Raw genomic sequence first — 57,389 nt, 5'->3', positions numbered from 1 at the left:
CGGCAAGTTTACGGATGCCGCATTCTTGACGAATCATGACATGAACCGTGTCATGTCGCAGTTGAAAGACGATGGGAATCACGCCAAGATGGCCGCTGGCATTCTGCTGACCATGCCGGGCAATCCGTTTATTTATTACGGAGAAGAGATCGGGATGAAGGGAGCGAAGCCGGACGAACAAATCCGCGAGCCGATGATTTGGTCCAATACGGGCAGCGATAAGGGGCAGACGACCTGGGAGCCGCTTAAGTATAACCTGGGCGACCAGGTGCAGGGCGTGGAACAGCAGACGGGAGACCCGGGTTCCCTGCTGTCCCGTTATCGTACGCTGATCCGCTGGCGGAATGATATGCCTGCCCTGAACAGCGGAACGATTGAATCCTATGCTTCCGGCAATGGGCAGGTGATGGCTTATATCCGCCGTACCCAAGACAACAAAGCCCTTGTGGTCCATAACCTGTCAGGCGAAAAGCAGACGGTCGATTTGGCGGCAAAGAGCGGGGAATCGCCATTCCAATCCTTGTCGAAAACAACGGATGATAGGGCGACATTAAACGGCAGCAGCTTAACGCTGCCGCCTTATACGACCGTCATATTGGAGTAGGTCGCAGCTTGTCTATTGCAGTGGAACACCAAAAGACCCCGAGCCCCCTTGGAAGGAGGTGTGCTCGGGGTCTTTTTGACCGTTAGATGCCCTCCGTATGAGCCTGGAAGGCGTAAACGTCTAGGATTGAAACTGCCGTAAATATCTGGCTGTTAGGGAATGCTGGTTCTTCAGCAGATCGGCCGGTTTGCCAGAGAACAGGATATTCCCGCCGTCTTGCCCCGCGCCGGGTCCCATGTCGATGATCCAATCAGCCTGGCTGATGATATCCAGATTATGCTCGATCACAATGACCGTGCTGTTCTGACGGACAAGGCGGTTGATGATAGACATTAGCCGCTCACAATCGGACAGATGGAGCCCGGTCGAGGGTTCGTCCAGCACATAAATTTCACCTTGCTTATCAAGCTCGGCCGCCAGCTTCACCCGCTGCCGTTCCCCTCCCGATAGCGTGCTTAAGGGCTGACCGAGCGTCAAGTAACCGAGTCCAACATGCTGAATGCGCTGAAGCGCGGCCACGATCCCTTGTTCCGTGAAATAATCCATCGCTTCGTCGGTGGTCATGGCGAGCACGTCACTGATGTTTTTACCGCGAAGTTGATAGCGCAGAACGTCATCATGAAAGCGGCGGCCCCGGCAGGCTTCGCAAACGGTAACCAGGCTGTCCATAAAAGCCAGATCCATCGTAATCGTGCCGGAGCCGCTGCACACCGGACAAGCCCCCTTGGCATTAAAGCTGAACAGGGATGGACTTACCCGATTCTCGTCGGCGAACAGCTTGCGGATGGCATCAAAAATGCCGGTAAACGTCGCGATATTGGAGCGGTTGGACGCTTGAATCATGTCCTGATTAATAATGATAGCCTCCGGATAAACGTTCGGCAGCACCTGGTTAATGAGCGTGCTTTTGCCTGACCCGGCAACGCCTGTTACCACCGTTAGCACCCCAGCTGGAATGCTCACAGACACCTGCTTCAGATTGTGAAGGGAGGTGTCCTTTATGTGCAGCCATCCGGCCGGCTCCCGGACCGAGGACTTTAATCGGGCGCGTTGACTCAAATATTTACCTGTCAGTGTGTTGGCGTGCTGCAACCCTTCCGGATCCCCCTCATACACAATCGTACCACCGGCGGTTCCGGCTCGTGGCCCCATATCTACAATATGATCTGCAATCCGGATGACGTCCGGATCATGCTCCACGATGATGACCGTGTTTCCCTTATCCCGAAGCTGTTGCAGCAAGCGGTTCATGTTGTGCACATCGTGCGGATGCAGGCCAATGCTGGGTTCGTCAAAAATATACGTTAAATCCGTCAGGCTGCTCCCCAGTTGGCGTACCATCTTGATGCGCTGGGACTCGCCGCCGGACAGGGTTGCGGTTTCCCGGTCCATCGTCAGGTAACCGATCCCGACCAGAAGCAACTGCTCTAACCGAGTTATGCAGGTTTCCAAGATGGTTGCTGCCGCCGGATTCTCGATCGTCCGCAAAAAAGCGATCAGCTCATTGACCTGCATCCGTGCACAGTCGGCGATGGATGTTCCGTTGATTTTGCAGGAGAGCACCTCCTGATTCAGTCTCCCGCCATGGCATAACGAGCAGGCGGTCTCGGCCACCACTTGTTCGATGGCTTCCCTGTAGGTCCTCACATCCCGTGAATCCTTGCTTAGGAATGTTCGCTCCAATCGGGGAATAATGCCTTCATAATACGAGGTGGGCGGCCATTCCTCCGTAGGGTTCGGCGGTTTAAAGCCGGTTTTGTACAGCAACATATCCCATTCTTCCTCGCTGTAATCCTTCAGCTTCTTATCATTATCAAACAGGCCTGCGGCGACATAACGCTTCCAGCGAAACTCCCCCGGACGGAATGTAGGGAACCGGATGGGGCCTTCATTCAGCGATTTCTCCTTGTCGATCAAGTTATCGATCCGAAAGCTGTTCACTTTGCCCAGTCCCTCGCAGTGGGGGCACATGCCTTGAGGATTGTTAAAGGAAAAGACGTTCGCATATCCGACGAAGGGCCGGCCTATCCGGGAGAATAACAAGCGCAGCAAGGAATGGATATCGGTGATGGTTCCCACGGTTGAACGGGCATTGCCGCCGATTCTTTTCTGATTGACGACGATTGCCACCGACAGGTTCTCAACCGAATCGACCTCCGGCTGCCCGTAATGTGGGAGGCGATGACGGATAAAACTGGAATACGTCTCATTCAGTTGACGCTGGGATTCCGCGGCAATCGTATCAAAGACCAGGGCGGATTTGCCGGAACCGGACACACCGGTGAACACCGTGATTTGTTTTTTGGGAATGGTTAGGCTCACGTTACGCAGGTTTTTGTTTCGGGCACCGTTTACCTTGATGGCCTGTTCCATGTGGTTGCACATCATGAGGGCTCCTTTCTTGTATCGTTTTGACCTGGACACAGCAATAGCATATCTTATAAACATGACAGTTCTTGTCTAGTTATTGAACGTGAGGTGTGTATTATGTCAAAAGCGAAACAGCTTATGGATGTCATCATGTATGTCAATGCCAAAAGGAGTTTTACCGCCCAGGAAGTGGCCGATGAATTCGACGTTTCTGTTCGCACGGCGCACCGGTATCTTACCGAAATCAGCGATATGGGCGTTCCCTTATATACGGAGCAAGGTCGGCACGGGGGATACCGTACATTGAAGAGTCGCGTTCTTCCGCCGATCTTATTCGATGAAGATGAAGTGTTTGCTATATTTTTTGCCTTTCAAGCCTTGAAGCGGTATACCTCGTTACCGTTTGAGCTGAATATCGACTCCGCCTCCCGCAAGCTGCTGGCCGGATTTCCGGAGGATACCAAAATGATGATCAGCCGACTGGAATCGGTGCTGACATTTTGGAGTCCAAACAGAACCGCAGGGTCCCCTTATCTAAAAGATGTCATTGAAGCCGCTCTTCATCAGCAAGTTATACGGATCAGCTATCGTTCCAAATCGGGCACGAGCGACCGGGAAGTGCTGCCGATTGGCGTTTATGCCCAGGATGGTTTATGGTATATGCCCGCGGTGGAGCACGAGAAGGAGGGTGTGCGTGTGTTCCGCATGGACCGGATGGAATCCTTAGCCCTGACCGATAACACCTATGAGGTGGACTTTAGCATGCAAGAATGGCTCGAGGACTATCCCATTCGGGAGCCGGTTCGACTATATGTCGAGCTGACAAGAGAAGGGGCGAGACAGTGCGAGAGCATTGCGTGGCTGGAGAACGAGGTGGTCATGCAAGATGAGCATCAGGGCATTGTGGACACCATCGTAGATCGCAATGATTTTGAATATGTCGCTCAGGTTTTCCTGCGTTTGGGTATGGAGGCGAAAGTCATTGAACCTCCGGAGATCGTTGATATGCTGAGGGAGAAGGCAAGGCAGCTGAGCCTGCATTACGGAGTGGCAGATACATAGTGTCCGAATCCCCTAAGGGCCGTAAGATCAAGTGGCGTAAAGCGTTTGGAGTGAGATTCAGAGAAGGTTGATGAAGGATCAAGGTTGGTCAGCGAACTAGATGCCTGCACGCTTGGTATCCCATGATACAATGACAAATGATGGATTAATGAATACATAAATAGATACTGGAGTTTATTTCTCTTAAAAGATCTAGGGAACCTCTTCACAGGGGAGATGAATTTTGGCACGAGAAAGGAAGATGATCATGAGCGCATGCATTCTATATATCGAGGACGACCGGGAGATCGGCGGGTGGGTCAGTGAATTTCTCAGGGATAAAGGCTATGAGGTTCGGTGGCTGCTGACTGGAGAGAAGGCCGTAGAGGAAGCAGCCCCGTGTGCGGTCGTTGTTCTGGATGTCATGCTGCCGGGTCTTGACGGCTTTACAATCGGGCAGCGTCTCAAGAAGGCCTATCCCGGACTGCCTATCCTGATGCTGTCGGCCCGAACCTCTATTGACGATAAGCTGCAGGGGCTTGAGTTTGCCGATGATTACTTAACGAAGCCTTTTCACCCGGACGAGTTGGCTGCCCGTCTGGAGGTGCTTCTGCGCCGGTCTGTTGTGAAATCGGCGGAGCCTATGAGAGTAAAGCACTTATCCGTATATGAAGCCGAGAATCGGATCGTGAACGAAGATACCGGCGAGGAGACGCTGCTGACCGGCAAGCAGTATCAAATCTTTATGTACCTGCTCCAGCACCAGGGGCGTGTCATGACCAAGGAGCAAATTTACGAATCGGTTTGGGGAGAGTCTTATATCGAGGGGGACAAGACGCTCATGGTCCATATCCGGTATCTGCGCGAAAAACTGGAGCGGGATCCCGCCAGCCCGGAGATTATTGAGACGGTTCGCGGGCTTGGTTATCGGGTGAGAGCATGAGATGGAGAAGGAAGCAGGGCAGGTTCCGCAATTCGCTGACCAACCGCTATCTGCTGCTAATCTCGATGGCGATGATCTTTATGCCGATCATGTTTCCGTTAGCGTCGATTTTTTACTGGTTCGTGAATGATACGTTCTCGGATCGGCCGCCGGCCCCTGTCGGGAAGTATACCAGCGGTGCCGTGTTAGAGAAAATGTGGCATGCGGAAGCAGCCGGATTAAGCGGAGCCTCGCCGAAGATTATTGAGCAGAAGCTGAACTCGATACGGCAGGAGTATCCGGAAATCTCCATGTTCTGGGTGGACGGCAGTAATGAGACCAGGCTGCAGCTGCCTGCACAGTCTAACATTCCCGAGGTATGGAGCGCGCTCTATACCGTGCAGTTTATGAAGAACTCCCTGGATGGCGACCCGTTCACATCCGTTGCTTTTATTGGGGGAGAGGGATCGGGAGAAGGCTTTATGGTCATGCAGCTGCCGAGAAAATATATTAGCGTCCAGCAGCCCATTGCCAGCGAAACGGCGCTGTACGGCCTGTTCATGGCCTTGATGTCCGGACTGTTCATCCTGGTCTCCTGGCTGTTCTTTGTGCGAATCCGCAAGCGGCTGCTGCGACTTCGCTTTGCCATGACGTCTCCTCATATGGTGACAGGCATACCGCAGCCGGTTACCTTAACCAAGCATGACGAGATTGGGCAGCTGGAGGCGGGCTATAACGATATGGTCATCCAATTAGAGGAGGGTCAGCGCCGCCAGCGCGAGGAAGAGGAGCTGCGCAAGTCGCTGATTGCCAATCTGTCTCATGATCTGAGAACCCCCTTGACGGTGATTCGAAGCCATATTTTCTCCATGGAGCGAGAGCCGCTGAGCGAGAAGGGGAAAGCATCGTTGTCACTCATCGAATCGAAAATCGCGGATTTAGGCGGCCTGATCGACAACCTGCTATCCTACAACCTGCTCACCAGCGGCAGAGTGCAGCTGAACATGGAGCCGACCGACGTTCTGCGAATCGTCAAGGAAAGCGCAGCAGCCTGGTACCCCGTATGGGAGAAGGCGGGGATCGAACCCGATATCCAGGTGCGTGACGAGCCGCTAAGCTGGAACGTGGACGTGCTGTGGTTCCGAAGACTTCTCGATAATCTGTTCCAAAATGTCGTCCGCCATGCCAAATCTGGGAAGTACATCGGAATACACACCGAGGAGAGAGAAGGGCTTGAGGGTGTGCTTGTCATTTCGGATCACGGACCGGGAATCGAAAGCGACTCCGGCAACAAAGGAACAGGCATCGGCCTGGCCATCGTGGATCACCTGACAAGGGAAATGGGACTTGGATGCCATGTGGAAAGCTCAGATGAGGGGACGAGGATCCGCATCTGGAAGCGGTGAGGCAGCCAGGATTGCATATGCGGGCGAAGAGTGAGTCCGTTTCTAGCGGGAGTCATTGCAATTTGAATCATTAGGTATACGACAAGGAACCGGAATTTGCCGGTTCCTTTTTTGGTGGCGGAATATACTCAAGCGTGCGTGTTCCGGGACATCTTGAAATGGCTGTCGACCGTATGTGATTTAAAAGTGACGGGGTAAGGCCATTTGTGGTTTAGGGCACGTTGATTTTACGATCAAGTTTAAACGTGAAGTTCCACGTATACACCAGCGGAGGGGACGGAATCGTTGCTGGAGAAGCGAAGCGTTCGCCTTTAAAACCGGGAAACAACCGCTGGGCAAATTCCAGTTTCCCGGTTTTAACAGCGATCGGAAGAACGATCCGGCCACGCAGCGCCTTAGCTGCACGAACTCACTCCTAGCTGCATGATTTGTAGATCTCCCCCAATGAAACAGACGTTTCGAAGAACTTCGAGAGTCGCATAGCTTTTTTAAAGAAAATTTAAACTTCAGGTCGACCGGCATTTAACCTTGGACATGTAGGATTTATACCTGAGGTGATGAACGTGACGGAACTCGTCATTCAAACAAAAGGTTTATATAAAATATACAAAAAACGCGCAGCAGTCGTGGATTTGAACCTGGAGATCGCCCGCGGCGACATTTATGGCTTCCTCGGACCGAATGGTGCCGGGAAAACAACGACCATCCGCATGCTGCTCGGACTCATTCAACCAACGCGTGGTGCGATTCATTTGTTCGGCAAGGATTTGAAAAGCGAAAAAATGAATATTTTGCGCCGGACCGGATCGCTCGTGGAATACCCATCCTATTACGGTCATCTAACAGCCGTAGAGAATCTGGAAGCCATTCGCCGGATTACCGGCGGGCCGAAGTCCCGCATCTCGGAAGTGCTGGAGATCGTCTCCTTGACGAAGGAAGCCAAGCGCCCGGTCAAGGGATACTCCCTTGGGATGAAGCAGCGTCTTGGTATTGCAGCCGCTTTGCTGAACAATCCGGAGCTGCTCATTCTGGACGAGCCGACCAACGGCCTGGATCCATCCGGTATTCATGAAATCCGGGAGCTGATCAAGAATATGCCGCGCCAATACGGGATAACCGTGCTGGTATCCAGTCACCTGCTGGGTGAGGTTGAGCAGATGGCCGATAAAGTCGGCATCATCCGTGAGGGGCGCATGGTGTTCCAGGATACGATCAGCAACCTGGTATCCACGGCGTCCAGCGGCTTCCGACTATCGGTGTCCGAGCCGGAGTTAGCGCTCGGGTTGGCGCTGGACCTGGGCTGTGAAGGAGTTCTGCGTAATCAGATGCTGGAGCTGGAAAGCATGCAGGACGCCAAGATCGCGCTGCTCGTGAAGCGGCTCGTTGAGAATCAGCATGCGGTGTACCGAGTGGAAGAACAGCGAAAGTCGCTCGAGGATATCTTCATGCAGATCGTAGGGGAGGGAAGCCGGGTATGATGTTCCGTGCGCTTTCCGCCGATTGGCTGAAAATCCGGGGCAAAGGCATTTGGTTTCTCGCTGCGCTCGGTCCCATCGGGCTGGCAGCGATGCAAGGGCTGAACTTCGGACTTCGATATGATTACCTGATGAAATCCTACGCGGCCGATCCATGGGGCGGACTGCTGGAGAACGTACTGTTTTTTGTGCCGATTGCCCTCTTTCTTGGGATTACACTGGTCTGCTCGTTGATGGCCAACGTGGAGCATCAGCTGAGCTCGTGGAAACAGCTGCTCGCATTGCCTATTTCCAGAACGGCGGTATTCAGTGCCAAGTTCGTTCAGGCCTTCCTGATTCTATGCGTATCCTGTCTCCTTCTGTCGATCAGTACGGCCGTGCTCGGCATCATACTGGGGATGGGCGCAGATCAAATGCCGTATCTAGATCTGCTGCGCATCGGTTTTGTGCAATTGATTGCTGCGCTTCCCATGCTGGCCTTTCAGCTGTGGCTATCATTGACGCTCAAGAACCAGGGGATCGCGGTCGGAATCGGGATTACCGCCTCCGTTGTATCGATGTTTGCCCTGCAGTTTCCCGATTGGATGCCGCTAAAGTGGCCGCTGCTGGCTTACATGGGCCCGGGAGAAGTCAAGGTCATCGGAGCGGGTTTGCTGCTGGGTGCGGTGATCACGTGTGCCGGCCTGATTCATTTTAACCGAAAGGATGTGGACTAAGATGGCATCCTGTATAAGAGCGGTGTCCGCAGAGTGGCTTAAGCTGTCAAAATCCAAATTGTGGCCGCAGATTTTCCTGTGCGCGATCCTGGTCATGCTGGTGGGCATATTAAATGGAAAGCCTGAGGAGCTGGCACCATGGGAGCATTTAATCAGCATTATGATCATCCTGCATGCGATGCTGCTGCTCCCGATTCTGACGGGGATTTTTAGTGCCATGGTGTGCCGATATGAGCATACGGGCGGGGGTTGGAAGCAGCTGCTCGTCCTGCCGGTTTCACGCGGCGCCGTCTATTTTGCGAAATTCTCGGTGGTAGCCATGCTGCTCGCCGTGGTGCAGTTACTGTTCCTGGGATCCGTCCTGGGAGCCGGTTTGATCCATAAGGTGGAGGCTCCGATTCCGTGGGAAATGCTGCTGCGCTGCGTGCTGGGCGGATGGGTTGCCTGTTTGCCACTGGCCGCGCTGCAGCTTGGAGTCTCCACAGCCTGGAGCAGCTTTGCCGCTCCGCTGGCATTGAATGTGGTTTTTACCATACCGAACATACTGGTGGCCAACTCGCAGACTTATGCCCCTTACTATCCATGGACACAGCCGTTTCTTGCGATGATGCCTGCGGGGCAAGCCGATTTCGGCGCATTCAACCTGCCGTTTGAGAGCCTCATGACCGTCGTGGTTGGCGGGTTTCTCCTGTTCTTTCTCGCGGGCTTCATTTATTTTCAGCGGAAAGAAGTGTAATCCAGAACGAGAAAATTCGGCTATTCCATGCAAAAAGAGCTGCCCCGGGCCCTTACGGCCTGCTGGAGCAGCTCCTTTTTTATATTCCTATGTGTAACGAACCCTTGGTTTCGCTATTGAGGCAATTCTACCCACGTGTATGGCGTGTCAGCTGCCTTTAATCCGTACTCGATAATCGTGATGACAGCAATAGTTTCCGCTGAGTTGACGGCGGGCTTGCCCGATTCGAAGAAGTTCACCAGATTCTCAATGAACAAGGCGAAGAAATTCGAATTGGCGGTGACCTGCTTGAACCCCCCGGCGTCATTCTTTATGCCTAGGGTAAACGGGCAGTTCTCCCCAAGATGATTCACGGTGGCTTGACGTCCATCACCAAAATCGATTAGCAGGGCGGGGGAGTCAGGTGTTCCGATGTACATCACCCTCTTCGGGCTGGCCCCCATCAGGCTGACGATCGGCTCGATCTGATGGATCGAGTAATTGGCGAATCCACCGGGGCCCCAGCTGCTGATGGTTTGGATGTCGCTCCGGTCCAGCTCCGTATATTCGCTCGCAAAACGAAGGGCGGACGTTGAATACATCGGCGTTGCGTGTTTTGCCGCCAGATCAAACAGGCGGATAGCCGTGTCCCGGTCAGGCGCGAACGTTTTATCAATATAGGTTGGCTTGCCGGATTGCAACGGAAGCTGGGACAGCTCTTCATGGAATTCCGGGTTATCCGGGGACAGCACGATCAGGTAATCGCTGCGCTCCACCACGTCTTCGATCGTGGGCAGCAGTTCAATTCCATTCTCCTTGCTCCAGGCTTCGTTAGTGAGCCCGTTCTCTTTGTCTCTTTTGCCATAGGCGTACACGACCTTCATGGCACTTTCCGTAGCCTGTTCAATCCAGCCGGGATATTTATTCGCATGGAATTGGTCCAGATGCAGGTCGATAAATCCGATTTTTTTCATGATAAAAGGTCCTCCCTGGCGTTCGAACTATAGGTTAAAGGCTGTTCTGGGCAACGGGCTGCAGCGAAACTTCTGCGCCTTGGTCGGACGAGTCGTAAATCGCCTGGATGATCTGGGAGGAGAGGATGACCGTATCGATATGCGAAGGCTGCTTCTCCCCGGTTTGAATGCAGCGGATGAATCCGTCGATTTCATTCTGGAACATGCTGCCGAGATTGAATTTCGGCGTAGTCTCGATCAATGCGCCATCCTCCGTGGTATAGAAGGTGAAGTCCGCACCGTACTTCAGCCGGATGCCGCCTTTGTCGCCGAGGAAGTCGATGAACATTTCTTCGGCGCCGATATTTTGCGCCCATGCACCGTTCAGGGAAATGGTTGGGCCTTCGGTGCGGACGAGAGCCGTGACAAAATCGTCGACGTCATACGTGCCATCATATTTCGGCGGACCTGCCCACATTTTGAGGAAGGTGTAATTCTCCATGTCTTTGCCCAGCTTGCAGTAAGCCTGGCCGGAAACGGTCTTCGGTTTCGGATCGCCCGTACAGTACATCACGACATCGAGGAAGTGAACGCCCCAATCGATCAGCGCGCCGCCGCCAGCGATGGCTTTGGTCGTGAAGGCGCCGCCGAGACCCGGGATCGAGCGATGGGAACGGAAGCTGGCATATACGTGGTACAGCTCGCCAAGATCGCCGTTTTGGATCATTTTTCTGATTCTGTTTACGCTTTCATTGTAGCGGTTGACCACCCCGATATTAAGCGTCTTGCCCGTTTCGTGCTGAACCTTCTGCATTTCCAGCGCTTCCGCGTAGGTGCGGGCTGCCGGCTTTTCGCATAATACATGCTTGCCTGCGCGTAAACAATCGATGGCGATGGAGGCATGGACGTCATTCGGCGTACAGATGGATACCGCATCGACCTCAGGATCATTCAGAATTTGTTGGTAATCCTCAATGGCTTGACCGCATTCGTATTTGGCGACGGCGGTTTCGGCCCGGTCCTTCACGATATCGCAAAAGTATTTGATCTCGGCGTCTTCGTTGGCCATATAGGCGGGAATATGGGCACTGTTCGCAATCGTGCCGCAGCCAATCACGGCAATTGTAATTTTGTTCATCGGTTCTCCTCCAAAATCGTGGATTGATGATGCAGGGATTACATGAGCCTGACACTTGATTCTTCGTTCTTGCTTGCCCCGAGTATAGCATGGGAACGCTCGCTTCGATTTCACTATCGTGTTTATTTATTGGATTATCGTACCGGGGTGTTAGTCCACGGTTTTAAAAGCATTCTTTTTATAGTATGCGGGAGTTGTCCCCGTATATTTCTTAAAAATGCGGCAGAAGTAGGGGAGCTCGTTAAACCCGACCTTGAAGCACACATCGGTTACCGTGAGTTCAAGCTCCGTGAGCAGCCGCATGGCCATCCGTATCCGGTAGTTGGCCAAGTATTGGCTGAAGGTCCGGCCTGTAACCTCCTTGAATCGGCGGCAAAAATTAGTCCGGGACATCATCGTCCGGGCACACAGATCCTCCAGCCATAGGGGCTGGTCGAAATGGTCATGAATATACTGAACTGATTCCAGGATGGGCTCACGGTACTGGTCGCTACCCGCGGTGATCGATGTATGCTTGCCCTGCTCGGCATGCTCGCGATTCACGATCGCTAGCAGCTTCAGCAGATTGGCTTTCAGCAAAATATCAAAGAATGGACCCCGGGTTCCGTACTCGGCCAGCATTTCGGTGAGGAGCTCTTTCACGGCCAGGTCGCTGCTGCCGGTCAAGGTAATTTTGAGCGGGACGTTGTCCTCGGTCGTAACAAAAGACTTGATGAAGGAGAGGTCGAACAGCTGCGGCTCGGTCGGCGTTTCATTCAGTTGTTCATTAATGAAAGCGGGCATGAATTCGCACCCCAGCACCTCCAGCTCTTTGCCCGGTATCATCTCTATGCGATGGACGCTATAGGGAGGAAGCACGAATATATTGCCTTGGACCATCCGGTATTTTTGACCATAGAGCGTATGGATGAATTCGCCTTTGCTGACATACCAAATCTGAAGATAATCGTGCATATGGTCGGATAAACTCCCGAACTTTTCAGTAATCCGGTACATTTTGCAGGGCAGGCCATTCGTCATTTCCAGCTCTGATGTAAAGTAGGCGATTCCTCTTCGGGTACATTCGGCGATATCTGGTGCCAGCCAGTGAATAGCCATCGTTCTTTACCTCCTCACGTGCATGTCGATCCTTTATTAACAGCATAACTGATTAAGGACATGAAGGAAGAGAAAAAGTTGAAAAAGTTAATCGAATGCAAGCTATGAAACAAGATTGAAAAAATAACGAGACCTGGTAACAAATAGACATCAGCAAACGTCTGTAAGTTAGAGGTGATGATGAGATGAAGACCTTGAGGGCATTCAAGCTGACCAATAAGGGACTTGTTCTGCTAGGACTAATGATGATGGTACTGCTGCTGGCTAGCTGCGTCTCCGGGAAGGCTGGTGACGTGAAGGAATCTTCCGTGACAGGGGGACGAGGCACAACTTCCGCTATGGAGGAGGATAGCCAATCCCAAGATCATGTGACGATTCACCGCGGTCAAACATTCGGCCAAGTGAATCCAAGTATTTTCGGAACGTTCGACAGCGCGAAGGAAGTTGAGGTATTCGGCCAGGCCCTCTGTACCGCGAGCAAGATGCCGGGCGACATGGATGTAAGGGAACCGGATTATGATGCGGTGATTCACCTTGGCAGGGAGAGCACATCAATTCATCTATGGCTGGAACCCGACAGTAAACGTGGAATGTTTACCTATATAACGGATACCGGCACAGGATATCAGCTGACCGAAAAGTCGACAGCCCAGCTTAAAGAATCGATTGGTCAATTGCGATACACACCTGAGCAGGCCATGGACAATGGGGATGTTGTATTTAGCTTGGGCGGGATCGCCAACCGGGAAATATGGGACAAGTTCGTGACGGAGGTTAAGAAGAAAAATGCCGCTTCGGTTCAGCTGACGACCTATACGAAAGAGGGCAGCCCCATTTTTAATAATTTGGAGTATGGTTACCAGGGTGAGCTCATCCGGCATCGGTTCGATACGACACATGACCCGATGGGCATGCCTTTGAAATCCGTTGAATTATGCAAGGAGCTGGTAGCGGCGCAGACGGAACAGGGGGTCGAATATCGTCTGAACGGCTGCGGTGAGGGGTATACTCAAGAGAGTGAGACTTTCTATGTGCTGTTTCCCTTTAATCGTACTATTCAAAATAACTGAAGATCAAATCCCCTTTCGTGTGCGAATATAAAGTTTCGTGTGCGAATATAAAGTTTCGTGTTGCAAAGAGCCGAGGCGTCCTGAAACACAGGTGAAACCTCGGTTCTTTTTTTGTTAAGGACAAAACTCCTTCAGCATCTGCTCCTTCACTTCTTCAATGGGGAAGTGCTGGGGATACGTGGATATCATCAGCATGATGCCCTGCAGGGTAGAAGAGAAGTACAAGGAGCGCTTGCGCGGCTCGGGAACTCCGAGGCCTTCGAATATGCGGCATTGAATCTCAAACTGCCGTGCAGCCTCTTCCACAAGACGCTTGCTGTAGGGAAACAGCTCCTGATCCGCTTCAGGCTGAGTTTGAAGATGCAAGTAAAAACGGAATACTTCCGGCTGCCGATAGACGTTGTCGATGGCTTGCTCCAGAATAAATTTCAGCTGCTCTGCAGGTGCTTGGAGTGAAGCGGCATTCTCTATGACTTCGGCCACGCCTGCGATTCGCTCCTCGACCATGGCGGCCAGCAGTCCTTCCTTGCCTGAAAAATAGTTATAAAGCAGCCCTTTGGATATTCCGGCTTGCTTGGCTACATCACTAATGGAAGTGGCATGGTAGCCCTGATGGATAAACAAATCCATAGCGGCTTCTAAAATTTTGTCTTTTGCTATCTGGCGTATGCGTTCGTTCTCGCTGGGTGTGCGTGGCATGAAATCTTCATTCCTTCACAAATTTGGTAATATGGTGGGATAACTCCTCCGGATGCGTTAATGTGACCATGTGATCCGCTCCTGTAATGGTGGCAAGGCGGACGTTCGGCCCTCCGAAATTGTTCTCCTACCTGCTGGTTATCAGGCGGTTCATGATCTCCTATGATAAACAGTGTTTTGGCCGAGATTTCCTGTAATCGCTCTATCGCCGGCGGCTCTATGCACAGTTCGATCATTTTCTCGATATCAGGGGCAGCAGCGCTTACCCCGAGCATGTAAGCTTGCATTTCCTCAGAATAAGGAAAACCGGACAGAGCTGGTGCAATGACAATCAGTTCCGATACTCTTTCAGAGGTTGTTCAAAAAGTCCACTTTTGATCACGAAGCGAATCAGGAAGCAGCTCGGCATCGAATCTTGAATTCAGCCGGGCGGGTTGATGAGTTCATTTTAATATTGAATGAACAATCGGTCAATAAAAGAAGCAAGGTCGAATCTTGAGATGCTTTTCGGAGCAGGGATCGTACTGCGAATTTCGCTGTGAAATAATTCACTAATGTTAATTGTGAATTATGTTACAATCGAAAAAAATAAACTTAGCGGATTAGGAGGAACGGACGATGGCTCGTTATTTTAACGGTAAAGAAGTGGAACTGTTGGCTCCTGCCGGAACATTCGAGATATTCAAAACCGTCATTGACGCAAACTGCGATGCCGTATATTTCGGGGGGCCATCCCTGAATATGCGCATGATGCGCAAGGGCTATAACTTAAGTTATGAGGAAGTCAGAGAAGCCGTTCAATTGGCCCATGAGCGCGGTAAACGCGCCTACATTACAGTGAACAACCTGATGGATGAAGAGGACCTGGAGGAAGCGAAACGTTACTTCGCCTTTTTGAACGAGGTTGGCCCGGATGCTATTATCGCGCAGGATCTGGCCGTGTTCCCCCTGATTCAAGAGATGAACTATACGAATATTCCGGTTCACTCCTCGGTCATGATGAACGTGCACAATCTGGAGATGATTGAAGCCGTCAAAGCATTGGGCGTTTCCCGTATCGTAGCTTCCCGCGAGATGGACCTGAAGACGGCGGAGGTGCTGCACGCTAAGAGCGGAATGGAGTTCGAGTACTTCGTGCACGGCGATATGTGCACCGTTCACGGTGCGAACTGCCTGTACAGCTCCATGCTGTTTGGCAACAGCTCCAACCGGGGACGGTGCATGAAGCCTTGTCGTTGGGATTATCGGGTGAAAAAAGACGGATACCTCTATCCTACCGAGTACCCACTTGCTGCAAAAGATATGTATATGTACGAGCATATTCCGGAGCTGGTCAAGTCCGGCATTACCAGCTTCAAAATTGAAGGACGCATGAGAGATACCGAATTTTTGCTGATGGTCGTTAATGCTTACGGAGATGCCATCGATCGTTACATTGCGGATCCGATAGGTTTTAACCGCGAAGACGGGGCAGATACGCTGCATAAAAACCGGAAACGTGATTTCACGACAGCTTATGCTTTTGGCAAGCCGGGACTGGATTTCATCAATCGCCGTTATGAAGGAACAGGCAAGTTTTACAGTACGGGGAAGGTGTTCAGCACGCCTACCGCGGAACGCGAGATGAAGGAGGAACGGGTGCTTCAGGTGAAGGAATCGCTTCGTCATGCGAAGCGTGAGCAGCCGGGTACGTCGATTCCGCAAATCACGGTGCATGTCAACACGGTAGAGCAGGCCCGTGCGGCAATCGAAGAAGGGGCGAACGTTATCTACCTGACAGGTGACGTGTTCCAACCGGATCTTCCATTCGGCCGTGAAGATATCGAAGCTTTGACAGCGGATAAAGGGAACGCCGAAATTATTCTTGGCATGCCCCGCATGATGAATGAGCTTCATATGGAGCAGTATTATCAATTCCTCAGTGCAGGCAAGGAGCATAACCATTATGGTCTGGACGGCGTGCTTGCATCCAACATCGGTGCCATGCACAAGTTTCAATCCCTAGGGCTGCCGATGATTGCCGATTTCAGCTTGAATATATACAACCATATGGCAGCTTCGTTCTACCAGAACCATTTTGGCATAACCAGAATCAATCCGTCGCTTGAGCTTCAGCTCCATGATTTGACGAAATTGCTGCGTCATCCGGAGATTCCCGTTGAGATCATCGTTCACGGATCGCCCATCGTGATGTATCTGGAGCATGACTTATACACCAATGCGGCAGAGTTTGAGCCCATAGCTGAAGAGGATAACCGGTTCGTGGATAACCGTCATCTCGTACTGCTTACGGATAAAGGGGAGAACCCTGTATACCGGGATGCCGCGGGACGTAACCACTTGGCACTGTCGAAGGAGCTGTGCAATATGCCGTTCTTGAAGGAGCTGCACGAAGCTGGCGTGAATTATTTCCGCATTGAAGGGAAGACGTATACAACGGAGCAGCTTCGCGGCCTGGTGCGGATATATCGCCAAGCTGCCCTGAATCTGGATTCATGCAGCAGGCTGTATGCAGACATGACACCGATCTATGCCGGTTATACACTGGGCTCGCTCCAATTCGGCCATACCCTGCAGCTTGAGCTGACAGAAGTATGAGATGAGCTTCGAAACAGAGATGAAGATGAGCCCGATATGGCTATCATTTTTGATATATTTTCATGGAACATGGGAGAAACGAGATCAATTCAAAGAGGTGAATATCCATGACGCATGCAGATCCGACGTATATCGGTCCCGAAGCTATCGTGGCAAAGCGTCGGGAGTACGGCTACCCCTGCACGGCTAATTTCTACAAAGAGCCGCCTCAGATCGTCAGCGGCAAGATGCATAAACTTTACGGCCATGATGGTAAAGCGTATGTCGACTTCTTCACAGGGGTGTCGGTTGTCGCCTGTGGCCACTGTAATGAAGCCATTACTGCAAGAACGATCGAACAGCTGCAGACGCTGCAGCATACGTCAACCATTTACCTTACCCAGCCGATGACGGATCTGGCGGAGCGGTTGGCAAACGGCGTTTTGCCTGGCAACCTAAAGCGAACGTTCTTTGTGAACAGCGGCTCCGAAGCGAATGAGGGCGCCCTGCTTGTTGCACGTTTGCACACGAAACGCCGCAACTTCCTGGCGCTGGAATACGGCCTTCATGGCCGCACTTTCCTGACCATGAACGTGACCGGCATCCCGATGTGGCGTACCGATGATTTCCTGGACCAGGAGGTGACTACATTTATTCCGCGTCCCTATGATCCTGCCATGGATCAGGATGCTGCCGCTCGCCGCTCCCTGGATGCCTTAGCGAGTGTGTTGGCGGATAAGGGAGACACCTTCGCCGCAATGATCGTAGAGCCGATCCAAGGCAACGGGGGAATGATCGTACCGCCGGATTGGTATTTCCATGAGCTGAAGACGATGCTGGAGGAGCACGGGATTCTTCTGATTGCCGATGAAATCCAGACAGGCTGCGGCCGTACAGGACGCATGTTTGCGATCGAGCATTACGGCATCGTGCCCGACATTCTGACCATGGCGAAGGCACTAGGCAATGGCGTGCCCATCGGCGCTTTCTCCACGACGGATGAGATTGCAGCCAGTCTAAACCGACCATCCGCCTCCACTTTCGGCGGCAACCCGGTGTCATCGACCACGGCGCTTGCTGTATTGGATTACATCGAGCAGGAAGGCTTGGTCGAACGTTCTCTGCGTGTCGGCGGACGGCTCATCGAAGGTCTGACGGAGCTGCAGGGCCGATACGAGCTGATCGCCGATGTCCGAGGCAAGGGCTTTATGGCCGGGGCCGAAATCCGGGGAGCGACAGACGAGGAGAGCGCAGTATGGACGGATATCATTCTGGAGCGCATGAAGGAAGAAGGATTCATTATCGGCAAAAATGGCATCGGCCGAAACGTGCTGGCGTTCCAGCCGGCCATGATGATTCCGGAGGAAGATATCGAGGCCATGCTCAGCGCCTTGGACAAGGTGCTGGCTGGGTTATCCCAATTCGTAAACGAATGAGGTTGGATCCGGATGCAAATGATCAATAAAGTCGTTCATAAGACCAAAATGTTCGGAGAACTGGTGATGTTCTCCCACACGCTGTTCTCGCTGCCCTTTGCGATCATTTCCATGATCTGGGCCGCGGGCGGCGTACCGTCATGGCATGTCATGCTGTGGTCGTTGATTGCGCTGGTTGCTGCACGCAATGGGGCCAATGCCTTCAACCGCATCGCCGATTTGAAGTTCGACGCCGCGAACCCGCGAACGGCGAACCGCCATATGCCGAGGAAGCTTCTGCTGCCTCGCGAAGTGTACGTGTTTGTCATCGTTAACTTTGCCGTCTTCATTCTCTCGGCAGGGATGCTGAACCAGCTCTGCTTGTGGCTCTCACCGGCAGCGATTATACTGATCTGCTCGTACTCGTACACGAAGCGCTTCACCTGGCTGTGCCATCTGTACCTGGGCTTCACGATTGCTTCGGCTCCGATCGGGGCTTGGTTTGCCGTAACGGGCCAATTTGCCTTCATTCCGTTTATCATCGGTACCGTTGTGATGCTGTGGATCGCGGGCTTTGATATCATTTATGCAACGCAGGATATCGAATTCGATCGCAGCACCGGCTTGTGGAGCATTCCCCGCGCGTTTGGGTTAGAGGGCGGACTACTCATTTCCAGAATGCTGCACGGGATTATGGTCATCCTGCTGGTTTCCCTATACTTTATCCAAGGCTTGGGCTGGCTCTACTTGACGGGAATTGCCGTCTCGGTGATACTGCTTGCCGTGGAGCATCGCATCATCAAGCCTTCCAGCCGCAGGCGGATGCATCTGGCATCCTACAACCTGAATCAGGTGATTAGTTTGACGATTCTGCTCTTTACCTTGGCCGACCAATTTTTGCTCGGATAAAAAAACTCCCTTCGACTGCCAGCCCGCATACACGGGCCATATGGCATTCAAAGGGAGTTTGATTTTTATTGACCGGCCTTTAAGATGGCAAAGCCATAGGCCGGCAGCTTCACGGTCAGCTGGCCTTGCTTCGCGCTAAGGCTTTCGCCGTTCCACAGGTTCGTCCACTGATGATCCAGCACAGGGACGGTCATCGTGTTGCCCGCCTTGTCGTTGTTGACGGCAATAAGGATCGTTTCGTTGTCGTCCTCGCGCAGGTATGCGATTTTACCGCCGTTCTTCTCGGCCTTCAAGAATTTGAAGGTTCCCGTACGGAGAGCGGAATGCTCTTTGCGGAGCTTAATCAGCGTTTGATAGAAATGGAACAGGTCCTTGTCATGCTTGGACTCATCCCATTCCATGCATTTGCGGCAGCCTGGATCGTGCCCGCCGTCCATGCCGATTTCGTCGCCGTAATAGATGCAAGGCGTGCCGAAATACGTGAACTGGAACATCGCGGCAAGTTTCATCAAGCGTTTGTCGCCGTTCGCCTGCGTTAACAGTCTTGCGGTGTCATGGCTGTCCAGCAGGTTGAACATCACTTCACTGGCCTGTCTTGGGTAACCGGCAAGCTGTTTGCCAAGCATGAAGGAGAATTTCTCGGCATCGGCGGTACGATTGATGAAGAAGTCCAGTACGGCATTCGTGAACGGGTAGTTCATGACGGCGTCAAACTGGTCGCCTTCCAGCCAGATGGAGGATTCATGCCACACCTCGCCAAGGATGTAAGCATCCGGGTTGGCTTTTTTCACGACTTGACGGAATTCGCGCCAGAAGCTGTGCCCTACCTCGTTGGCTACATCCAGGCGCCAACCGTCGATGCCCGTCTCCTTGATCCAGTACTCGGCAGCCTTGAGCAAGTAAGCCCGAACCTCCGGGTTCTCCGTGTTCAGTTTCGGCATCAGCGGCTCGAATGCAAAGGTATCGTAAGTTGGAACGCCATCCACCACTTCCAGGGGCAGGGAGCGAACGTAGAACCAATCTTTATATTTGGAGTTCATACCGTTCTTCTGCACGTCAACGAACGGTGCAAACGTTCTGCCGGAATGATTGAAGACTGCATCCAGCAAGACGCGGATTCCGCGCGCATGGCATAGATCGACGAGTTTCTTCAGCGTGTCCTTGTCGCCGAACTGCGGATCGATTTCCATATAGTCTTCCGTATCGTATTTATGGTTTGTTGTTGCCGTGAACAGCGGCGTGAAATAAATCGCGTTAACGCCGAGCTCGCTAAGATAATCGAGATGGTCGATAACCCCCTGAAGATCACCGCCGAAGAAGTTTTTCGGCGTCGGTTCGGCACTGCCCCAAGGCAAGGCGCCTTCCGGGTCATTGCTTGTATCCCCATTCGCGAAGCGTTCCGGGAAGATTTGATAGAAGATCGCGTCTTTGACCCATGCAGGCGGGTGGAAAACGTCATCCGGATTGATGAACGGGTATTCGAACAGGCGGTCCGGATTGGCCGGCGGCTCCGTCAGGAAGTCATATTCGGTCATCCAGCGTTTCTCGTCGCCCTGCTGAAGCAGGAAGCCGTATTTCAAGCGGCGGTACGGAGGGGTTGCCTCGCACTCCCAATAATCGAACATTTCATCCGAGGACAGCTTGGTCATCGGAATGTATTCCATCGTCTGATCCCACAGGTACTTGTCGCCTGCGAGGGCGTACACTTCGGTAATGTCGTCTTTTTTGGTGCGGATTCTGAGATGGATGGTCGTACCGTTATAGGCGTAGGACCAGTTTTTGCGCGGACGGTGATAGATGGCTTCCAAGAACATCGATAATTCCTCCTTAAGTAAGTGAAATTAAAAAAAGGCACAGCCAGGACTATGAATAGCCGAGGTTGTACCTTTGTAAGATAACATTGCCTTTAAATTATGAGGTTTGGATCTGGATGACTATGATTTCATTCGTTATTTAAAAATATACCATGTGCTCTTGGCGTATACAAGCCCTATATCGAAGTTGCTAATCCTATGCAGCAGCGAGCAGCAGGATGCAGATTCTTAAGCGGGATTCTGCTGGCGGGGCAGGTCGTAAGGAAAGAGCGGAAGTTTGTTGTATAATATAGGGACAAGGATAAGCCTGACAGTGCAGATACGTATTATAGGAGGACAGTCACATGCAATACGACGATCAGATGAAAAACCGGATCAAACGGATTGAAGGACAGCTTCGCGGCATCTTGAAGATGATGGAGGAGAACAAGGACTGCAGGGAGGTCATCACGCAATTATCCGCTTCGCGTACGGCAATCGACCGGACCATTGGCGTTGTTGTCAGCTCCAACCTGGTGGATTGTGTACGGCAGGCCGAAGCGAACGGTGAGGATACGGAGAAGCTTGTGCAGGATGCCGTTAATCTGCTCGTGAAGAGCAGGTAAAGGTTTGAATAGCAGGCAGGGTGAAGGCCTGGATGAACCGCTCCCCTCAGGTATCCGACTCATGATGGAACCACTTCAATTTTAGCGGAACCCTCGAATTAAAAAGTACCCGAACGCAAAAGGATCACTGGTCGTTAACGGGTCTGGCGCTAGGGCTAGGAAATTTGTAAACGGACAAAATGGGTAAAGATAAGATGACGGTTTTTTTAAAGGAGGGTACTCAGATGTCTGTGAACGAACAAATTATACTAGCCAAAAGGCCGCAAGGCATGCCGGATGAGTCGGATTTTACATTCGAGGAGCAGCCTTTGCCCGTTCCGCAAGCTGGAGAAGTCCTGGTACGGACCGTATATTTGTCGGTGGATCCGTATATGCGGGGCAGAATGAGTGATGCCAAAAGTTACGCGAAGCCCTACGAGGTAGGACAGGTTATCGCTGGAGGCGCAGTAGGGCAGGTGATGGAATCGACAGATCCGACCTATCGGGAAGGCGATTTTGTTGCGGGAACATGGGGCTGGCAGCGCTTTGCCGCCGTGCGGACCGGAACGCTGCGTAAGGTCAACCCGGATTTGGCACCCGTATCGACCGCCTTGGGTGTGCTGGGGATGACCGGTTTGACTGCTTATTTCGGACTGCTGGATATCGGTCAGCCGAAGGAAGGCGAGACGGTGGTGATATCGGGTGCCGCAGGCGCCGTAGGCATGATTGTCGGGCAGATTGCCAAGATCAAAGGGACCCGGGTGATCGGTATTGCCGGTTCTGAAGAGAAAACCAAGTACCTGACGGAGAAGCTGGGGTATGATGCAGCGATCAATTACCAGACCGAAGATCTGGCATCGGCTTTAGCGGAAGCTTGCCCCAATGGGGTGGACGTCTATTTTGACAATGTCGGCGGTGAGGTTTCCGATGCGGTGCTGCATCTTATCAACAAAAATGCACGGATTCCGATTTGCGGCCAAATCGCACTCTATAACCTGGAGAAACCCGATACGGGTCCGAGAATCCAGAGTCTGCTGCTGACCAATACGGCACTGATGAAGGGCTTCCTGGTCGGCGACTACGCCAGTCGGTACAATGAGGCATTGCATGAACTGGCCGAATGGCTGAGGGATGGTAAAATTCAGTACGCCGAACATATCGTCGACGGTTTCGAGAAGACCATTGAGGCGTTTCTGGGGCTCTTCTCCGGGGAGAATCTTGGGAAACAGCTGGTGAAGGTAAGCGAAGGGCAAAGTTAGTCTTTTGACAGACAAAAAATAAAAGAGTGTCGAATTTACGCACTTCGCAAGCCTCCTCATACGGGAGCTTTGCGAGCGGAAGGGTCATAGCCTTCCGGCTTGCGTGATCATCGGCACTCTTTTTTTGCGCTTATTAAGTTTAATGACTATATAGATTGAACTAAAGAAAAGAAGAACTTCAACGGAGAAGGCTGAATTATTATGTAGAAACGAAGTGGTCGCCTTTGCCCCCGGATTTTAACCATGATATGAATGTATCGAAGAAATCTGGGGGCAACAGCGATCGGAAGAATACCCGCATTCGTAGTGATGCTTAGGCTAAGAATCTTTAGTTCAACTTATATAGTTAACGATGGAACATGTCGCTATATAGCCGCTTCCGGTGTCGTAAATTGCTGATACTGGCGATACATCGAAATGCGCCAGTGGACAATCATGCCATAAGCCAGCATGAAGAACAACGCCGCGGTCTGCGGGATGGAAATATGCTGCTCGATATATCCATGGAGCAGAAGCCGGATAGCCAGCAGGCCGAGCAGAATGTAAATAAAGCTTTTCGATTTCTGCATGAAAATCTGGCCATCAACCTTCTCGAATTTGGTGCTGCGAATCAGAGGATAGGAGAAGATGAACCAGCCTACCAGAAAGGCAATTCCCGCCCACCATATCGGGATGCGTACTTGCGGCTCAACGAACATTAGAAACCCGGTGCTCATGGCAACGGGAGGGATGATGATCTTCTTGACGGTGACGGGTCGGTGACTCGCTTTCATTCGAATGAAAATAACGGTCAATGCCATAACCAGCATCACAATCGTAGAGCCTATCTGAAGAATTGGGGAATCGAAATTAACCACAATTCAGAACCTCTTTCCATAAATAAAATGACATGACAATGTGCTGCCTTCTGATTATAGCACATTCTGATGCCAGGCAAAATCAGGCAGGTGCGGGAGGAGCAACGCTATTAGCACCAGCTGTCTTTAAGGCTGGAGTCCATCGATGAAAATCCGGATCATAAAATCCAAGCTTTCATCTACATTCAAATCCATGGCGAATTGACCCCCACGTTCCAGAGATGAGAAGCCGTGGCACAGGCTGCGAAGTGTCCGCACGGCATGCAGCGCCTCCGGCTCACTGAGCTGATAAGGAGCTAAGATTTGGAGCAGAAGCTCGACAATCTGATTGCCTACTTGCTGCGCCTCCTGCTGTTCCGGACGGAGAGGCTGCAATGCGGCTTCGTATAATCCGGGGTGAGATCTGGCAAAGTCGACATAGGTAAGGCATACATAACGCAGGGCATCCTCGCCTGACCGGCCGGCGACAGCCTTCAGCAGCCGATCATGCAATGTCTGGAGGCCATACAGCATCAGGGCGGCATGCAGACCGGGCAGTCCGTCCACGTGGTTATACAGGGAAGGCGACCGAACGCCCAGCTTACCGGCAAGTGCGGCCAAGGTCACGGTATGAAGCCCATCCTGATCTGCTAGTTCGGCAGCGGTTTGAAGCAGTTGAAGCCGGTCGATTCCGGGTCTCGGACTCATTTTGCATTCCTCCTCATAGTAGACTCCGCATGCGCAACGGCCTGCTGCATGGCAGCCACCGGATTCTTTAGCATCCGTCCATGGCCGACAGCCAGAACGGCGGGTTTCTGTGCGGTTAGCATTTTGGCGCTTTCCAGAGCAAGCTCCTTGCTCCAGGTCGCCATGGCAGGGAAGGGAAACCAGGGCTTGAGCACACCGGATACGGCTAATCCGCCCCGTGTCTGCCAAGCATCGCCGGCTATCAGGATACCGCTGCGCTCATCAAGGAATGCCATATGTCCCGGCGTATGTCCGGGAGTGGCGATGGCCTTGAGCGAGCCAACGGAATCCCCGTCACTCAGAAGCACATCCGGAACGGTGGTTATGTTCTTAGGAATATCTCCGCGAATCGGGGTTTGCAGCTCTCCAGGCTGGAGCTCGGCATTTCCTTTTAGCAGCAGCGCATCACGCCGCGAGATGTAAACCGAAGCATTCGGAAGCTCTTTCTTTAACCCGTCGAGCGCCCCGACATGGTCGCCGTGAGCATGGGTCAGCACGATCCGGGTGATGGGCTTTCCTATAGCGGCTGCCGCTTGAAGAATTCCCTTTTGGGAAAATGACATACCTGTATCAATCAGCGTAACCCCGTCGCTTTCTTCTACAAGATAGACATTTACCGGGAAAAGGCGAGGAAGAAAAGAAATTTGAGTCACGTGTTCAATCGTTGTTGTTAACATAATACAATTCCCCTTTCACTCAAAACTAATCATATTAGCATAATAACTAATATGATTAGTTTTATCAAGCCTTAATTTTAACATTTTCATGAATAGGTCCGTTTAACCCCTAAAATTTTTATAAATTTACCAAATTTTGAGTGCAATTTTCATCATTTTGAGTTACCATAAAGATAGATATACGGAAAAAATTGTGGATTATTGAGATAAAGGGTGAGGGGCGGACGACATGGATATTTTCAAACGCATCGTACTTCTGATGGTGATGTATGCCTTCTCCGCGGTACTTCTGTATGTAGCCAGTCAGCACACGCCATATCTGCTTCCTGTCATCTGGCTCTCTGCGCTTATGCTGCTGTTATGCGGCATCGGATATCTGGGATACCATTATTTCTTTAAAGGACGCAGAAAACGAAGTTAATCGAGAGATACGTTCAAGTCTGCCTGCCCGGGCGGACTTTTTTTGTGTGGATAATAAAAAAACCGTTTGAATCGCTTCGCAGTCTTATATACAGAGATAAAAACAAACGAGGTAGGTCGGAGGGGAAGGGTAATCGGATGATGGAAGATAAAGAGCTTGCGGCTGCTGCCTGCAGAGGGGACGAGGAAGCGTTCTATGCACTTGTTACGGAGCACCGAAGGCGCCTATACGGAATTGCATACAGTTATTTGCATAACGAGAGTGACGCACTGGAGGTATTGCAGGAGACGGTATGCCGGGCGTGGATGAAGTGCCGGAAGCTGAAACATCCGGAGGCATTTGTTCCTTGGCTCATTCGGATCCTGATTAACTGCTGCGTGGATGAGCAGAAACGAAAAAAGCGTATGGTTCCGGTTGAAGAAATTCGCAGCCAGGAGACGGCTGCCGAGATGGTCAGTGATAGCAAGCTGGATCTGGAGCGTGCGCTCAGCCGGTTGAAGCCCAAATACCGCCATGTGCTGATTTTGAAATATTATCAGGACATGACGATCAGCGATATCGCGAATATTCTCGATGTTCCAGAGGGGACGGTCAAAACCAGGCTGTATCAAGGATTAAAGCTGCTGCGGCAAAAAATCGAGCCAGGAGGTGCCATATTCCATGTTTGAGAAGGAAGAGCGAATGCTGAAGGAGATGAATAGGGACGCGGAGATCATTTCCGCTGTTGTATCCGATGAAGCATTGGACGCGGCGGTGCGAAGCGGGATGCGAAGAGGACGGCGCACGCAGCGGGGCCGGGCACGGATGGCCACCGTCTCTGCCGTGGTTGTAACCGTAGCGGCTGCGCTGCTGTTCGTGGTATGGAGCGGGAACGAAGGGCTGGTGAATCCCCAAAAGCAAATGGCGGCTCAAGGGCCGTATCCGCCTTTGACCGGGTTTGATTTCGGAGAAGATATCACTTTAAATTCGGCTAATAAACATGGCATGATTCAGCAGGTTAATCAATCGGTGACCAAGGGGGATTTTACGGTAACGGTGAACGGGATACTTGTAGGCTCCCAGCAGATGGAGGTGTTCTATACGGTCCAGAACCATGCGGAGAATCCCGCAGACTTAAAGAGGGTGGAGATGAAGCGCCGGGGATCCAGCGAATCGTTGCCTTACAGTATCGGGTCGTCGGGTGGAACCGAGATTAAGCCTGGTGCCGGCAAGCTGTTCCATTCCCGATCGGACATTCAGATGGGTGAGAACCACCCTATACCTGAGGAATTGACGTTATCTTTTAGGATCGCCCCCTATTCGACGAATACGGTTTATGAATCCGCTACAGAGAACGAGCAGGTGCTCGATATTAACGTATCCGTTGATATGGAGACAGTTCAGAAGTATACCAGCACCGTTCCGCTCAATAAAATGCTGCAGATTGAGAGCCAGAGGTTCTATTTGAAAGAAGCTGTGTTGTCTCCTGCCGGAATTGTCTTGAAAGCGAACGTCCCATCCAGTAATACGATGAAGGTATCCGGTTTATGGGATGTGTACTTGGAAGCTGTGGTTAACGGTGAGAAGATCAGATTGAACAGTGATTCCGCATTCTTACCCGGTGCCGGGGGAGGGGATATGACTTACTTCTTCGACAGCAATATATTGGAGAAGCCAGAATCAATCACGCTGAAAGCAAGCGGATTCCAGGCGGTGGACCCCTCGAAGATGAAACTCGTGGTGGATACGGATAAGAAAGAGATCATCCGTTCACCGGACGGCGACCTTCGGTTCGGAGAGTACACGGGGCATACCCTGACATTTGAATACGAAGAACAGACTGACCGGCATATGGGCAGTGTATCGATTGAGCCGGAGTTTGTGGATGGAGAGGGGAAAAAGCATAGGATCAATGAAGATGCAGGGGGGCTCAGTTCCTCGTCCCGATCCTCTTCGGATACCGACGTAAGTCTTATCACGCAGTATATCCACCTTAAACCTGGGGATTATCCACAGCCGCTCACATTTACGTTTAGCAGCTACCCCGGAGTCATGGAGCAGGCATTCGAGGTGCCGATTCAATAAATTTAGAGATGCTGAAAGCTCATCAGGATAATCACAACGCCGAATGTTAAAGTTATTTTACCGACACGAATAAGGAACCGCCCCCGACCATGTTGGCCGGAGGACGGTTCCTTTTTTTATTTATGGTATCTTGAATCATGGGCTTGATTTCGCTATTCCTTATGCACAGTAGGGGAGCTGCCTTCGGATCCTTTGGCATCCAGGAGTTCAATTAGAGCTTTGGGTACCCCGTTAAGCAGCAGCCATTGACGAAGCGTTTCGATGGCGCGGATATGGCCATTTCCTTCATCCCGCCAGGTCAGCAGCTCGACGACCTTAATGACGAGGAGCATCAGCTCCATTTTGTCATGCTCGGTTTGATCCGCGCGGATTTTTTGGAATACGGCTTCTTTCTCCCAATCCAGCAGGATCTCTTCCCCAATGGTTGGTCTCATGAGTGAATAGCTGTAATCGCACTGCGGGCAGAGTACCGTGGTGAACTGTTCTGATTTGAACGTAACCCCGATATCCGCTTGGCACTGACGGCAGTGAAATTGGACTTCAATTGCTGAGTTTGTTTCCATGTCTACGATGCCTCCTTCGAAGAGAAAGGTATCTACTTATACCCATTAGTCGGTAACTATGACCCATCTTCCGATGAAAGAGGCGCATGGAACATGAAGAAGGAACCGCCAAATAGAGGCGATTCCTTGAGGATCCAAAGCCAGAAATCAGCGTTTCCTTCTATGCGTACTTTTAACATGGGTTAGCACATTATAGAGGAAAGCCAGAATGCCCAACGTTACCAGAACGCCTCCAACGGCAATGACCGGCTCTACCGATTCCATGCCGCTTACCAGCAGTGCGAGGCCGATCATCATGATAGGTAGACCGATATTGTGCAGCCAGAAATGCACTTTGCCTGCGGTGGATTCTCCGGCTGCGGGGAACAGAACATAAATAACACCTGCAAGAGCCAGGGATGCCCAGCCCAGAAGGTTGACGTGTGTGTGAACTGAGACGTAATCGTAGCTGTGGGAGATCGACATGTACATGCCGAGCAATATCCCCAGTACGAAGTATACAGCGGCGATCTTGATTAATTTAACACCCATATAACCCCTCCTCTTATGGATTACTACTATGATATATGTCAGCTATGGTGAAGTAGACCAAGAGGGAGGAAGATTTAATGAAGACCGATGTTTTATAGCCAGCAAAAAAAGAAACCGTGAACTCCCTTGCCGGGGATTCACGGTGAATCGTGTTTTACACACTCGTTATTCCGATGACCTATTCGAGCTCCAGCACATCATAGATCAGCCATTTGCCTTCGGCTTTCTTGAGCCAGTAAAGAGAGGTTGAACGGATGATTTCACCATCTGCATCATCGCTTTCTTTGGCATAGACAACGGCGTCTTCCCCTTGGAAAAAGACCGTCCGGAGCTCATCGGACTTGATGTTGAAATTCACCTCATCGAAGATGCCTTCCGCAATGCTGGTGCGGAATATCTCGTGGAAGGCCGATTCCGGATGAATAACCGACATAAGCAGCGGACCATCCTCCTCATTGAAACCCTTGGACTGGGTGTCAATAGTTGCCACGATGGCTGTTTGTTCCGTTGCTGGCACTTCCGGACGAGCTTCCAGCAGTTCATCTCCGACCAGATATTCCGTCTCGTAATGGACCAGATCATAGATTTTCCATGCTCCCGAAGCATCTTTCTTCAAGAGATTCTCATAATGGAGTGTAGCATCCCAAGCAAAAGGTCCGCCGGTGCGGTCGAGGGTCACGCTGGTGTAGGCATGGATCGACGTTCCGGCTACCGTTACTTCCCATACATCAGCAGATACGTGCAGATCGTTCTTAAATTGGTTCTGATAATTTTCCTGAATTTCCGCAAAAACAGGAGATTTCGGATGGAAGGCGCTCATGACAGCATCCAGTTTCTTGGCACTTCCAGCTTCTTCAATCGTATGGTAAAGCTTCTTCACCTCATCGGTGGCTTTATCGATTGCACCCTCTCGGTCGATCTTGATGGTGCGTGCCTTGGAATCCCACTTCACGGGCAGTCCGGTGGCTTCAGCTACAAAACGAAGGGGAACCAGCGTGTTGCCGCCATCGGTGAATGGGGCAATCTGAAGCGTGGTTTTTGCACCATTGACATAAGCGGTTTTCTGTCCGATGGTCATCTGCAGCTTCTGATCGAGGTATGTACCCGTCACCTGTTTATTCGTGCTGTTCCAATTGACTTTATAATCCAAGGCCTGGAACAGAGGGCGGAATTGTACGAAGGTGACTCCATTCTTCATAATAGGCGCTGTCTGAAATTTGATTTCCTGGTTATCGAGGTAGACCCGGATATTCCCTTGATTATTTGCCGGAGCTGCTTGCGCCGCAGTAGCGAGCAGGAACAGGAAAGCGATCGTCAGTAGGCTGATTTTTTTCTTCAATTGGCTGTCATCTCCTTCAACGAATGATAGAATAGAGTGGTAATTGTGGTAATCGTACATGATAAAACCAGTGCTAGCAATACATTTCTTTATGAGTAATAATTGGTAGAGCAACGCGGGACGGCTTGCCGGATCGAATTGAAAAAAGGCGGTAAGCGCAGAGCCCTGATGGGTAATACATAATAAGAATCAGACCGGTTCACCGGATCATTCATGAGACAAAGGAGTGGATCACATGACAGCAGGACAGGAACTGATATTTTACATAGGAACCTATGGTTCGGAGGAAGAGAATCGAATTCATTGGGGGGCGATGGATCGGGGTACGGGCGAGCTGCGTCTCTTAGGTGGTACGGCTGGTATAGAAAACCCTACCTATCTGGATTTCGATGATTCGATCTCTGTATTGTATGCAGCGAGCGAGAAGGGCGAAAGCGATGTATCGGCTTATTCAGCCAATCTGGTCACCGGTGAATTAACGCTGCTGAACGTTCAGTCTACCGGCTCGTCCGGTGCATGTCATGTATCCCGTACATCGGACGGTAAGTATCTGTTTACGACAGGGTACAGCGATGGACATATATCAGTGCTGTCATTAGAAGAAGACGGCCGGGTTGGAGAGCTGGCCTCCAAGATCAAGCACAGCGGACGCGGTCTTCACGATGACCGTCAATCGGAAGCACATCCGCATTCGATATTTGAAGACCCCGTCAGCAAGTATATCGTGGTCAGTGACCTGGGCATGGATGATGTGAACCTGTATCGGCTGGAGGAAGGCAAACTTGTGACCCACCGTGAGATCAGTCTGCCGCCAGGCTCGGGCCCGAGGCATGTGTCTTTTCATCCATCAGGCAAGTGGGTGTATGGCACGAACGAGCTGAACAGCACGGTAACGGCTTACGCAAACGATGGAACATTTGGGGATTTGAAAATATTGCAGCATATATCGACCTTGCCAGAAGACGTAGTGATGGATAACAACACATCGGCCCATCTGCTGGTATCTCCATGCGGCCGTTATCTGTACGCCTCCAACCGGGGCCATGACAGCATCGTTCAATATGTAATCGACCAGGAGACCGGTACGCTCCGTGCCGTCAATTGGGTGTCTTCCGGCGGTAAAACGCCGCGCCATTTCAATATCATGCCGGACGGCTTCCTAGTGACGGCGAATCAGGACAATGGTTTGATCGCAAGTTATCGGATCGATCCGGACACGGGCAATCTGGTTTCTACGGGTTATACACTAGAAGTTACGCGCCCGGTATGCATCTGTCCCGCGGAGAAGGCAAAGGCTAATAAACGTTAACCTATATAAAGAAGAAGCAGCTCGAAGACCCGAAAATGGGACTTGAGCTGCTTCTTTTGTTAAGCGTCCCCTGCCAGTAGCAATGGACAAGAACGCGGTGTTCAACCTCCAACTAGCGAGGAAACTGGCTAGCAAGGTTATAGGAATTCATTGGTTTAAAGATTCATTCCATGAATCATTAATGTGCAAAGATATGATTGCCGATCTGCAGCACTTGCGGTCTGGACCAGATCCATTGGCTGGTTGCTGTTTTCGGATTGAAATAATAAAGGGATTCATAAGTCGGATCCCAGCCGCGAACGGCATCCAATGCGGCAAGATAGGCGGCCCGGTTTGGGGGCAGCCAGTATTGTCCGTCATCTACGGCTGTAAAGGCCCCTTTTTGAAAGACGACGCCCCGAATATCATTCGGAAATTCGCTGGATTGAATGCGGTTCATGACAACAGCCCCGACGGCAACTTGTCCTTTGTAAGGCTCACCGCGGGCTTCGCTATAAATGACTCTGGCCATGACATCCATTTCGGATTGATTTAACGTATATTTTTTCAGCTGTCTCCAGGTTTGTGCGCCGGTAACTCCATCGGCTGGCACACCGTATTCTTTTTGGAAACGGGTAACGGCTGTTTTCGTGTTTGCGCCATATTTGCCATCCAGCGGCTGCGTGTAGAAGTCCAGCGTTTTCAGGCGATATTGAAGCTCCCAGACATCCCCGTTTTCATTGCCAGGCTTTAACACCGGAGCTGCCTCCGTCGTTTGGGCAAATGCAGGCATGAACAGAAGAATACTAAGGAAAAGAGCAGAAATTATTTTTCGATTTGGCTTTCTTATGGTGATCAACTCCCTTTGGGGTAGAATTATAAGGTTGGAAGCGGGTTCATACAACCATCAGTAAATGGAAATCCGCGTCGTGACTGCGTTCGTTGCACCAAAAATGGTTCTATGGTCCGTGTGGTCCTAAACTTGAAATTTTTTGAAAAAAGGTTTGACAGCAGGAGAGGGACTTATTACAATAGCAACATAACATACTAAACAGGTAGGAATTATAATGTATTGTTCTCACCGTATCGACGGAGGAACGCTCGAGGACCATGAGCAGGCACGGTTACAAACCGGCTTGACTCTGTTCTGATGAGCCTTCCTCCGTCTTTTTTTGCCATACGGCCTGTTTAGTAGAGAATAATAGGGGGAGTGATCCATATGAAAAAGGTGTTGAAGCAAGGTCTTCTCATCGGATTAACAGTGATGCTGACGGCGGCACTTACAGCTTGCGGTGCAGAGAAAACAGAGACAGTCGCAACCGCCAATGGAGACGCTCCTGCTTCGGGTTCAAGCAAGCCGAGCGTGGAACTGCTCAATGTTTCTTACGATCCGACCCGAGAGTTATATGACCAATACAATAAAGCATTCGCGGCGCATTGGGAGAAGGAACAAGGCCAGAAGGTAACATTTAAGCAATCGCACGGGGGTTCAGGCAAGCAAAGCCGTTCGGTTATCGACGGTTTGGAGGCGGATGTGGTGACTCTGGCCCTTGGATACGATATCGATGCGATCCATCAGGCCGGATTGATCAATGAAGGCTGGGAAAGCAAGTTTGAACATAACAGTGCGCCTTACACCTCAACCATCGTTTTCCTCGTCCGCAAAGGCAACCCGAAAGGCATCAAGGATTGGCCGGACCTGATCAAGGAGGGTGTGGAGGTGATCACGCCGAACCCGCAGACCTCCGGTGGTGCTCGGTGGAACTACCTGGCGGCATGGGGGTACGCACTCAAGGTTAACAATAACGATGAAGCGAAGGCACAGGAATTCGTGAAAGAGCTATTCACCCACGTACCGGTGCTGGACAGCGGAGCCCGCGGTGCGACAACCACTTTTGTAGAACGTGGAATCGGGGATGTGCTGCTGGCTTGGGAAAATGAAGCATATCTCTCGATTAACGAGCTGGGACCGGACAAATTCGAGATCGTGAATCCGTCCGTCAGCATTTTGGCTGAACCTCCGGTTACTGTCGTGGATAAGAACGTCGACAAGCGGGGGACCCGCGAGGTAGCGGAAGCCTACCTGCAATATCTATACAGTGAAGAGGGGCAGACGATTGCGGCGGAGAACTACTACCGTCCAACGCTTGCCAGCGTGGCTGACAAGTACAAGGAGAAATTCCCGGCTATCGAATTGTTTACACTCAAGGACGTGTTTGGAACATGGGAAGAGACACAAACGAAGCATTTCAATGACGGCGGCATCTTTAATCAGATTTACGTGCCAGGCAGCTGATCGGCATAACCGCCGAAGGCAGGAAAGGATGAATGGATATGGCAGTACTCCCCGTACAGAAGCAAAGCAGAAACAATCGCAGCGTGCTCCCGGGTTTTGGAATCGGCATGGGACTGACCGTCCTTTATATGAGCTTGGTTGTGCTTGTGCCGCTGTCGGCGCTGCTTCTCAATCAAACCGGACTAACCTGGGAGAAGTTCTGGTCGGTTGCAACCGATCCGAGGGTGCTGGCCTCCTACCGGGTTAGTCTGACGACAGCGGCGCTGGCCGCATTTGCGGATACGATACTGGGGCTGCTGCTGGCTTGGGTGCTGGTGCGGTATGATTTCCCCGGCAAAAAATTGTGGGATGCTCTGATCGATTTGCCCTTCGCCCTGCCAACGGCAGTAGCGGGGGTGGCTTTAACCGCGATCTATTCCGCTAACGGCTGGATCGGATCGCTGCTGGAGCCGCTGGGGATCAAGGCGGCATTCTCTCCTCTAGGCATCACGCTGGCCCTCATGTTCATCGGCATACCGTTCGTTGTGCGGACGGTACAGCCGGTGCTGGAGGACGCGGAGCGGGATACGGAAGAGGCTGCTGCCACGCTCGGGGCTGGCCGATGGCGCACGTTTTGCACCATCATTCTGCCGACCTTGATTCCGCCGCTGCTGACCGGATTTGCGCTCGCTTTTGCCAGGGGCATCGGTGAATATGGCTCCGTGGTTTTCATATCGGGGAATATGCCGATGAAGACGGAGATTGCACCGCTACTAATCATGACGAAGCTGGAGCAGTTTGATTATGCCGGCGCGACGGCGGTTGCCTTAATTTTGCTGCTCATCTCTTTCGCACTGCTGCTCGGCATCAATATGTTACAACATTGGACGCGGAAAACCGCGCGTTAAGGAGGGGATACATATGGCTGGAACTGTACCCGCTGCCGTTCCTGCAGCGAAACGAAATACGTCGTCCTCTCCGGCGGCAGCGGAGAAGCAGTGGGTGAAATGGACATTCATAAGTTTGGCTGGGCTTGTGCTGTTGTGGCTTATTGTGCTGCCTCTGATTACGGTGATGTCCGAGGCGCTTAAGAAGGGCTGGGAGGTCTATGTAGCCGCCTTATCCGATCCTGATGCTCTATCTGCGCTTCAGCTGACTTTACTGGTGGCGGCTATTGCGGTACCGCTGAATTCGATATTCGGCGTTATTGCAGCATGGACCATAACGAAGTTTCGTTTTAAAGGCAAAAATCTATTGATTACACTGCTGGATCTGCCGTTTGCGGTATCACCGGTAATCGGAGGTTTAATCTTCGTGCTGATCTTCGGTCGGCAGGGATGGTTTGGCCCTTGGCTTGAAAGCCATGATATCAAGATTATTTTTGCCGTGCCCGGCATTGTTCTGGCTACATTATTTGTCACGTTTCCCTTTGTGGCAAAGGAACTGATCCCGCTGATGGAAGACCAAGGGACGAAGGAAGAGGAGGCAGCTGTAACGCTGGGCGCCAAGGGCTGGCAAATATTCTGGAGGGTTACCCTGCCCAATATCAAGTGGGGGCTATTGTATGGCATCATTCTGTGCAACGCCAGAGCCATGGGTGAGTTTGGGGCCGTGTCCGTCGTATCCGGTCATATCCGCGGCGAGACCAATACGCTGCCCCTTCATGTCGAAATTTTGTATAATGAGTATCAGTTTTCAGCATCGTTCGCGGTGGCCTCAATATTGCTGTTATTAGCCGTCGTAACCCTGCTGCTCAAAAATTGGTTTACGCGAAAAAATGCCCATTGACAGTCGTTTCCAACCCATGCTAATGTTAATTCATACTATGTAGGTTGGAAAAGAATGAATAATGGAAACGTGCAGGTAGAATGTCACTTCGATTTGTGGGGATGAGTAAATAGATTTGGGCTTTGCCCGGTGAGGAGGCGTATCCATGGCTAAACCTTTAAAAGTGGATGAAATGTGGCTCGAACGCATAGCCAGCCTGCTGAACGACATGGAATTCGGTTCGCTGCAAATTGTAGTGCATGAGGGTCAGATCGTTCAGATGGAACGAACGGAGCGCAAGCGTTTCGAGAATACGGCCTCCGGAACGGTCAAGACGTCAGGACCGTCCCGGGCATCCGGCCAACAGCGAAGAACGAATGCAAGATGATCCCCAAGGGTTATCGAGTACCAAGAAAAGAATTTCCTTAGATGCCATAAGTACACCTTACCCAGTAGACTTTGGAGAAACACACTGAGTGTTAACCGACGTAGACTACAGGAGTGCGTTTTGGTAATCATGCGGGAGTTCTTTTTTTTTTATATGAACATAGGGATTCAGGATTGCGGAGATATAAAAACAGCCCGGCCGTTGAATTCGGCACGGGTTGTATCTCGTAATATTCATGTCGTTGCTATCTTATCTGGATCGCAGAGGGCTGTTAGTGATCTCCGGGTCGCTGGAACCTCCCGTCTCACTAAGAGGGTCATTCTCGCCCGTAGGATGAAGGAATTGTTCCATTAGATCCGGGTGTCCGGCATAGGGCCGTTCACGGCGCTTGCGGGTGGCTGTAACCCGGAAACCCGCCAGATACAGCAAGCATTGGGTAGCCAAAACATAAGGCGAGGCCTCGCTCCAGATCGGATTAAACAGGGCTGAAGCTACAATCAGCAGATGCAGTACGGTATAGATCACACCATGCGTTCTTCTTCTGGAATCCATCAATAGTCGGTAAAAAGAGATCGTGGCAATTATGTTGGAGAGCCATAGACACCATACCTCGGGGTTTGTCCAGGCAGAAGATTGCCTTAGTTCTTGGACGAGAATCGTCGTCCATAGGATCGCGGCACCCAGTGAAATGGCAGGTACGGCAGGTTTCAAGAGCAGCCAAAATCCCATACCCCAACCCGGTTTCTCGAGCCGCCCAACCAGTTCGTCGCGCTCCTTCATAAGTCTGTTGATCTCGCGGTCCAGCAGCTTGTGAAGTGTTGTTAGTCTGGATTCATCACGATCGCTAAGAAAGGTATCAATCTGTTCGTGGAGCTCCCGCGTCAACAGGTCAGCGGATTTGCATTCCTGCAGAAGCCGGGTCAACAGGTCGTCGGGGACAGCCGTTCGGGTCGGTCGATTGATAAGGGTTCCCAGAGGTCCGGCTAGTCTGGTATAAATCGTCAAGGACTGACGAATGCGAGCGAGTGAATCCTTCCGTGCACCCAATAGCCGGGATGCACTGTATATGTACAGGCCCGAAAATACCGCAGTGGCAAGAAGCACGGCCACGAGCGTGTCCAGTGAGCCAAAGATATCAACCATCCATTCCGTAAGGGACAAGCGGATCCCTCCTTCAATATTCTACCTTTCACTATTGCACAACAAGGGAGGGATTTCAAGGGAATGAATGACAGGGAAGAGAGAATTCATCAAGTTTCAAGCTCTCATTTGCATCACGGAAACATTTTTGTATGTGGATAACATTCCGAAGGGAAGTACATATCATATAGAAACAAGATAATACATCCTTAGATGAAAGGGGAGAAGCCGCATGACGGAAGTACAGATAACCAAGGCACCTTTCCGACGGGTAAAAATCACACTCGGATATGTACTGCTCCTCGTCTTAACGGCTTGATCATATACAAATGATGCATAACGGAAGGTGATTTCAGTCGTGAACGTAGCAAGTATACAGGAAACATGATCCTAAAAGATGCTATTCCCCGGTAAACATTATATCTGTGAAGGAAGACAGGGGGAAAGGCGGCCCCTTTCTATAGGAAAGGGAAAGGAAGGAAACATAAAAAACAACAAGGCTGCCCTAGGCAGCCTTGTTGTGATAAGGAAAATGAAGCTCAAAAGTTGAATCAACGCTTAAAGTCGTATAATGCCTTCCAGTATCGGTAGTCATGAATGGCGAACCCGGAGAATGAAGGGTGCTTCTCCGCTTTGGTACATACCTTGGACAGCTGTTCCTCCATATAGGACGTGCCTTCCTCAAAAAAGGTAATGTAAGCTCCCTCATTGCTCGATTTGGTCTCTACGGCTATCAGGGCTTCCTTGCCGAGTTCATCGGCTTCCTTAAGCTCGGCGGCAGCGACGCTGTAAATGTTATCTGCTTGATCACGATAGGCCATAATGACGACCTGGTCGAACTGCTGGATCATCCACCGACTGATCGACATCGACTGGTCCGGCAGTTGGTAGCTGTGCAGCCAGAATGTCATGTCGGAACCGATGGGCAGATTCAGTGTGTGCGCTTCATGGACCAGATAGCGGACGCTAGCTTGCCATTGCTTTATCACGGAGGCCTGGTTTGTTTTCCACTCGGTCAGCACATGTGGCTCGATATCGACATGAATGCCGGTGAAGCGCTCATTCGGAGCAGCGGAAGCCTGATATTCAGCGGTCCATTGAATGAAAGTTTCTAATCGATGACGCTCCGTTTCCAGCGCCCAGTTAGGCGCACCGCCAAGGACATGAACCTCGATCCCCTGTTCACCTGCTTGGCGGATAAAGCTGCGATAATATTCGGGCCGAACATCACGGTTCATCTGTAGATAGAGCACATTGACGCCTTGACTGGTGGCAAAATTCAGAATGTCGTCAGCCGAATCTTGAATCTGCGGGGTATCCCAGAACCAGGTTGCCTTCTGGCGGGATTCGGCTGTAGCCGCATCAGGCTGAAGGGAGAAGCTGCTTAGCAGCAGCAGACTGCCTGCGAGACAGAGGGCCAGCAAGCGGACGTATTTTTTTTTCATTGTATGGATAATCTCCTTTACATTGCGATTACGTCATAGAAAAACGACAAATTCCAGCAAACACACAACCTTAGTAATGCGAATTAAGTCGTTATGCAAGATATATACATTCGTAAAAATGCATCTATGTATTCTATCGGTGAAAATAATATTGTGATACATAGGTCTAAAGATCTATTGTTTTGAGGAAAAATGAACGAGTGGAGTTTGAAGAGGTCTGTATGGGGATAAGTAAATAGGAGGTGCGACAGCCCGGAACGGCTATAGACGGCACTAGGTGTTTATAATACTACTTAAGATTCAGTAAAGAGCCATTCATCACCAGGGGTGATATAGTATAATTTCTAAGCGAAGGAGCGATGAACATGAAGGTAGCATTAATTGGTGCAAGCGGAACGATCGGGAGACGAATTACGGAGGAAGCGCTGCGCCGGGGGCACGAAGTCACGGCGGTATTGCGTAATCCGGATCGATTGGATTCAGAGCATGAACGATTAAAGAAAGTCAAAGCGGATGTAATGGATCCTTCATCATTAGAAAAGGCGATTCAAGGGCATGATGCTGTCATTAGCGCTTTTGGTCCGAAGTTCGGCCAGGAAGAGGAACTCGTTGCAGCCGCACGCACGATTGTAGAGGGAACGAGACGCGGCGGCGTAACCCGTCTGTTGATCGTTGGCGGCGCTGGCAGCTTGATCGCTGACAGCGGCGTACCGCTTATGGATACCCCCGAATTTCCGGAGGAGATCCGGCCCCTTGCCCGCGCGCATGCGGATGCTTACGATCTGTATAAGGAAAGCGATCTGGAATGGACGTATGTCAGTCCGGCGGCGATCATCGAGCCGGGGAAACGCACCGGACAGTTCCGAATCGGCATGGATCGCCTGGTGACCGACGAGAGCGGAAGCAGCCGAATTTCGGTTGAAGATTTCGCGGTAGCCGTGATCGATGAGCTGGATGATCCGCAGTTTATTCAGTCCCGGTTTACCGTTGCTTATTAATAGAGGGACATCCTGAGTCGACAGAACGTTTGTGTAGGATATATCGAAGCAAAGGGGAGAGCTTGGATGTATGTTGTAACGTCTGAACAGATGAGGGCACTCGACAACCATACGATTCTTCGAATCGGTATTCCGGCGATTGCGCTAATGGAGAATGCGGGTAAAGCGATTGCCGAGGAAGTTCTGAAGCTGTGCCTAGAGCGTGATAGAGTGAGCTGTTCCCTTTACACTGCAGGTGCTGTGACCGCAGGAAAGTCTCCGTCATTCATACGGGATGATGGGGGGCAAGAAGAGCGGCTCTCTTTATCGGAGCACTTGGCAGCGGCGGAGGCTCCTACCGCCGGGAATGACTTGGCTCTGGCGATGAGCCGCCCGTCGCCTGTCATCGACGGAGAGGCTCGATTGCCTACCGCGCTCACGGCCCAGCAGCACTGGCTCATTCTGGTGGGCAAAGGTAATAACGGCGGCGACGGGGTGGTCGCCGCCCGGCATTTGCGTGACGCCGGCATACGCGTCACGCTGCTCTACGCCACCGAGCCGTCCGCGCTTGCCGGCGAGGCGGCGGTGCAGCGGGATGCCGCGGCAGCGCTCGGCATCCCGGCTCTGGTCCACGGCCGTGGAGCCGTGGACTACGGCGCGTACACCGGCATCGTGGACGCGCTGCTCGGCACGGGCGCGACCGGCGCGCCCCGCGGCGCTTACGCCGCGCTGATCCAGGCCGCCAATGACAGCGGCCTGCCAATTGTGTCCGCGGATATTCCGAGCGGACTGGACGCCGATTCCGGCGCGCGGCACGAGCCGTGCATCTCGGCCGCGGTGACGGTATGCCTCGCCTTTTTGAAGCGAGGCCTGGTGCAGTACCCCGGCGCCGAAGCGGCAGGCCGGGTGGTGGTCCGCTCCATCGGCATCCCGGCATCGCTGTGCCGGGAGCAGGGCGTCGGCACGTATCTGCTCACCCCGCACGTCCTTCGGACCGAGCTGGATGCGGACGTGTCCCGCTACCGCTCGCCGGACGGACACAAGGGCACCTACGGTCACGTCCTGACCGTAGGGGGCAGCCGCACGATGAGCGGCGCAGGTCTGCTCGCTTCCCGGGCAGCGCTTCGCGCGGGCTGCGGCCTGGTGACCTGGGCGCTCCCTGCAAGCCTGGTGCTGCCGCTGAACGGAGCCGCACCCGAGGTGATGCTCGCACCCGCCACAGGCGAAGAGAGCGGTGGCTACTGGAATGAGGCCTCTGCGGAACAGGTGCTGGAACTCGCCAAAACCCGTGATGTGCTGGCCGTAGGTCCGGGGCTTGGCCGCTTTGACAGAGATGCCAGGTGGCTCCGCCGTTTGTGGGAAGAATGGGAAGGGCCGCTGGTAGTGGATGCCGATGCGCTGAATATGCTGTCCGCAGCCGGTGATTTCGGCACCTGGAAGCAGCGCGGTGCGGCAACCGTGCTGACCCCGCATCCGGGGGAGATGTCCCGGATGCTGGATATCCCCACCGCCGAGCTGCAGCGGGACCGGATCGGTGCCGCCGCAGGGTTCGCGACCGAGCACGGGGTTACCCTCGTGCTCAAGGGGGCGCATACCGTCGTGGCTTCGCCGGACGGACAAGCCTACATCAACCCAACCGGCACCTCCGGCATGGCGACCGGAGGTGCCGGGGACGTGCTGACCGGCATCATTGCCAGCCTGCTGGCGCAAGGATATGCCGGTCCGTCTGCAGCCGCGCTTGGCGTGTGGCTGCATGGCCGTGCCGGCGAGCGGGCCGCGCGGCACCGGGGACATCCCGCCTCGGTCATCGCCGGGGATGTCATCGCAGCACTTTGAAGCGAAGAGCAAGGGAAGGGCCCTCGGAGGGCCCTTTTTGCATGGAAGGAAGCTATGGGCACTTGAATCAGATCACCCAGCATAAGAGGGGAACGGCCAAGGCAAAGAACGGGGTGGCCAGAGAATTGCTGGAGAACGTACGCTTCCCCCACAAGAAGAGCAGCAGTGTCAAGGCTCCCGCTGCTGCGCGCAGCCAGAGCTGCTCCGGATTCCCGCCTGTGAATAAGGCGAAGAACAGAAAACCGACCGCTCCGTACACGGCGGCTTGTTTACCCTTATGCAGGGAAGGCAGGAACGAGAGAATGGCATCCGCTGCAAGAGACGCGGTCAGCGCGTAACCGTATACCCAGTGCTCTTGCGGCATATAGAGGCCTAACCATTCCGAAGCTTGATCAGCGCTGGAAGGCCACACCCAATCAAGCAGGCTCAGCAGCAGCACAACGATGCCGGCACTGGCGAGCTTGTTTAATGCATAAAACCCCATGTCCATCCGGGCAGACCGTTTGGGAATTCCGGTGTTCATTGTACACATCCTCTGCTCGTTATTCATAGAATCCTCGGATGCTTGCGTCATCCATGCTAGCTGGTTACCATCTGCCCTCCGTTGACGTGAATAGCCTGACCCGTGACAAAAGAGGAGCAGATGGATGACGCCAGGTAAACATAGGCGGGTGCCAGCTCATAGGGCTGTGCAGCCCGCTTCATCGGTGAATTCGTTCCGAATACGGCGACCTCTTCAGCGGAGAAGCTGGATGGGATGAGCGGCGTCCAGACTGAGCCGGGAGCAACGGAATTGACGCGGATGCCTTGATCGACCAGCGAAAGGGCCAGGGATCGGGTAAGGGAAACAATGGCGCCTTTGGTTGAGGAATAGTCGATGAGCTCCTTTAAACCGTCATAGGCGGTGATGGAGGCCGTGTTGATGATCGACGCCCCGGATTTCATGTGGGGCAGCGCGGCCTGGATCATGAAGAAGAAGGGAAAGATATTCGTTTGATAGGTGTGATGGAGCTGTTCTTCCGTGATGTCCAAGATGCTGCGCTGCACATACTGGACGCCATGGTTGTTCACGAGAACATCCAGCTTGCCGAAGCAGGCTATCGTTTCGTTAACTACGGCTTCGCAGTTTTTTTTGTACCGCAGATCAATCTTCATTAAGATGCATCGTCTGCCGAACGATTCAATCCGTTGTTTCGTCACCTCCGCATCCGAAGTCTCATATAAGTATGGGATGACCAGGTCGGCCCCTTCCTTGGCGAAGGCAATGGCGGCCGCTTTGCCGATACCGCTGTCCCCCCCGGTCACAATGGCGATTTTGCCATCCAGTTTACCGCTGCCCCGGTACGCGGGATCTTCGCTGATCGGACGCGGAGACATTAGACTCTCGAGGCCCGGCTGGCAATTTTGATGCTGGGGAGGGAAAGCGATGGGCTGTTCCTTGCATTCGGTTTTGGAGCCAACGTAGGGAATGGGCTGTTGGGGCTTCATTTCATTCCTCCTTTTAGGTTGTTATCGTTGAACGTCGATGCTTTATCTCTATGCATTCGCCCAGTCCGGGGTGCCGTTTGTGAACAGAATAGGTGAAAGGTCGTGCGTAAAAGCTCGGGTTACAGATTTATTACGATGCCTTTCGGGCTATTGTGGTGAAATATGTCCAATTCGATCCAAGTGGGCAAAGGAGGTCGGTCACCTGATGAAACCCGTCAAGCGTTCAAAATTCCGCCTGTGGGCAGGCAAGCGGTATTTTACGTATCGGCGTTATTGGAAATGGTATCCGTGTCAGGGGAGGAATTGATCGCGGAATGGCGCTCCAGCGCCGTTCCGCTGCATCGCTATGAAGTATATGAACGGGATCATCACATTACCCCGGAAGTTTGGGGAGGATATGCGAGGCATAATGTCAAAGGCCGCAAAGTATTCAACAGGGAAGGCGATCTGATATCCGCTTTATGAAATGAGCGTAGTGATTTGCGAAATGCCAAGGTTCAACGGTGCTGCTGCATTGACAAAAGCGCGGACACATTGATACGATGATATTAATTCTGACAAGTTTGCTCTGATTTATGTTGGTAAACGTCGGATTTAAGAGTGACTGCTTATGGAAGGACTTTGTGGTTCTTTGTAAAGTCCTCCTTTTCTAAAAGATGTTGGCTAAGGCCGTCTGACTCTAAGTCGAGAGGATCTTACATAGCGATCTTATGAATGGATGAGATGGCGACACTATAAGATAAGCCGAGGTGAATGATTATGGCGAAAGCTGTTATTATTAACGGGAGTCCCACAGCCGGATCCCGATTGAATGCGATTATGGAGTATGCGGAGCAGGCATTGACTGCTGCGAATTTCGAGGTGAGCCGGATCGACGTGGCCGGGCTGCCGCCTGAGGATTTGATTCATACCAAGTTTGAGAGTGAGCATATTGTCAAAGCGAACGGGCTTGTGGCCGAGGCGGATGCCGTGATTGTGGCAAGTCCGGTTTATAAAGCTTCGTATACGGGCGTTCTGAAAACATTTTTAGACCTGATTCCGCAAAAAGGATTGGCCGGCAAAATCGTGCTTCCGATGTTCATCGGCGGCAGTCTCGCGCATCTGCTGGCGATTGATTATTCGCTTAAGCCCGTGCTTTCTTCGATCGGAGCCCGTCATATTCTAGGCGGTGTGTACGCGGTGGATGCCCAAGTGGCACGTACTGAGGACGGCGGATTTGATGTAGCAGAAGTGCTTCAGGAACGCTTGACCTCTGCCATGGAGGAATTGATTGAGGAAACCCGTTACCGGACAGAACGTGTTTAAGGATGGCATGAGTGAGCGGCAGGGGATATGAAAGCGATAGAGATCATATGGGGGGATACCATTTGCAAAAGCTAGTGTTTTTTGTCGGCGTGGCCGGTACAGGCAAGACAACTGTAGCCAAGAAGCTTGCAGTCCGTATACCGGCCGCCTTTCTCGACCGTGATACGGTGGGGGGACGCTTTGTTGAGAAGTTCCTGGAAAGTAACGGACTGGATCCGAACGATCGCGACTCTTCCTTCTATAAAGAGAACCTGCGCGATCTGGAATATGATACGACCAAGGACATTTGCATCGAGAACCTGGGTGCCGGACAAAATGTCTTTATGATTTCTCCGTTTACCGCGGAGCTCAAGAGCCGCGAATGGATTGAAGAAGTCATCGCATCGGCAGGGTTAACGAAGAGCGACGTTGACGTGAAGGTCATTGTGGTCGCGCTCAAAGACATGGATTTGCAGAAGGAACGGATCGTTGACAGACAGACCGAGCGGGATCAGTGGAAGCTGGATCATTGGGACGACTTCAAGAAGCGCGTCGATTTCGTTCCGGAAGTGAACTGGGACATTCCGCAGACGTCCATTAAGGTATTCGATAACAGCGGCGATCTGACGGAAGAGAAGGTCGAGGAGCTCTATCAATTTATCGTAAGCGAATAGCATATCGGAACAACAGCATTCGATGTAATATAAAAAAGTGCGTCATCCCAGGTGCCGGTGAGCCCTGTGATGGCGCATTTTTTTGAATATCGACGAGGCATCAACAGCTCTAAGGAATGCCTTGCTGTTATGGCAAAAAAAGAGGTGCTGCTCGTGTCCATTCTTCAGGAAAAGTTCCCATGCTTATGCTTGGAAATATCGATATCGAGCGATGGATCTGAATTGGAACCATTGCTGGAATGTTATATAGTAGACTAGTAATTATAGGCTTCACAATCAAGGAGGGAAAGCGCTTGGATAACGCTGCTATGCTTGCCTATCTGCGAAGCGTTGTGTTAATGAGGGATCGTGTCCCGTCATTTCATGAATATCCTTTTAATTTGCCGGCTGTTGCGGCTTTGGACGGACTCCATTTTCATCCGAAGGTCACTTATATCGTGGGCGAGAATGGTATGGGCAAATCCACGCTGCTGGAGGCGATCGCCACGGCCCTCGGGTTTAATCCGGAAGGAGGGACGATGAACTTCTCGTTCTCAACCGAGGAGACGCATTCCAAGCTTCATGAATATATACGAACCGTTCGAGGCGTACGCAAACCGCGTGACGGGTTTTTCTTTCGGGCAGAGAGCTATTATAACGTCGCGACGAATATCGACCAGTTGGATGCTGAAGAGTGCCTCGGCCGTCCTCCCATCAAAGATTCCTACGGCGGCAAATCGCTTCACCAGCAATCGCATGGAGAATCGTTTTTTGCCACTTTTTTGAACCGGTTTTGGGGGAATGGCCTGTATATTATGGACGAGCCGGAAGCGGCGTTGTCCCCATTTCGCCAAATGGCGCTGCTCAGACGCATCCATGACCTGGTCCAGGAAGATTCGCAGTTTATTATTTCCACGCATTCGCCGATTGTTATGGCCTATCCGGATTCCGTTATCTATAAGCTGACTTCCGAAGGGGTGGAAGAGTCGAGCTTGGAGGAAACGGATCATTATATGATTACGAAGGAATTTGTGAATCGCCGGGAAGCGATGCTTCATGAATTGTTTGCAGACGATGAAGAATAGCCATATATCAAGTGTGAAGGGTTCCGAAGGCGTTAGTTGGCCTTACCGGGGCCCTTTTTTGTATAACAGAGGGGATTTAGACTAGGCGAATCGTTATGAAGGGCATACCATGGGGGAGTTTTTCTGGAAGGGTGTCTTCTATAGAGATTATGGCGGCTCAGATCCCTGCAATGAACTTCGAATGATCTAAGTAGTTTAGTAATAAATCATGCATTAAAAGGGAGATACGGAAATGAAAACATGAAAATGGTGTTTACAAGTTAGAATCATTGAACTAAAATAAAATCGAGGTGAAATGCTCTGGAGAACGGAAGAGAAGCAAGCGTGGAGAGACTCATGGATATGTACCGTGAGTTATCGGATAAAATGACGAGGCATCGCGTCGTATCTTTTTTGAATCACTTGAGAAAGAACGATTTAACGATGAATCAATATAAGATCTTAAGTTTGATCGAGCAGCAGGGTCCGCTGCTTCCCAACCGGTTGGCTGAGCATATGGAACTTAAGGCTGCAACGATCACGTATTTGGTGGACGCTCTGGGACAGCGGGGATTGGTGGTTCGAACGCCCAATCCCAGTGATGGACGAAGCCATTATGTCAATCTTACGGCAGAAGGCCGGCAGCTTGTGCTCGATGCGCGCAGCGAGGGGGATTATGCCGTCATGGAATCCTTCAAGCAGTTGGATGAGGATGAGGCGGATAACCTGTACATTTTACTGCGATTGCTTGGCAAAAAATTATTTCCATAACCCTAGGACTGTACTCTTCGAATCCCGCCTCCAGCTCTGTTAACCAGATCCGGGCGGGGTTATTTTTTTTAGGAGGCTTCATGTGAATACACAAGATAAATCTTCATTTTGGCTTATTATGAGCGCTATTTTTTTCGGTAATTTTCTGGCGGTGCTCAGCATCACCACCATCAACGTGGCCTTTCCGGTTGTGATGGAGCAGTTCGATGCCACGCTGAGCACCACCCAATGGCTGATGGCCGGGTACCTGCTGGCAACGGGAATTGTGGCTCCCATCGTAGGCTACATGGGGGACCAGCTCAGTTATAAGAGGCTGTTTGTCCTGGCATTGATGGGTTTTACGCTCTCGTCGATATTATGCGTCGTGGCCTGGAATATTGAGACCTTGATTGCGTTCCGGATTACGCAAGGTGTGTTCGGCGGGATGATTATCCCGATTACGATGACCATCATCTACCAGGTATTCCCTCGGGAACGGCAAGCCTATGCCATGGGGCTATGGAGCCTGGCCTCCATGCTGGCACCGGTGATTGGGCCGACACTTGGCGGATGGCTGGTGCAATATTTTGGCTGGAAATCGATTTTCATTCTAAATGTTCCGATCGGTCTGATCTCGATTGTCATCGTAAGCAAATTCATTCCATTTTACCGACTGACTGGGAAGAAAAAGTTCGATTTCCTCGGATTCTTGACGGTGGTGGCGGGCAGTTCTCTTTTGCTCCTCTCCTTCAGCCATGGTAACGACTGGGGTTGGGGATCCTGGAAGACCCTGTCCCTGCTCATCTCCGGAGTCTTACTGCTGCTGTTCTTTATTAAGTGGGAGCTGCGGATTTCATCCCCGTTATTGCAGCTTAAAGTATTCAAATTCCCCCGTTTCCGGTACAGCTTGATTCTGAACTGCATCGTGACGATATCCCTGTATACGGGAACCTTGCTGGTGCCGCTCTATTTGCAGACCGTGCTGAAGCTGTCCCCGATGGATACCGGCCTGATCATGCTGCCGGGCGCGATTGTCATGGCAGCAGCGTCGCCGCTTATCGGTAAATTTTATGATCGGATCGGTCCATTCCGGCTGGTGATCACGGGAGTTCTCATCATTGTGGCAGCCACGCTCGCTTTCAGCGGAATCGGCACCCATACCTCGGTTCTGTATATTTCCTTGCTGCAGCTGGTTCGCTGCCTCGGCATTGCTTTATGCAATATGCCGTTAACGAACGCAGCGATGAGCGCGGTGTCCAGCGAATATTCAGGTCACGCATCGTCCATCACGAACTGGGCACGTCAAGGGCTTGCTTCGTTATCGATCGGCATATTCAGCGCATTGGTGGTATCCAGAACATCCTATTACATGGGCGCGGGGGCTTCGACCCAGCGTGCCGCAACAACAATGGGTATTGATGATGTGTTTATGATCGGAACGATGGTGGCTGTTATTGCCATACCTCTTACATTTTTGTTACGGGTCAAAAAGAAAAAATCGGTTCACCCTGTCGCGCTCTGACCCAGCGTTCATCGGCCATGTTGAGAAGATGATCCTTCGGGCTGTTGAAGCTTAGCGCAAGACTGGGTAACTCGAAAGGTATCAAGCGATTGAACGGGGTTGGTTGAACTGCATCATTGGCGTCATGCACAACCTCAAGTTATAGTCAAATAGGACGTTATCCGATGAGAGGGCAGCTGAAGGGCTGCTCTCTTTTTTGCTATCACCCGTCAATGGATTGGACGAATTATGACAACGCTGTTCTTTTATTGAATTCGCGGTCTGTGGTAGGGTGAAGTATACGAATGTGCAGGTGGTAGGAGGAGCTTATGGAATTTATACGGAAGCTGTGGATTTTCGGTTATCAGCAGGCCTTGTCCTGCATATTTCCAGTGATTATCTTCGGCGCGCTGGGACTGACCAAGGTGATTGAAATTCCCGGTTTGGCGCGGTATGATCTCATCCTTCTCATATGTGTACTGGCACAAATCGGGATGTTGGTGAGCAAGCTGGAGACATGGGATGAGCTGAAGGTCATCTGTGTCTTTCACATCATCGGTTTGATGCTGGAGCTGTATAAAGTGCATATGGGCTCATGGTCTTACCCGGAGGAGGGCTGGAGCAAAATCGGCGGCGTCCCGCTGTACAGCGGCTTTATGTACGCCAGCGTAGCCAGTTATATATGCCAGGCATGGCGCCGAATGAATTTGCGCATCACCGGCTGGCCGCTGCCTGTGCTGACCGTGCTGATCAGCGCAGCGATCTATGCCAACTTCTTTACCCATCACTACGTGTGGGATGCACGCTGGCTTCTCATGGCATTGTTGTTCGTGGTTTTTGGCAGAACCATGGTGTATTTTGATGTGGACGGAAAAACCCTGCGGATGCCGCTGGTGCTGTCGTTTCTGCTGATTGGCTTTTTCATCTGGATCGCTGAGAATATTTCTACGTTTCTTGGGGCCTGGACCTATCCGGGTCAGGAGCGGACATGGAGCCTTGTGCATATCGGCAAAATCAGCTCGTGGTTTCTGCTGGTGGTGATCAGTGTCATTATTGTGGCTCAGCTGAAGCATCTGAAACAGGGCAGAGGACCTGCCAAAGACAATCCGAAGGGAACGGTCATGTGAATCCAGTTTAGCGGATTTGACCATTCATGCGAAATCATGTATCCTATGGCTAATTAAGGTATGGAAGACTAACGTTGCGACTCGAGCTGTAAGGCGAGAGATTTTTTATGAACATAGATGTTTGGAACAGATGAACCGCGCGAAGCAGAAGGGAGGAGTATTCACATGAAAAAAAGATCATTGGCGTCTTTGGCAAAAGGCATGGGATACTCCACCGCTGTTTTCTTTGATCCGTCCGATCATGGGAGAAGTGTGTCCAAAATCGGATATTCAGCGATCAAGGATCCTTCCATTCGGTAACCGGATGAGGATACAGTGGAATTGAACACCACAGGTCGCTTGCTTGTGGTTGCATAGATCGGCATGTACACCACAGGTGCGCTGTGGTGTTTTTTTTGTGTTTCTAATGCTTCAAACAGAGGAGAGGATACTATGTTCATGCAAGGGAAACAGGTTTATGTCAAGTCGGTAGAGGAGTCGGATGTAGAGGCACTGCTGAAGCTTGAGAAGGATAACCGGGACTTTTTTCAGAGGTTCACGGGCTTAAGGGAAGAGAGTTTCTACACCCATCAGGGACAACTTGAGCAGATCCGAAAGGCCCTGGAAGCCAGTAAGGCAGATCAAGGGTATGTTTATGTGATTGGACTGCGGGACTCCGGAGATATTATCGGCGAGATTATGCTGACCGAAGTGGTGCGGGGGAATCTGCAGGGCTGCTGGATCGGTTATTTTCTGGACCAAAACCATAACGGAAAGGGTTATATGACCGAAGCGGTTCAATTGGTAGTGAAGTTTGCCTTTCAGGAATTGAAGCTTCACCGGATTGAGGCCGGCGTGATGCCGCACAACCTGGGCTCGATCCAAGTGCTTTTGAAAGCTGGATTCCATAAAGAAGGCATTGCCCGGAAAAACGTGAAAATCAACGGGACATGGGAAGACCATCAGACGCTGGCTATTTTGAATGAAGCCGATGAGAAACAGCCGTCTCCAATTCAGCGGTACAATCCGCCTGTCATTGCCCCGCCGATCGGGCCTTATACCCATGTAACCAAGGTTCCGAGAGGGGCTGAGATGTTGGTCTTCTCCGGTCAGGTGGGAACCGACAGGGAGGGGAACTTGCCAGAAGATATGAAGCAGCAGGTGGAGAATACCTTGGCGAACATTGAGAGGTTATTGGCTGCGGAAGCGATGTCGGCGGATCATATCGTCAAAATTAACATTTGGGCGGCTCAGGAGGTCGACTGGGATCACTTCCACCAGGTATGGGAGAAATTCCACGGGGGGAAGGCGCCAGCCATGACGATGGCCTACGTACCGGCACTGGCGATGCCGTCCATTCAGGTAGAGATCGAGGTATGGGCAGCGAAGGGGTAAAACGACCAGGAGGATAGATCGAATCTTCAGCTCCTTGGTTTATTCGACAAGCGTCAAAATCTTTGTTCATTGTTGACAGACATATATTGGATATGTATATTGTAATTACCGACTATTTAGTCGGTAATTACAATGAGAGATGAGTGCATGTCATGGAAAAAAAATATGGCCTTCAACCGCCGATACCATTCAGCTTCAAATCTGTAGCAGGGTTCATCGTTATTTTTATTATTTGGCAAGGCGGCACTTTATTATGGTTAAATCTTGTTAATGCTTTGATTCCCGCTACTCGCTCAGGATTACCTAGTTTAATCACGCTTTATTTGTCTTTTTTATTCCTTATTCTCGGCATCTTCCTTGTCACCAAATATTTCTTCAAAATTCGTTTTAGAACATTTTTGTTTGAAGGTAAAAGGCCCGATTTCCGAAAGTTTGCGATTTATTTCTTGTGGTATTTTATGGCGCTTATCTTGTATTTGCTTGTCGATATCGTCGTTCATCCTCAAGCTTTTACGCTTCATTTTGATCCGCTTCCGTGGCTAGGTGTACTCATTGTTACCGCTCCTTTGATTTTAGTTCAAAGTGCTGCGGAAGAGATTTTGTTCAGAGGTTATATGTACCGTATGTTTAGATCATTAAGAGGCGGTGTATTCTGGTCCGTCTTCGTCACTTCCTTAACCTTTGCCCTGATCCATGGTTTTAACCCCGAAATGCTAAACTACGGGATTTTTGGACCGTTGTATTACCTGCTGGGGGCATTCTTTCTAGGAATCGTTGCCTACCACACCAATGGTCTGGCTGCTCCCATCGGGATCCATTTTGCCACGAACATTTTTAATACATCCATTTGGGGATATGGATCATCGACGCTGGAAAACATGGGGCTGCAAAATATTGTATACCGCCACACGCTAGATATGCCGTTTGCATTTTCTATGGTTTTTGCTATTGTTATCTCATATGGTGCTTTTCAATTTTTCAAGCATAAAAGGAACCGTTCATAAGGTTCCGGGAGGAGCTTATGACCAGAAGGCGCTTGCCAGCAGAAGAAGCAAAAACGATTATATTGAACCATGCCAAGTTATTATTTATTGAAAAAGGTTATGATCGAGCTACAATGGACGATTTATGTGTATCGACACAGATGAGTAAGGGCAATTTGTATCATCATTTTAAAAATAAAGAGGTACTCTTTCTCCAATTGCTTACCCAGCATACCGAACAAATGTCACAAAAGTGGCTTCGTTCGGCCGAGCAATCCACGTCTCCCAGCGAACAGTTGCTTGAAATGGCTGATTTATTCGGAAGAGATTGTGAAAGTCCCTTAATCCAAGCACTCGAAGAGTATGCTAAAACACTTTCAAGCGAATCCGAAGCATTGGCTACATTGAGAGAGATCACAGAAGCAGCCTATCGTGCGATTAGACAAGTGCTGCAAAAAGGGATCGAGCAAGGCGTTTTTATTAATGAAGATATCGAAACGTTGAGTTTTGGTGTGATGTCCACATTAGCTGGAGCAACGCAGCTCTGCCTAACGATGCCAAAATTAAGCGGGGATGAATATGCAGCCCTGCATGTCAATGCAATCAAGCTGCTTTTAAAGGGAATATCGATTGATGATCCCAACTGAAAAAAGAGAACACACTTGCTGAAAAATATTCATTGCTCGGACAATCGATGGTCGATAGATGTGCATCGTAGGCTTTCTTTACCCAGGCGATCTACTAGGCACTTCCCCCATCGATCCGGGTACAGCTTTTTTAGCAGCCTTCGGCTCTGCCTGGCGAATTCATCCAGAGTGGTGTCTTCAATGACGTGGCTGTTTCTAAACCGCTCCTTTAATTGCCCGCTCCTTTTTCTCCTGATGAAACTTCGTGAGATTCCAAGAAAAGCGCATGTCTTATGCTTGACGTAATGAAACATAATAGTTATTATATATCTGTAAAGTCCTTAATTGAGGTGATGTTGAATGAAGTACTCCAAGGCTACCGATTATGCCCTCCATACGATGCTCTTTCTTACTGCGGCGACGCCCCAAAAACCAATAGGTGTACAGCAGTTGGCGGAGCGACAAAGTGTGTCTCCAACCTATTTGTCCAAAATACTGACCAAGTTGGTGAAGGCGGGCATGATTGAATCGATAACGGGGGTGAATGGCGGCTATCGACTCAAACGAAATTGGGAAAATATTTCGTTCCTAGATATTATTCATGCGATTGAAGGTTCGGCTTCCTTGTTCGATTGCAGTTTCGATCATGGACCAGGATGCCCGATTCAAAAGGTGGTGTTATCGGCAGAAGAGAAGATGGAAGAACAGTTGAGAAATCAGAAAATGTCGGATCTTGTGCGGGAACATAATATAGTCATATAACACTTCTTTTTTTTAAGTCAATTAGCGACAATAAGTGTCTTTAAAATCTATAATATCCGATTTATAACTAACCGGGGTGGCTGCAGTCCTACATGAGCCGCGATTTGGATCAAGAAGCGGCCGTGCCGCCGGATGTGTCTGCCGATCGCATCATGAAACTTGTGATGGACCCAAAGGCATACCTTGGCGAACAGCATGAAGGACAAGAGTGACCCTGGCAAACGGGAAGGAGAGGAGACCATGAATATGAAAGCAATTGCGCTTGGACAATACGAGGGAGCGAAATATCATCCTTTTACGCATATTGATCACGAATTACAAACCATATTTGAACATATGGACGTTGAATGTACGGATGATTACGCCGTGCTTCAGAAGGATAAGCTGGAGGGCTATGATCTGTTCATATCGTACGCGGATTTTTCGGATCTGGAGATACCCGAAGATCAGGTGCAAGCGCTCATATCCTATGTGAGAAACGGCGGAGGGCTGCTAGTTATCCACAATGGTATTTCGCTGCAGCAAAGCAAAGAGCTGGAAAAGTTAATCGGCGGCAGGGTTACGGGACATCCGGAATATACGTCACTGCCAGTTCGATATAATCAAGGGAGTCACCCTATTGTAGAGAACTTAAGCGATTTTACGATAGATGAAGAACCGTTTCGGTTTGAGCTAAGTCCGCATGAATCGGCGGTTATACTTGCCGAATATGTGCATGATGGCCAGCGGTGGCCTGCTGCGTGGGCACATACATATGGCTCTGGCCGCGTGGTATATCTGATGCCGGGGCATCATCTTCCATCTTTCCAGGTAGAATCCGTGCGTAAGCTGATTCGGAATAGCGGAATGTGGGCTGCCCGGGAGAGCGTAGAGTAGAGATTCGACACACTAATTTTATGAAAACGTGCACCGCTATTAAAGGCGGAATTTTTTAGTGCGCCACGCATGGCGATTAACTAGGTGGCGAAATCCACAATTTAACCCATACGTGTCTTATTATCAAAAGGGGAGCGAGAAGATGGATGTATTCGAAAGCCAGTATGAATTGATCCAACGCACAAGGGAATCATTATTTAGTTATTGCGAAACTATGTCCCCCACAGATTATGTTAAAGAAGTTGAAACCTTAGGCGGAGTTTCTATTCGCAGTCTGCATGCTCATGTAGCCGATTGTTATAGGGTATGGTTGGGGAGCCGTGCCCTTGGTCAATCACTTCCCAAAATAAAACCAGAATTCGTTGACAATGTACAGGAAATGCGTGAAGTTTTTAAGAAAACGGATACCCTGGTTCATGAATTTCTGAATGAATTTAAAAACAAATGGGATCCTACCATTCCAGCATCCTGGCAGAGTAGCAGCGCAGAGTTAACTGAATTATGGCTTTTTACACACACCATCACCCACGAATTTCATCATAGAGGACAAATTGTAAAAATAGGCAGGCAACTCGGGTATATCCCGCCGAAAATGAACCTCGTTAAACCTTAGTGATTTCATGGAGATACTTTCGGCAAACGAAATCAGGAAAATATTACTTTAAAGATGCCCGATTTAAAAGGTGGTGTTCTTTTTTAAACTAATTAAAGACAACAGATGCCTTTAAAGTCTATAATAATAAATTATTGCTGGGAGAGTGGAGAATATTCAAGCAGTGACGTCAGAAGCACAGCATAATGCGGTGCAAAAATATAAAGTTATTCCAATCATGATTTCCTTACTATTAAGCGGATTTATTGGGATGTTTAACGAGACGGCTTTAAACGTAGTGCTCAGCGATTTAATCAACCAGTTTCATATCACCGCCGCAACGGCCCAATGGCTGACAACAGGTTACTTACTGACCCTCGGCATATTGGTTCCGATATCCGGGTTGTTTCTCCAATGGTTTTCAACCAGACAATTGTTCACGGCTTCGCTCCTATTGGCTTTACTCGGCACAGCGGTGGCGACCGTCTCACCGGGATTTGAGTTGCTCATGATTGCACGGGTCATTCAAGCTGCGGGCGTAGCGCTCATCCTGCCGCTGATGTTTCATACAGTGCTGGTCATTGTTCCACCTGAGAGGAGGGGGACGACCTACGGGCTGATCGGGCTTGTCCTTGTGGTTGCTCCTGCTGTCGGACCTACCCTTTCCGGTCTGTTGATCGAGCAGCTTAGCTGGAACTGGATTTTCGGATTGACTCTTCCCGTTTTGGCGTTTTCTCTTCTGTTTGGAATGCGATATATGCAAAATATAACGACGATTACCAAGCCGAAAATAGATATCTATTCGCTTATCTTATCCACGCTTGGCTTCGGCGGAATTGTATTTGCTTTTAGCAGTGCAGGGGAAGGGGAAGGAGGACTTGGAGCGCCCAAGGTCGTGATCCCGATGATTGTCGGCATATTGTCGATTTTGATATTTGCGGTACGGCAATTGCGAATGAAGCAGCCGATGATGGATTTGAGGGCATTCAAACAGCCTATGTTTACGGTTGGCACTGTTATGCTTATGATTGCCGTAATGGTGATGATGGCAGCCATGATTATGTTGCCCTTGTACTTGATCAGAGGTCTCGGACTTAACGCTTTTTCGGCCGGACTTGTTTTGTTGACCGGGGGGGTTGTGAACGCGATCACGCAACCGATTATGGGCAGAATATTCGATAAATTTGGGCCGAGATGGGTTGTTCCCGCTGGTATGGCCTTGATATCCGTCGTTCTCTGGTTTCTCTCAGGAATTACGACAACGACGACAATAACCCAAATCATTGTGCTTCACACCTTTTTGATGATCGGGATCTCTATGGTCTGGATGCCTTCGCAGGCGAATGGACTGAACCAATTGCCTCCTTCACTTTACCCGCACGGTAGCGCAATTATGAATACGGTCCAGCAGGTGGCGGGTGCGATCGGCATAGCGGTTGCGGTAAGTATCATGTCTATGGGCATGAGCAGCTTTCTGAAGCAAACGGCAGACCAGGCGGACCCTGCTAACGCCGCGCTTGCTTTGACAGAAGGTATACAACATGTTTTTGATATTGCTGTTGTTGTTGCGATTGTAGGTTTCGTCTTTTCTCTTTTCATGAAGCGTGTTCACATAGCGGAGCAGAAATAATCCTCAATGTTTGAAATTTGAAAATCAACCAGCGCGGCCAGCAGTTTCAGCGGCACGGAACCGGTCACGTACGAAATGTCACCTTCATAAATTCTATGATGACATAGTATTGTATTACATTGTATTGTAGCCGATCATATGATATAAAAAACCTCCGTGATCCCTTAAGGGATCACGGAGGTTTTTGTATATGGAGAGGATCTTATAGATCGTCAAAACCGTTGTCGTCGCCAACTTTGCCGTAGTTACGGGATTTAGCTTCGAAGAAGTCGGTCTTTGTCGCGTTAAGGGCTTCATCGGAGAAAGGCTTGATCCATGGCATGCAGTTAACGTCCACACCTTCGTAAGCTTTTTCCAGACCCATCATGGTGATGCGACGGTTCGCGATGTACTTGATGTAATCGCCCAATTCGTTCAGATCGATGCCGCGCACATTGCTGAGCGTGTAGTGGGCCCAGTTGGTTTCGAGCTCGACAGCACGGTCAATGGTGCGGTACAGGTAGTCGATGTTCTCTTTGGAGTTCAGCTCAGGGAAATCCTTGAGCAACTGCTTGAACACTTCGGCGAAGAAGTAGCAGTGCTGGTTCTCGTCACGCTGAATATAGGAGATCATCTGGCTGGTTGCCATCATCTTCTGGTCCCGAGCCAGGTTGTAGAAGAAGGCAAACGTGCTATAGAAGAAGATGCCTTCCAGGATCAGGTCGGCCACCATCGCTTCGAAGAAGGATTGCGGCGACGGATTGTCACGGAAGTTCTGATAGATATCCGAAATGAACTGATTGCGCTCCAGGAGAACCGGGTCATGCTTCCAGTATTCGAAGATTTCCTTCTGCTCTTGATCCGATACGATGGAGGAAAGCACGTAGGAATAGGATTGGTTGTGAACCACCTCTTGCTGACCGATGATGGCCGAGATCGCTTCGAGCGACGAATCGGTGAAGTAACGCTTCACGTCGCTGACAAACATCGTCTGCATGGAATCCAGAACAGCGAGCAGGGAGATGTTGATCTTGAAGGTGCGCTGCTCTTCAGGGTCCAGGCGCGGGAACTGCTGCGCATCCTTGGACATCGGAATCTCGTCCGCGATCCAGTGGTTCAGCAGCAGGACTTTGTACAGCTTATACATATGAGGCATCCGAATGTCGTTCCAGTTCAAGATCCCGGAGCATTCACCTTCAATGACGCGAGTGGAGCGGTTGGGTGCTTCGGTATTAAATATCTTTTGCATTTGCATGCCGATTTTCTCTCCTTGTATATCATAGTAGGGCGCGCAGAGGCGAAGCTGAGGGACAGGGACAACTCCCAGCATATTCACGGGACGGGTATCTGCACCGGGAAGGGAATCTGCACCGGGACGGGTATCCATCTCCAGCCGCTGTGGTCCGCCCTTTGCTTGAATGTATTTTTAAGGTTGCAAAGGGCTCCCAAAGGCGGACGTAAACTCTTCCGATTGGATACCCTTACCCTTGTAGTCTTCTATTAGAAAGCATATTCACTCCTGCTCAGCGGGAACACCCGCATGCAGCCGTTCGATGCTTGTAGTGAACCAAACTTCCAGCGATTCCCGAAGGGAAAGCGCTCCTAGCAAGATGTAACTCAACAACAAATCGCACGAAGTAA

56 protein-coding genes (1 of these 56 cut by a window edge) are annotated in these 57,389 nt (G+C 50.9%); 38 read left to right on the top strand and 18 right to left on the bottom strand.

From position 1 onward, the window contains the following. Positions 1–604, top strand: partial view of an alpha-amylase family glycosyl hydrolase gene (locus tag J7E85_RS29460; RefSeq protein WP_215163499.1) — the 3' portion only. Its footprint begins 1,094 nt before the window's first position; 604 of the gene's 1,698 nt are visible here — the last part of the coding sequence; its start codon lies beyond the left edge, outside the window; it ends in the stop codon at positions 602–604. Positions 605–724: 120 nt separating this feature from the next. On the opposite strand, the gene J7E85_RS29455 is transcribed toward J7E85_RS29460, so the two are convergent. Further along, the gene (locus tag J7E85_RS29455) at positions 725–2,989 is read right to left on the bottom strand and encodes an ATP-binding cassette domain-containing protein (RefSeq protein WP_251036135.1); all 2,265 of its coding nucleotides are present in this window, start codon (positions 2,987–2,989) and stop codon (positions 725–727) included. Between the two features lie 102 nt (positions 2,990–3,091). Here J7E85_RS29455 and J7E85_RS29450 point away from each other — a divergent pair, with 102 nt between their 5' ends. The 6 genes from J7E85_RS29450 to J7E85_RS29425 all read left to right on the top strand — a co-directional run bounded on the left by J7E85_RS29450 (position 3,092) and on the right by J7E85_RS29425 (position 9,270). Further along, complete coding sequence (locus tag J7E85_RS29450; RefSeq protein WP_215163498.1) at positions 3,092–4,036, top strand: helix-turn-helix transcriptional regulator; 945 nt, start codon at positions 3,092–3,094, stop codon at positions 4,034–4,036. Between the two features lie 247 nt (positions 4,037–4,283). Next, positions 4,284–4,958, top strand: a complete 675-nt coding sequence (locus J7E85_RS29445) for a response regulator transcription factor (protein WP_213646434.1) — start codon at positions 4,284–4,286, stop codon at positions 4,956–4,958. Then, positions 4,955–6,343, top strand: a complete 1,389-nt coding sequence (locus tag J7E85_RS29440; protein ID WP_215163496.1) for a sensor histidine kinase — start codon at positions 4,955–4,957, stop codon at positions 6,341–6,343. The genes J7E85_RS29445 and J7E85_RS29440 overlap by 4 nt, the downstream gene beginning before the upstream one ends. A 557-nt stretch (positions 6,344–6,900) precedes the next feature. Beyond that, positions 6,901–7,821 carry an ABC transporter ATP-binding protein gene (locus J7E85_RS29435; RefSeq protein ID WP_251036145.1) on the top strand — a complete coding sequence of 307 codons (921 nt, stop codon included), beginning with the start codon at positions 6,901–6,903 and terminating at the stop codon, positions 7,819–7,821. Continuing rightward, a complete protein-coding gene (locus J7E85_RS29430; RefSeq protein WP_215163495.1) occupies positions 7,818–8,534 on the top strand; it encodes an ABC transporter permease in 717 nt (238 codons plus the stop codon). The genes J7E85_RS29435 and J7E85_RS29430 overlap by 4 nt, the downstream gene beginning before the upstream one ends. Position 8,535: 1 nt before the next feature. Next, positions 8,536–9,270: an ABC transporter permease gene (locus J7E85_RS29425; protein ID WP_215163493.1), complete on the top strand. Its 735-nt coding sequence runs from the start codon at positions 8,536–8,538 to the stop codon at positions 9,268–9,270. Between the two features lie 113 nt (positions 9,271–9,383). On the opposite strand, the gene J7E85_RS29420 is transcribed toward J7E85_RS29425, so the two are convergent. From J7E85_RS29420 to J7E85_RS29410, 3 genes are all read right to left on the bottom strand, one after another. Beyond that, positions 9,384–10,223: a Gfo/Idh/MocA family oxidoreductase gene (locus J7E85_RS29420; RefSeq protein ID WP_215163492.1), complete on the bottom strand. Its 840-nt coding sequence runs from the start codon at positions 10,221–10,223 to the stop codon at positions 9,384–9,386. A gap of 34 nt (positions 10,224–10,257) precedes the next feature. Beyond that, entirely contained in the window at positions 10,258–11,340 is a 1,083-nt protein-coding gene (locus J7E85_RS29415) for a Gfo/Idh/MocA family protein (RefSeq protein ID WP_213646438.1), read from the bottom strand. Between the two features lie 150 nt (positions 11,341–11,490). Beyond that, the gene (locus tag J7E85_RS29410) at positions 11,491–12,438 is read right to left on the bottom strand and encodes an AraC family transcriptional regulator (RefSeq protein WP_215163491.1); all 948 of its coding nucleotides are present in this window, start codon (positions 12,436–12,438) and stop codon (positions 11,491–11,493) included. A 185-nt stretch (positions 12,439–12,623) separates the two neighbouring features. On the opposite strand from J7E85_RS29410, the gene J7E85_RS29405 reads away from it, so the two are divergent. Then, on the top strand, positions 12,624–13,508 hold the full coding sequence (locus J7E85_RS29405) for a YhfM domain-containing protein (RefSeq protein ID WP_215163489.1): 885 nt from the start codon (positions 12,624–12,626) through the stop codon (positions 13,506–13,508). 114 nt (positions 13,509–13,622) lie between these two features. Here the strand turns inward: J7E85_RS29405 and J7E85_RS29400 are convergent, their stop codons facing one another. Beyond that, the gene (locus J7E85_RS29400) at positions 13,623–14,207 is read right to left on the bottom strand and encodes a TetR/AcrR family transcriptional regulator (RefSeq protein ID WP_215163488.1); all 585 of its coding nucleotides are present in this window, start codon (positions 14,205–14,207) and stop codon (positions 13,623–13,625) included. 618 nt (positions 14,208–14,825) lie between these two features. On the opposite strand from J7E85_RS29400, the gene J7E85_RS29395 reads away from it, so the two are divergent. The 3 genes from J7E85_RS29395 to J7E85_RS29385 all read left to right on the top strand — a co-directional run bounded on the left by J7E85_RS29395 (position 14,826) and on the right by J7E85_RS29385 (position 19,108). After that, entirely contained in the window at positions 14,826–16,805 is a 1,980-nt protein-coding gene (locus J7E85_RS29395; RefSeq protein ID WP_215163486.1) for a peptidase U32 family protein, read from the top strand. Between the two features lie 107 nt (positions 16,806–16,912). Beyond that, the gene (locus J7E85_RS29390) at positions 16,913–18,220 is read left to right on the top strand and encodes an aspartate aminotransferase family protein (protein WP_215163485.1); all 1,308 of its coding nucleotides are present in this window, start codon (positions 16,913–16,915) and stop codon (positions 18,218–18,220) included. A 12-nt stretch (positions 18,221–18,232) separates the two neighbouring features. Beyond that, a complete protein-coding gene (locus J7E85_RS29385) occupies positions 18,233–19,108 on the top strand; it encodes a UbiA-like polyprenyltransferase (protein ID WP_215163484.1) in 876 nt (291 codons plus the stop codon). 65 nt (positions 19,109–19,173) lie between these two features. Here the strand turns inward: J7E85_RS29385 and J7E85_RS29380 are convergent, their stop codons facing one another. After that, complete coding sequence (locus J7E85_RS29380) at positions 19,174–20,922, bottom strand: alpha-glycosidase (RefSeq protein WP_215163482.1); 1,749 nt, start codon at positions 20,920–20,922, stop codon at positions 19,174–19,176. A 344-nt stretch (positions 20,923–21,266) separates the two neighbouring features. Between J7E85_RS29380 and J7E85_RS29375 the strand changes: the two genes are divergently transcribed. Together J7E85_RS29375 and J7E85_RS29370 are read left to right on the top strand one after the other, a co-directional pair. Next, positions 21,267–21,527 (top strand): metal-sensitive transcriptional regulator, encoded by a 261-nt coding sequence (locus J7E85_RS29375; RefSeq protein ID WP_076322276.1) that lies wholly within the window; start codon positions 21,267–21,269, stop codon positions 21,525–21,527. A gap of 224 nt (positions 21,528–21,751) precedes the next feature. After that, positions 21,752–22,765, top strand: a complete 1,014-nt coding sequence (locus tag J7E85_RS29370) for an NADP-dependent oxidoreductase (protein ID WP_215163480.1) — start codon at positions 21,752–21,754, stop codon at positions 22,763–22,765. Between the two features lie 365 nt (positions 22,766–23,130). Here the strand turns inward: J7E85_RS29370 and J7E85_RS29365 are convergent, their stop codons facing one another. The 3 genes from J7E85_RS29365 to J7E85_RS29355 all read right to left on the bottom strand — a co-directional run bounded on the left by J7E85_RS29365 (position 23,131) and on the right by J7E85_RS29355 (position 25,025). After that, the gene (locus J7E85_RS29365) at positions 23,131–23,622 is read right to left on the bottom strand and encodes a cytochrome c biogenesis protein CcdC (protein ID WP_076322275.1); all 492 of its coding nucleotides are present in this window, start codon (positions 23,620–23,622) and stop codon (positions 23,131–23,133) included. Positions 23,623–23,748: 126 nt separating this feature from the next. Further along, positions 23,749–24,309 carry a TetR/AcrR family transcriptional regulator gene (locus J7E85_RS29360; RefSeq protein WP_215163479.1) on the bottom strand — a complete coding sequence of 187 codons (561 nt, stop codon included), beginning with the start codon at positions 24,307–24,309 and terminating at the stop codon, positions 23,749–23,751. After that, positions 24,306–25,025: an MBL fold metallo-hydrolase gene (locus tag J7E85_RS29355; RefSeq protein WP_215163476.1), complete on the bottom strand. Its 720-nt coding sequence runs from the start codon at positions 25,023–25,025 to the stop codon at positions 24,306–24,308. The genes J7E85_RS29360 and J7E85_RS29355 overlap by 4 nt, the downstream gene beginning before the upstream one ends. Positions 25,026–25,254: 229 nt before the next feature. On the opposite strand from J7E85_RS29355, the gene J7E85_RS29350 reads away from it, so the two are divergent. The 3 genes from J7E85_RS29350 to J7E85_RS29340 all read left to right on the top strand — a co-directional run bounded on the left by J7E85_RS29350 (position 25,255) and on the right by J7E85_RS29340 (position 27,510). Beyond that, positions 25,255–25,446 carry a hypothetical protein gene (locus J7E85_RS29350; RefSeq protein WP_076322272.1) on the top strand — a complete coding sequence of 64 codons (192 nt, stop codon included), beginning with the start codon at positions 25,255–25,257 and terminating at the stop codon, positions 25,444–25,446. 137 nt (positions 25,447–25,583) lie between these two features. Next, entirely contained in the window at positions 25,584–26,114 is a 531-nt protein-coding gene (locus J7E85_RS29345; protein ID WP_215163474.1) for a sigma-70 family RNA polymerase sigma factor, read from the top strand. Further along, positions 26,107–27,510 carry a DUF4179 domain-containing protein gene (locus J7E85_RS29340; protein WP_215163473.1) on the top strand — a complete coding sequence of 468 codons (1,404 nt, stop codon included), beginning with the start codon at positions 26,107–26,109 and terminating at the stop codon, positions 27,508–27,510. Before J7E85_RS29345 ends, J7E85_RS29340 begins: the two co-directional genes overlap by 8 nt. A 152-nt stretch (positions 27,511–27,662) precedes the next feature. Here the strand turns inward: J7E85_RS29340 and J7E85_RS29335 are convergent, their stop codons facing one another. From J7E85_RS29335 to J7E85_RS29325, 3 genes are all read right to left on the bottom strand, one after another. Continuing rightward, on the bottom strand, positions 27,663–28,073 hold the full coding sequence (locus tag J7E85_RS29335) for a hypothetical protein (RefSeq protein ID WP_215163472.1): 411 nt from the start codon (positions 28,071–28,073) through the stop codon (positions 27,663–27,665). Between the two features lie 147 nt (positions 28,074–28,220). Further along, a complete protein-coding gene (locus tag J7E85_RS29330; protein ID WP_215163471.1) occupies positions 28,221–28,604 on the bottom strand; it encodes a cytochrome-c oxidase in 384 nt (127 codons plus the stop codon). A 178-nt stretch (positions 28,605–28,782) separates the two neighbouring features. Next, positions 28,783–29,943 (bottom strand): stalk domain-containing protein, encoded by a 1,161-nt coding sequence (locus J7E85_RS29325; RefSeq protein ID WP_215163470.1) that lies wholly within the window; start codon positions 29,941–29,943, stop codon positions 28,783–28,785. Positions 29,944–30,178: 235 nt separating this feature from the next. On the opposite strand from J7E85_RS29325, the gene J7E85_RS29320 reads away from it, so the two are divergent. Beyond that, on the top strand, positions 30,179–31,252 hold the full coding sequence (locus J7E85_RS29320) for a lactonase family protein (RefSeq protein WP_215163468.1): 1,074 nt from the start codon (positions 30,179–30,181) through the stop codon (positions 31,250–31,252). Positions 31,253–31,430: 178 nt separating this feature from the next. On the opposite strand, the gene sleB is transcribed toward J7E85_RS29320, so the two are convergent. After that, complete coding sequence (sleB, locus tag J7E85_RS29315; RefSeq protein ID WP_215163467.1) at positions 31,431–32,090, bottom strand: spore cortex-lytic enzyme; 660 nt, start codon at positions 32,088–32,090, stop codon at positions 31,431–31,433. Between the two features lie 360 nt (positions 32,091–32,450). Between sleB and J7E85_RS29310 the strand changes: the two genes are divergently transcribed. From J7E85_RS29310 to J7E85_RS29295, 4 genes are all read left to right on the top strand, one after another. Beyond that, positions 32,451–33,527, top strand: coding sequence for a sulfate ABC transporter substrate-binding protein (locus J7E85_RS29310; protein ID WP_215163466.1), 1,077 nt, complete (start codon positions 32,451–32,453; stop codon positions 33,525–33,527). Between the two features lie 38 nt (positions 33,528–33,565). Continuing rightward, positions 33,566–34,414, top strand: coding sequence for a sulfate ABC transporter permease subunit CysT (gene cysT / locus J7E85_RS29305; RefSeq protein WP_215163465.1), 849 nt, complete (start codon positions 33,566–33,568; stop codon positions 34,412–34,414). Between the two features lie 13 nt (positions 34,415–34,427). Then, on the top strand, positions 34,428–35,294 hold the full coding sequence (gene cysW, locus J7E85_RS29300) for a sulfate ABC transporter permease subunit CysW (RefSeq protein ID WP_215163463.1): 867 nt from the start codon (positions 34,428–34,430) through the stop codon (positions 35,292–35,294). Between the two features lie 145 nt (positions 35,295–35,439). Beyond that, the gene (locus J7E85_RS29295) at positions 35,440–35,661 is read left to right on the top strand and encodes a YezD family protein (protein ID WP_215163458.1); all 222 of its coding nucleotides are present in this window, start codon (positions 35,440–35,442) and stop codon (positions 35,659–35,661) included. A gap of 249 nt (positions 35,662–35,910) precedes the next feature. Here J7E85_RS29295 and J7E85_RS29290 read toward each other — a convergent pair whose 3' ends face one another. Together J7E85_RS29290 and J7E85_RS29285 are read right to left on the bottom strand one after the other, a co-directional pair. Beyond that, positions 35,911–36,822, bottom strand: a complete 912-nt coding sequence (locus tag J7E85_RS29290) for a hypothetical protein (RefSeq protein WP_215163456.1) — start codon at positions 36,820–36,822, stop codon at positions 35,911–35,913. 530 nt (positions 36,823–37,352) lie between these two features. Continuing rightward, positions 37,353–38,246 carry a hypothetical protein gene (locus J7E85_RS29285; RefSeq protein WP_215163455.1) on the bottom strand — a complete coding sequence of 298 codons (894 nt, stop codon included), beginning with the start codon at positions 38,244–38,246 and terminating at the stop codon, positions 37,353–37,355. 365 nt (positions 38,247–38,611) lie between these two features. Here J7E85_RS29285 and J7E85_RS29280 point away from each other — a divergent pair, with 365 nt between their 5' ends. Both J7E85_RS29280 and J7E85_RS29275 read left to right on the top strand, forming a co-directional pair. Next, complete coding sequence (locus tag J7E85_RS29280; RefSeq protein ID WP_215163453.1) at positions 38,612–39,244, top strand: NAD(P)-dependent oxidoreductase; 633 nt, start codon at positions 38,612–38,614, stop codon at positions 39,242–39,244. A 66-nt stretch (positions 39,245–39,310) separates the two neighbouring features. After that, a complete protein-coding gene (locus J7E85_RS29275; protein ID WP_215163451.1) occupies positions 39,311–41,059 on the top strand; it encodes an NAD(P)H-hydrate dehydratase in 1,749 nt (582 codons plus the stop codon). A 67-nt stretch (positions 41,060–41,126) separates the two neighbouring features. Here J7E85_RS29275 and J7E85_RS29270 read toward each other — a convergent pair whose 3' ends face one another. Both J7E85_RS29270 and J7E85_RS29265 read right to left on the bottom strand, forming a co-directional pair. Further along, positions 41,127–41,582 (bottom strand): hypothetical protein, encoded by a 456-nt coding sequence (locus tag J7E85_RS29270; protein ID WP_215163450.1) that lies wholly within the window; start codon positions 41,580–41,582, stop codon positions 41,127–41,129. Positions 41,583–41,638: 56 nt separating this feature from the next. Continuing rightward, positions 41,639–42,547 (bottom strand): SDR family oxidoreductase, encoded by a 909-nt coding sequence (locus J7E85_RS29265; RefSeq protein ID WP_215163448.1) that lies wholly within the window; start codon positions 42,545–42,547, stop codon positions 41,639–41,641. A gap of 162 nt (positions 42,548–42,709) precedes the next feature. On the opposite strand from J7E85_RS29265, the gene J7E85_RS34355 reads away from it, so the two are divergent. The 15 genes from J7E85_RS34355 to J7E85_RS29190 all read left to right on the top strand — a co-directional run bounded on the left by J7E85_RS34355 (position 42,710) and on the right by J7E85_RS29190 (position 55,769). Then, positions 42,710–43,012 carry a hypothetical protein gene (locus tag J7E85_RS34355; RefSeq protein WP_251036134.1) on the top strand — a complete coding sequence of 101 codons (303 nt, stop codon included), beginning with the start codon at positions 42,710–42,712 and terminating at the stop codon, positions 43,010–43,012. Positions 43,013–43,306: 294 nt separating this feature from the next. Further along, a complete protein-coding gene (gene ssuE, locus J7E85_RS29255) occupies positions 43,307–43,852 on the top strand; it encodes an NADPH-dependent FMN reductase (protein WP_215163447.1) in 546 nt (181 codons plus the stop codon). Between the two features lie 62 nt (positions 43,853–43,914). Further along, positions 43,915–44,505, top strand: a complete 591-nt coding sequence (locus J7E85_RS29250; RefSeq protein ID WP_215163445.1) for a P-loop nucleotide/nucleoside kinase family protein — start codon at positions 43,915–43,917, stop codon at positions 44,503–44,505. A gap of 293 nt (positions 44,506–44,798) precedes the next feature. After that, entirely contained in the window at positions 44,799–45,569 is a 771-nt protein-coding gene (locus J7E85_RS29245) for an AAA family ATPase (RefSeq protein ID WP_251036133.1), read from the top strand. 324 nt (positions 45,570–45,893) lie between these two features. Next, on the top strand, positions 45,894–46,319 hold the full coding sequence (locus tag J7E85_RS29240; protein WP_237566273.1) for a MarR family winged helix-turn-helix transcriptional regulator: 426 nt from the start codon (positions 45,894–45,896) through the stop codon (positions 46,317–46,319). 82 nt (positions 46,320–46,401) lie between these two features. Continuing rightward, a complete protein-coding gene (locus J7E85_RS29235) occupies positions 46,402–47,820 on the top strand; it encodes an MDR family MFS transporter (RefSeq protein WP_215163443.1) in 1,419 nt (472 codons plus the stop codon). A 308-nt stretch (positions 47,821–48,128) separates the two neighbouring features. Further along, the gene (locus J7E85_RS29230) at positions 48,129–48,926 is read left to right on the top strand and encodes a DUF817 domain-containing protein (RefSeq protein WP_215163442.1); all 798 of its coding nucleotides are present in this window, start codon (positions 48,129–48,131) and stop codon (positions 48,924–48,926) included. 165 nt (positions 48,927–49,091) lie between these two features. Next, a complete protein-coding gene (locus J7E85_RS34690) occupies positions 49,092–49,226 on the top strand; it encodes a hypothetical protein (protein ID WP_285228857.1) in 135 nt (44 codons plus the stop codon). 132 nt (positions 49,227–49,358) lie between these two features. Further along, positions 49,359–50,300, top strand: a complete 942-nt coding sequence (locus J7E85_RS29225) for a GNAT family N-acetyltransferase (protein WP_215163441.1) — start codon at positions 49,359–49,361, stop codon at positions 50,298–50,300. Positions 50,301–50,452: 152 nt separating this feature from the next. Then, positions 50,453–51,304 carry a CPBP family intramembrane glutamic endopeptidase gene (locus J7E85_RS29220; RefSeq protein WP_215163440.1) on the top strand — a complete coding sequence of 284 codons (852 nt, stop codon included), beginning with the start codon at positions 50,453–50,455 and terminating at the stop codon, positions 51,302–51,304. 17 nt (positions 51,305–51,321) lie between these two features. Continuing rightward, positions 51,322–51,930 carry a TetR/AcrR family transcriptional regulator gene (locus J7E85_RS29215; protein WP_215163439.1) on the top strand — a complete coding sequence of 203 codons (609 nt, stop codon included), beginning with the start codon at positions 51,322–51,324 and terminating at the stop codon, positions 51,928–51,930. Between the two features lie 339 nt (positions 51,931–52,269). Then, the gene (locus J7E85_RS29210; RefSeq protein WP_053490127.1) at positions 52,270–52,671 is read left to right on the top strand and encodes an Rrf2 family transcriptional regulator; all 402 of its coding nucleotides are present in this window, start codon (positions 52,270–52,272) and stop codon (positions 52,669–52,671) included. A gap of 240 nt (positions 52,672–52,911) precedes the next feature. After that, complete coding sequence (locus tag J7E85_RS29200) at positions 52,912–53,547, top strand: ThuA domain-containing protein (RefSeq protein ID WP_251036132.1); 636 nt, start codon at positions 52,912–52,914, stop codon at positions 53,545–53,547. Positions 53,548–53,689: 142 nt separating this feature from the next. Continuing rightward, positions 53,690–54,160 carry a DinB family protein gene (locus tag J7E85_RS29195; protein ID WP_215163437.1) on the top strand — a complete coding sequence of 157 codons (471 nt, stop codon included), beginning with the start codon at positions 53,690–53,692 and terminating at the stop codon, positions 54,158–54,160. 217 nt (positions 54,161–54,377) lie between these two features. Then, positions 54,378–55,769, top strand: a complete 1,392-nt coding sequence (locus tag J7E85_RS29190; protein ID WP_215163621.1) for an MDR family MFS transporter — start codon at positions 54,378–54,380, stop codon at positions 55,767–55,769. 202 nt (positions 55,770–55,971) lie between these two features. On the opposite strand, the gene J7E85_RS29185 is transcribed toward J7E85_RS29190, so the two are convergent. Continuing rightward, entirely contained in the window at positions 55,972–57,003 is a 1,032-nt protein-coding gene (locus J7E85_RS29185) for a ribonucleotide-diphosphate reductase subunit beta (RefSeq protein WP_127595566.1), read from the bottom strand. Positions 57,004–57,389: the final 386 nt, after the last annotated feature.

This window comes from Paenibacillus sp. ISL-20, from assembly GCF_018613005.1.
Classification (GTDB): Bacteria; Bacillota; Bacilli; order Paenibacillales; family Paenibacillaceae; genus Paenibacillus_AQ.
This window is presented reverse-complemented; position numbering and strand designations above follow the sequence as displayed.

Excerpts from the sequence above, each read along its gene's own strand:
- J7E85_RS29455 (WP_251036135.1), bottom strand. The coding sequence starts at position 2,989 with ATGTGCAACCACATGGAACAGGCCATCAAGGTAAACGGTGCCCGAAAC.
- J7E85_RS29450 (WP_215163498.1), top strand. The coding sequence starts at position 3,092 with ATGTCAAAAGCGAAACAGCTTATGGATGTCATCATGTATGTCAATGCC.
- J7E85_RS29445 (WP_213646434.1), top strand. The coding sequence starts at position 4,284 with ATGAGCGCATGCATTCTATATATCGAGGACGACCGGGAGATCGGCGGG.
- J7E85_RS29440 (WP_215163496.1), top strand. The coding sequence starts at position 4,955 with ATGAGATGGAGAAGGAAGCAGGGCAGGTTCCGCAATTCGCTGACCAAC.
- J7E85_RS29435 (WP_251036145.1), top strand. The coding sequence starts at position 6,901 with ATGAACGTGACGGAACTCGTCATTCAAACAAAAGGTTTATATAAAATA.
- J7E85_RS29430 (WP_215163495.1), top strand. The coding sequence starts at position 7,818 with ATGATGTTCCGTGCGCTTTCCGCCGATTGGCTGAAAATCCGGGGCAAA.
- J7E85_RS29425 (WP_215163493.1), top strand. The coding sequence starts at position 8,536 with ATGGCATCCTGTATAAGAGCGGTGTCCGCAGAGTGGCTTAAGCTGTCA.
- J7E85_RS29420 (WP_215163492.1), bottom strand. The coding sequence starts at position 10,223 with ATGAAAAAAATCGGATTTATCGACCTGCATCTGGACCAATTCCATGCG.
- J7E85_RS29415 (WP_213646438.1), bottom strand. The coding sequence starts at position 11,340 with ATGAACAAAATTACAATTGCCGTGATTGGCTGCGGCACGATTGCGAAC.
- J7E85_RS29410 (WP_215163491.1), bottom strand. The coding sequence starts at position 12,438 with ATGGCTATTCACTGGCTGGCACCAGATATCGCCGAATGTACCCGAAGA.
- J7E85_RS29405 (WP_215163489.1), top strand. The coding sequence starts at position 12,624 with ATGAAGACCTTGAGGGCATTCAAGCTGACCAATAAGGGACTTGTTCTG.
- J7E85_RS29400 (WP_215163488.1), bottom strand. The coding sequence starts at position 14,207 with ATGCCACGCACACCCAGCGAGAACGAACGCATACGCCAGATAGCAAAA.
- J7E85_RS29395 (WP_215163486.1), top strand. The coding sequence starts at position 14,826 with ATGGCTCGTTATTTTAACGGTAAAGAAGTGGAACTGTTGGCTCCTGCC.
- J7E85_RS29390 (WP_215163485.1), top strand. The coding sequence starts at position 16,913 with ATGACGCATGCAGATCCGACGTATATCGGTCCCGAAGCTATCGTGGCA.
- J7E85_RS29385 (WP_215163484.1), top strand. The coding sequence starts at position 18,233 with ATGCAAATGATCAATAAAGTCGTTCATAAGACCAAAATGTTCGGAGAA.
- J7E85_RS29380 (WP_215163482.1), bottom strand. The coding sequence starts at position 20,922 with ATGTTCTTGGAAGCCATCTATCACCGTCCGCGCAAAAACTGGTCCTAC.
- J7E85_RS29375 (WP_076322276.1), top strand. The coding sequence starts at position 21,267 with ATGCAATACGACGATCAGATGAAAAACCGGATCAAACGGATTGAAGGA.
- J7E85_RS29370 (WP_215163480.1), top strand. The coding sequence starts at position 21,752 with ATGTCTGTGAACGAACAAATTATACTAGCCAAAAGGCCGCAAGGCATG.
- J7E85_RS29360 (WP_215163479.1), bottom strand. The coding sequence starts at position 24,309 with ATGAGTCCGAGACCCGGAATCGACCGGCTTCAACTGCTTCAAACCGCT.
- J7E85_RS29355 (WP_215163476.1), bottom strand. The coding sequence starts at position 25,025 with ATGTTAACAACAACGATTGAACACGTGACTCAAATTTCTTTTCTTCCT.
- J7E85_RS29350 (WP_076322272.1), top strand. The coding sequence starts at position 25,255 with ATGGATATTTTCAAACGCATCGTACTTCTGATGGTGATGTATGCCTTC.
- J7E85_RS29345 (WP_215163474.1), top strand. The coding sequence starts at position 25,584 with ATGATGGAAGATAAAGAGCTTGCGGCTGCTGCCTGCAGAGGGGACGAG.
- J7E85_RS29340 (WP_215163473.1), top strand. The coding sequence starts at position 26,107 with ATGTTTGAGAAGGAAGAGCGAATGCTGAAGGAGATGAATAGGGACGCG.
- J7E85_RS29335 (WP_215163472.1), bottom strand. The coding sequence starts at position 28,073 with ATGGAAACAAACTCAGCAATTGAAGTCCAATTTCACTGCCGTCAGTGC.
- J7E85_RS29330 (WP_215163471.1), bottom strand. The coding sequence starts at position 28,604 with ATGGGTGTTAAATTAATCAAGATCGCCGCTGTATACTTCGTACTGGGG.
- J7E85_RS29320 (WP_215163468.1), top strand. The coding sequence starts at position 30,179 with ATGACAGCAGGACAGGAACTGATATTTTACATAGGAACCTATGGTTCG.
- J7E85_RS29310 (WP_215163466.1), top strand. The coding sequence starts at position 32,451 with ATGAAAAAGGTGTTGAAGCAAGGTCTTCTCATCGGATTAACAGTGATG.
- cysT (WP_215163465.1), top strand. The coding sequence starts at position 33,566 with ATGGCAGTACTCCCCGTACAGAAGCAAAGCAGAAACAATCGCAGCGTG.
- cysW (WP_215163463.1), top strand. The coding sequence starts at position 34,428 with ATGGCTGGAACTGTACCCGCTGCCGTTCCTGCAGCGAAACGAAATACG.
- J7E85_RS29295 (WP_215163458.1), top strand. The coding sequence starts at position 35,440 with ATGGCTAAACCTTTAAAAGTGGATGAAATGTGGCTCGAACGCATAGCC.
- J7E85_RS29285 (WP_215163455.1), bottom strand. The coding sequence starts at position 38,246 with ATGAAAAAAAAATACGTCCGCTTGCTGGCCCTCTGTCTCGCAGGCAGT.
- J7E85_RS29280 (WP_215163453.1), top strand. The coding sequence starts at position 38,612 with ATGAAGGTAGCATTAATTGGTGCAAGCGGAACGATCGGGAGACGAATT.
- J7E85_RS29275 (WP_215163451.1), top strand. The coding sequence starts at position 39,311 with ATGTATGTTGTAACGTCTGAACAGATGAGGGCACTCGACAACCATACG.
- J7E85_RS29270 (WP_215163450.1), bottom strand. The coding sequence starts at position 41,582 with ATGAACACCGGAATTCCCAAACGGTCTGCCCGGATGGACATGGGGTTT.
- J7E85_RS29265 (WP_215163448.1), bottom strand. The coding sequence starts at position 42,547 with ATGAAGCCCCAACAGCCCATTCCCTACGTTGGCTCCAAAACCGAATGC.
- J7E85_RS34355 (WP_251036134.1), top strand. The coding sequence starts at position 42,710 with ATGTCCAATTCGATCCAAGTGGGCAAAGGAGGTCGGTCACCTGATGAA.
- ssuE (WP_215163447.1), top strand. The coding sequence starts at position 43,307 with ATGGCGAAAGCTGTTATTATTAACGGGAGTCCCACAGCCGGATCCCGA.
- J7E85_RS29230 (WP_215163442.1), top strand. The coding sequence starts at position 48,129 with ATGGAATTTATACGGAAGCTGTGGATTTTCGGTTATCAGCAGGCCTTG.
- J7E85_RS34690 (WP_285228857.1), top strand. The coding sequence starts at position 49,092 with ATGAAAAAAAGATCATTGGCGTCTTTGGCAAAAGGCATGGGATACTCC.
- J7E85_RS29225 (WP_215163441.1), top strand. The coding sequence starts at position 49,359 with ATGTTCATGCAAGGGAAACAGGTTTATGTCAAGTCGGTAGAGGAGTCG.
- J7E85_RS29220 (WP_215163440.1), top strand. The coding sequence starts at position 50,453 with ATGGAAAAAAAATATGGCCTTCAACCGCCGATACCATTCAGCTTCAAA.
- J7E85_RS29215 (WP_215163439.1), top strand. The coding sequence starts at position 51,322 with ATGACCAGAAGGCGCTTGCCAGCAGAAGAAGCAAAAACGATTATATTG.
- J7E85_RS29210 (WP_053490127.1), top strand. The coding sequence starts at position 52,270 with ATGAAGTACTCCAAGGCTACCGATTATGCCCTCCATACGATGCTCTTT.
- J7E85_RS29200 (WP_251036132.1), top strand. The coding sequence starts at position 52,912 with ATGAATATGAAAGCAATTGCGCTTGGACAATACGAGGGAGCGAAATAT.
- J7E85_RS29195 (WP_215163437.1), top strand. The coding sequence starts at position 53,690 with ATGGATGTATTCGAAAGCCAGTATGAATTGATCCAACGCACAAGGGAA.
- J7E85_RS29190 (WP_215163621.1), top strand. The coding sequence starts at position 54,378 with ATGATTTCCTTACTATTAAGCGGATTTATTGGGATGTTTAACGAGACG.
- J7E85_RS29185 (WP_127595566.1), bottom strand. The coding sequence starts at position 57,003 with ATGCAAATGCAAAAGATATTTAATACCGAAGCACCCAACCGCTCCACT.